The organism is Paenibacillus sp. VTT E-133291, from assembly GCF_002264395.1.
Taxonomy (GTDB): Bacteria; Bacillota; Bacilli; order Paenibacillales; family Paenibacillaceae; genus Paenibacillus_AQ; species Paenibacillus_AQ nitricinens.
Genome location: NZ_NFVA01000003.1, coordinates 115,344 through 172,992, shown reverse-complemented (window position 1 = coordinate 172,992; position 57,649 = coordinate 115,344). Strand labels below are relative to the sequence as shown.

Genomic DNA, 57,649 nt, shown 5'->3' with positions numbered 1-57,649 from the left:
AATGCATTTAATAAGTCAGTATGACTATAGGTGGGAGAGCCATGGCAAGTGATAAAAGACTTCCTTCACAGCAACTCAAATCCGAAATTATTCGAAATATTCGAACAGCATTATTAGAATTAGGAAGGGCTACGAAGGCGGAGTTAAGTCAAAGATTACAATACAGTTTTCCAACGATCAGTAAATTTCTAATGCAGATGGAAGGGACTGGGGAAGTGACGATCATTGGCCTTGATGAGTCTAGTGGCGGAAGAAGGGCTATAAGATACGCCTATAATCCGAATTATCGATTAGGGATAGCTATTTTTTTGGAAAAAAATGAAACAAACTATACGATCTATAATTGCATTGGCGATGTTGTAAAAGAAGGGAATTTACCTAGTATTCTTGAGGAAGACGTTAGTACACTGGTCTCGCTTATCGAAGGTGAAAAAAAGGCTAATCCTAAGATTCAATCCGTCGCTATTGGTGTTCCAGGTGCGGTGAGTTATGGGAAGATTTTTCTAATTCCAGGCTATCCGAAATATCAAAGTCTAGATTTGAAAACATATATAGAAGACCATCTCGCTATCCCGACTATTGTGGAAAATGATATGAATGCCGCTGTAATCGGTTATATGATGCAGAGAAATTTGAAGGAGAAGATTTCTCTGATGTATCTGTATTTAGGGAAAAATGGACCAGGGGCAGGGATAGCCGTTAATGGTGAAATCGTTCGAGGAAAGACGTTTTTTTCAGGTGAAGTTCAATATTTGCCCCAGTATGATAATAGAAATTTTATAGAGGCATTAACTGGAGAAAAAGGTGGTTTAGCGATGCAGTTAGAGCATAGAGTAGATGCGATTAGTCGGTTAGTGGCTACCAGCACCTCTATTTTGAATCCCCATTATATTATTTTTTGTGAGGATGAAGTAGCTCCAGCTATGCTAAATCAAATCGCTGAGCGAAGTGCTACATACGTTCCCAAAGAACATCTTCCAGAGTTAGCGGTAAGCAACTTAAAACGTGATTATCTGAATGGATTACAAAGTCTTGGATTAGGTTTATTGGTTTCACAACAAATAGATTAGAACCATTAAGGAGATAAACGATGGCAACTTTTTTTCTTATTATTATTTATTTAGCATTTATTAGTTTAGGCTTGCCGGACTCATTGCTAGGATCTGCATGGCCGGTAATGAGAATAGACCTAAATGCCTCATTAGGTACTGCTGGAATTCTATCGATGGTTATTGCTGTAGGCACCATTGTCTCCAGTTTGATGAGTGGTACTATCCTTAAACGTTTTGGTACGGGAAAAGTGACTCTTGTAAGCTGTATTATGACGGCTGTAGCTTTATTTGGTTTTGCTTGGTCACCTTCGTTAGTATGGCTAATTGTTGCTGCGATTCCACTCGGTTTAGGTGCGGGATCTGTAGATGCCGGATTAAACAGTTATGTTGCTACGCACTATAAAGCCCATCATATGAGTTGGTTACATTGTTTCTGGGGAGTGGGCGCGACGCTGGGTCCGATTATTATGGGTTCTTTTATCTCTGGTGAAGGTCTATGGCGAGAAGGTTATCTTACGGTTGCTTATATTCAATTGAGCTTAGTTGTTATACTATTCGTTACGTTGCCTTTGTGGAAAAGAGTGGCTGAGAACAATAGCAACTCGGATGCGGATAGTGATCACGAGTTCAATGATCCGGAGCTTGAGCATATCGCAGAGAACACAAAACCTTGGAAATTAAGAGGGGTAAAGCTTGCGATGTTAACCTTCTTATTTTATTCTGCCATAGAAACAAGTATGGGGTTATGGGGGAGTAGTTTTCTTGTGAATATCAAAGATATCCCTGCATCGACTGCAGCGACATGGGTATCGTTTTTTTACCTAGGAATTACTTTTGGTAGAATGGTTACGGGTTTCATTACTTTTAGAATGAGTAATAAAAAGTTAATTCGATATGGTCAGCTTATTGCATTAATCGGTACAGTACTGCTAGTACTACCGCTTCCAACTATAGTTTCGCTAGTAGGATTTATGATTATAGGTCTGGGATTAGCCCCTATCTTTCCATGTATGCTGCATGAAACTCCTGTACGATTCGGGAAGAAGCATGCCCAGTCGATTATGGGCTTTCAGATGGCAACGGCTTATACCGGTACCACGCTAGTGCCGCCATTTATCGGTTTACTGGCTTCTAATTTTACATTAGGTATCTTCCCTGTGATGATCGTTATTTTCGCTATCGTTATGCTCTTATGTACAGAAAAGCTTAATCAATACTCCACTAAAGTTAATGTAGGTTAAATTTGAAATGAATATATTACGGACTAACCCTTCATATATATAGATGTAGAAGGGGGGGAACCGTAATGTGGTTGTTAATGGTTATAGGCGTTGGATGTCTCTCCGGTTTTATTTTGTTCAGAAAAAATACCTTGACCACTTATTACGAGCCTAATCAAGGACCGGAGAAATTGTCCATCATCATTCCCGCAAGGAATGAAGAATATAATTTGCGTTATCTGCTCGATTCACTTCAGTCTCAGACCCTTACACCCTATGAAATTATTGTGGTAGATGACTTCTCTGAGGATCGGACGAAAGAAATTGCCGAAAGCTATGGGGTTAAGGTTATTGCGAACAGCAGTCTCCCTGAGGGGTGGACGGGTAAGAGCTGGGCCGTATGGAATGGATATTTACAGGCCTCGGGTGATATTTTTGTTTTTTTGGATGCGGATATCCGATTAAAGCCGAATGCCTTGGCTTCATTATTAAAAGCAAGGGAGCTATCGAAAGGTGTCATTTCGGTAGTTCCTTTTCATCATACAGAAAAGCTGTTTGAGAAGCTCGCCCTAATCATGAATATGCTGGGGATTTTCACGTTCACCTCGGTTTTTGAAAGGAATAACACCAAAAAAGGGCTGTACGGCTCGTGTATTCTAGCATTAAGGAAAGATTATGAAAAAGTTAATGGTCATCAAAGCATAAGATCTGAAGTGCTGGATGATTTGTCTTTAGGAGAACAATTTATTGCGGCAGGTGTTCCAATCACCAATTATATCGGTTATGGCTTAGTATCGTTTCGCATGTATCCGAAAGGAATCAAAAGTGAAATTGAAGGGTTCAGTAAAGGGGCTGTCTTAAGCACTTCAACGATAAGTCTGCAGACAATTATTCCAATTGCGCTTTGGGTGATCGGACTCGTTATTTCAGAAACCGTGTTTATTTTTGCGAATACTTCATGGTTTATGCCGTTATTGATCGGATATCTCCTTTATATGTTCCAGCTCTTTTATTTTATAAAATATGTAGGTGTATTTGGCATTGTCATACCTGTATTTCACGTGGTGGCAACTGTTTTCTTTATCTTGATCATGCTTTATTCGATATATCAGGTCGTTTTCCTGAAGCATGTAAGCTGGAAAGGAAGGCATATCCAGGTGGGAGGCCGTAAGGACTAATGATCATATTGTGGGTCACGGGTTTATTTTTGGCGGGATCTCTTATGTTTTCCTTTTGGCTTGGTCTAGCGCGTAAAAAGAACCTGAAAGACATTGGCGATGGTAATCCGGGAGCTTTGAATTTATGGAAGTCGTCAGGCTATAAATTCGGAATTTTGGGGATTATATTGGATTTTTTAAAAGGGTATCTACCTCTTCTATGGGTAATGGGGAGTCATTATAGTCAGGGGTATTTTATTATTCCGTTAGCCTTAGCGCCCATTGCGGGTCATGCCTTCTCTCCCTTTCTTAAAGGAAAAGGTGGGAAGGCAATTGCCGTAACCTTTGGGGTATGGAGTGCATTGACAGGATTCAAAGCTTCTTTAGCGCTAGCAGTCATTTTAGCAGTGCTGAAAATGCTCAGCAGTTGGTTCAAAAGCAGAGGGAATTCACCTGTATCGGATGGTGTGCAAGTAGTTAGCGGAATGCTGCTTCTTTCCGTTTTTTTGTACATTAGTAATTGGTCTGCTCCTATCTTATGGGTATGGTTTGGAAGTTTTGTGATCCTTGTGTATACGCACAGGTTAGAATTGGCAGTGTGGGTAAGGAAGTATTCATCAAGGAAACGAAAAGGAACATAATATAGGCTTGGTATAAACGAGGGTGTCGTCCCGGCAGCTATCGCATAGCTGTTGAGACACCCTTGTTTGGTGAAGCAGTAGCTTCATCTTTTCTAATATTAGTGTTCTAGGATTGAGGATTTACGTTTTGACACAGCACGGATAATAAACACAGAAGCTAAAAGAAGGATTGTGGCAGTGGCAAGGACAACAATAAACGACTTATCAAAAGCTGATTGTGCGGCTTCAACGAGCGCGGATCCAGCAGCAGTAGGCATATTTTCTGCGGCTAGAAGAGCTTCGTCAAGGCTGTCGCGAACGATCGGTGGGACTGTTAGTTCATCAGGGAGAACTAATGATGCTGTATAGATGAATGACGAAAGGCTGCCCAGAAGTGTAATACTTAGGGCGCTGCCAAGTTCGAACGATACTTCCTCTATAGATGCGGCCATGCCAGCTTTTTCGACGGGGACATTTAGCATGATTGAATTTGAGGCGGCAGTCATGGCTCCCCCAAGACCTGCACCCAGAATCATTAAGGCTGCGAATTGTAACAATATATTCCCGTCATGGAAGAGTAGAAGGGTGCCCATTCCTATACCTGACACTAACAGACAGACCCACTGTACTTTTACTTTGTCCACTCGATGCAACACTAGTCCGATGAGTATCCCTGAGATGAAGGACGCTATCGAAGTGAATACAACGTACAAGCCCGCTTCCAATGGTGTATATCCAAGAACAAGCTGGAGCCGTTGAGTCACGATCAATTCCATTCCAATAAGTGCGAAACAAGACAATAGAGCTGTAGCCACTCCTGTAGAAAAGTGGGAGTCTCTAAATAGTGCAAAATCTATTAATGGATTCTGGCTCTTACGTTGATGGCGCATAAATATGACCATAGCTACGACACCAATCACGGCAGATAACACAGCGATGGCAATTGAACCTTCACGTCTGCTGATCTCCTTAACTGCATAAACAAGGGCAACCAGACCAATCATAATTTGAACGGAACCAATGAAATCCCATTTCTTATTCTTATTCCCTTTATGATTTGGGATTAGTAAGATGGCCAAGATCAGTGCAAGAATAACTATAGGAATATTGATGAGGAACACCGATCCCCACCAGAAATGTTCCAGTAAAAAACCACCAACGAGTGGACCCATTCCTGCTCCTACAGAGGAGACAGATGCCCAAATACCTACGGCTAGTGAACGTTCACGCTCATCCGAAAAGGTAGTTCGAATAATGGAGAGTGTTGCGGGCATCATCATGGCTGCACCAATAGCTAGTAGGGTACGCGCAGCAATAAGCACGAGAGGTGTCGGCGCGTAAGCAGCGATTAATGAAGCCAACCCAAAGATAGTAAGTCCCATAACGAAGAGTTTTTTATGCCCAAGACGATCGCCTAGTGTGCCAAGACCGAGTAATAATCCTGCCATTACGAGTGGATAAATATTTACGATCCATAGTTTTTCCGATGCAGAAGCAGCAAGATCATGCGTAAGTCGTGGTAGAACCGAATAAAGTACGGTCATGTCGATGACGATCATAAAGAGTGCGCTGGACACAATCGCAAGCACGATCCAGCGTTGAAATTTAGATAGATTTGATGAAAACATGGGTAATCCTCCTAAGATGATAGTAGCGAATAACGTTGCCTTGACAAGGTAATGGTGTTCCGTTATTGTACTTTGAGGTATAGGGTAACCCGATAGTCAAGAGGAGTGATTTGAATGTCTATTGATTATGATCAATACTTTACGACGAGCGAGTTTGCAAAGGTATGTGGGGTAACGAAGCATACGTTATTCCATTATGATGACATTGGTATATTAAAACCGGAGATCGTGAAGGAAAACGGATATCGTTATTATTCCTATAAGCAGTTTTATACCTTCGATATTATTGCCGTACTAAAAGGGACAGGAACGCCATTGAATGAGATCAAAGAATATATACAAGATCAAAACACATTGCATTTTTTATCCATGCTTAAGCAAAAACAGCTGCAGTTGGTTGAAGAACAAAAGAAGTTAGAACGCATGCAGAGGCTTTTACAAGGGGCTATAGATAATACGAATCGTGCGCTCCACGTTAATTGTGGAGAACCCTGGGTCGAGGCATGTGATGAAGAGTATTTTATTGCGGTTAGACTCTCGAAGGAGAAGGGTGAGAAGGATCATGTTCGAAAAGTATATCGAATCTTCGATTATTGCGATGAACATCATCTTGAATATGACTTTCCGATAGGTTCGATTATTTGTAAAAGCAGTTTGGAAGAAGGCGACTATGACCCGGATTATTATTGTAATAAAATCAATGATAAACATAACGGCGAGTTACTCTATATCAAGCCAAAGGGTAAATATTTGATCATGAATCACAAGGGATCTTACGAGAGCTTACCTACCTCCTATGAGAAGCTAAAGTTTTATATTGCAGAAAATAATTTCACCCTAACTGGAGACGCTTATGAATATGAATTACTTAGTTATTTAGCGGTTGGGGATCCAGATAAGTATGTAATTCAAATTGCGATCCAAATATAAGTGAAATCTGCAAGGATCTTAATTTGATCACTCCCAGTTCAGAGCATTGGAGTGACTTTTAAATTGGCATTCAAACTGAAACGCTTGGCTTCCAAGCGTTTTTTTGCTTTTTTTGGTGATTAAAGAAATTCAGAAGGAAGTGGCAGATGCGGCATTGTTATTGTCTATATTGGTTGACAATGATAATCATTATTATTACTGTGTAAACAGGCGTGAACCCTTATGCTCACCTTTCCGACGCCAATGCCTCTGAGGTGGTGCACTATGATTGAGTTTTGTTAGTGCCTCTACATAGAAGAAACTACTATTGAAATGAGGTATGCATTGTGAAAATAGATGTTAATCAGTTAGCAGAGCATTTTGCACTCACTCCTTTCCAAGTAGAAGGAGTATATCGATATGCTGAAAATCCAGGTGTGCCTTACGCTGACTATACAGATTCTTTTCCTGGATTTGTGTTTCCACTTACAGGAAAGATTAAATTTAAATTTAATGGCACGCCTTATATCTTTTCGCCTGGAAAAGTTGTGCATGGGGGTGCAAAAATGAAACTAGATCAAAAAATGTTAGTTAGAAGCAATTGGGAATATATTCTTGTTCAATATCGGATATGTGACTTAGAAGTAAAAGAGTCAAGCTTTTCTCATCAGCATTTTGAATTATTAACAGGTCAATCTCCTCGTCTTATTGAATTAATTATGCGTCTTTGGCAGGTGTATAATCAGCGTGGAGGCATATCGATGTTTCAGACTGAAATGCTGTTTCGCGAAGTGCTGAATGAGACCTTATTATGTGTTATTAATAGGGAGGATAGCTGTGAATCACATACTTTATTCGAGCGGGTATCTAATTATATTCATCAAAACTATTATCAAAGTCTTACAATAGCTTCGCTTGCAGAACAAAATAACGTTAATCGAAATCGACTATCTTACGTTTTTAGAACGCATGCCGGTATGGGACCCGCAGAATATTTATTAAAATATCGTATAAATATAGCACGGAAAATGCTATTTACTAGTGATGCACCTGTACAACAAATTGCGCAAACGGTTGGAATGGCTGACCCCTTTTATTTTAGTAGAGTGTTCAAAAAACAATGTGGTATTTCTCCTACCGAATATCGAGAGAAGTTCATCAATAATCCATGGTAAATTCAACCTGCATCCATTCTAATCAAAAACCTACTTCACTATAATAATGGTTAAGCAAAGAAACCATTATGTTGGAGGAATTTCGTATGAAAAAGATTAGAGGACTGCTAGTCGCAATACTATTATTAGCAGGTATACTAGCGGGTTGTACTGAAACACCTGCTGAAAATAAAGAATCAACTAAAGAAGGCGTATCTTCAACAGCAGTTAATGTAGATGCAGCTGATTGGCCAAGAACAATTAAGGATGCCTTAGGAAAAGAAATTGTTATCGAGAAAAAACCAGAAAAAATAGCCTCGCTTTGGTATTTTTATCCTGAAATATTAGTTGCATTAGGTGAGCCACCTGTTGCATCTACTGAAAAAGATTATCTATCTTCTTTATCGTATTTAAAAGGAAAGCTGGATTCAGCTGAAGAACTAGGAGATAAAGTGTCTCCTAGCATTGAGAAAATTCTATCTATTAATCCTGATTTTATTTTAGCAACAGAGCATCATGAAGCAGTATATGATTCACTAGATAAAATTGCACCAGTCATTACATTAAAATACAAGGACATCTATGAAGATTGGCAATATGGACTCCGTACAGTAGCCAAGATTATTGGCAAAGAAGACGAAGCGGAAAAAGTAATTGATAACATGATGAAAGATATTACAACTGGGCGTGAAGCATTAAAGTCGATGGAAAGAGAGACAGTAGCGCTTATATTGTCTTGGGATGGAAAAACTTTTAATGTTCTAGGTGAAGGCAATCCGGTCTATAAACTTGCGTTTGATAAAGAAAAGGGACTGGGGCTTACACCGGATAATACATATACAGGTAATAATAATGAATTTACTTCGTTTGAAGGCATATCAACTGTTCAAGCAGACCATATTTTCCTTATAGGTGATATTACAAAAAAGGAGGAATTAATGAATAACTTAAAACAAAGTAATGTGTGGAATGCTATGAATGCCGTAAAGAAAGGCAATGTCTATTTAATGGATAATTCCGCTATTACCGGTGGCCCATTAGCTATTAAATACGCTTTACAAAATATATTATCCGCCTTGCTTAAGCTCTAATAAATTGAGGAAAATAAGGAGTGATTACTATCCACTATCAATCTATTAATCTAAAAGATAAGTTATCTAAATTTAACGACCTTTGGTCTCCGAAAGTCATTGGTGAAATGAATGACTATCAATTCAAACTTATTAAGATCACTGGGGACTTTGAATGGCATAGTCATCCAGATACCGATAAGGTATTTTTCACCCTTGAAGGGGAGATGATCATTGATTTCCGTGATGGTCAGGTTAAAATTTCCGAAGGTGAGATGTTTGTTCTTCCAAAGGGAGTCGAGATGAAGCCTTCCGCCGAAAAGGAATGCCATATCATGTTAGTGGAGCCTAAAAGCTTAGTAAACACTGGCGGTACTGAGTCCGAATTAACAGCAGCCAATGATACTTGGACCTAGTGTTTGTTACTAGTACTCTATTAACTTTAAACGTATTTATAATGAAAGGCTTTCCTCCGCTATTCCCTTAAGGTTTTTGCAAATTTACATAACACCAAATGGTGTTATAATAAAAAATGAAACCAGAAGGTGTTACATTAAAATGAATCTTGGAGGAAATTTATGCCGACTCAAGGACCACTACAAGATATTCGTCAAACCATTACACTCAATGCGCCCATTGAAAAAGTATGGAAAGCTGTTTCCACTGCTGAAGGAATAGCTGCCTGGTGGATGCCAAGTACATTTCAACCAGTGGTAGGCCATGAGTTTATTCTACATGCTGGACAATTCGGGGATTCCCCTTGTAAAGTTACAGAGATTGATGAGCCGAACCGTGTCGGTTTTAATTGGGGGAAGGATTGGCATCTTGCTTTTGAATTGAAGGAAATTGATGGGAAGACGGAGTTCACCGTGATTCACTCTGGATGGGACCCAGAAAAGGTAACTGAATTTGGTCAACCGCATCCAATCGTTCGTGGCTTTATGAATGGCGGCTGGGAGAAAATCGTCCAAGAAAAACTTCCTGCTTATATCGAGGCTTAAGATGCCAGTCGCTGAATCTGGACATGATGTATTTCAAGCGATAGCAGATCCTACCCGCCGCAGTCTGCTAAAGCTGCTTGCTAATAAGGAAATGTCCATAGCATCCATCTCGGACTGCTACCCGATCAGCCGAACCGCTGTTAACAAGCATTTACAAGTATTGTCCGATGCACAGCTTGTTAGCAGTCAGAAAGTCGGTCGGGAGACTAGGTACAAGCTTCAGCCAGAGCCTCTACTGGAGCTTCAAGATTGGCTTACCTTTTTTGAACAATACTGGGCTAATAAACTGTTTGCGCTTAAAGAATATGTTGAAGCAGATCATAACAATGAATGATAAACCGAGAGGCGTGAGATCGCGCTTCTCGGTTTTTTTGATGCATAGAAGAATCAGATATAATGAAAATAAATAAATGGATAAGTTTAACTCAGTTTAAACCTTCGTTTAAATTCAGTTTATAAATGGCGTTTATCATCACAATATAATCTGAAACGTTGGAGGAATTACAATGGTGCATGTACAGAACAAGATCATTTCACCAGACGATCATGAGTGGGCCGTCGAAGCGCGTGGACTGGTCAAAACCTTTGGTGACAATCGCGCGGTGGATGGCGTGAATTTGAACGTGAAAGCAGGTACGATCTATGGCGTACTTGGTCCGAATGGGGCGGGAAAGACTACCGTTATTCGGATGCTGGCAACCTTACTTCGTCCTGATGCAGGCACTGGGCGAATCTTCGGGCATGATGTGGTGAAGGAGTCGCAGATTGTTAGGCAATTAATTGGTGTGACAGGACAATACGCCTCAGTTGATGAGTCATTAAGTGCTACAGAGAATCTTATTATCTTCTCTCGGCTATTAGGGCTTGGACGCGCAGAGTCGCGAAAAAAAGCAACAGAATTACTGGAAGAGTTTGGTCTGACTGAGGCGGCTAAACGGCCTCTTCGAAATTTCTCTGGCGGTATGCGTCGCCGTCTGGATTTGGCAGCTAGCCTAATTGCACAACCACCTTTAATTTTCCTTGATGAACCAACTACAGGGCTTGATCCTCGCACTCGTTCACAGATGTGGGATACCATTCGTCGATTGGTGAATACGGGATCAACGGTTCTTCTGACTACACAGTACCTTGAAGAAGCAGATCAATTGGCTGATCGGATCGCAGTTATCGATCGTGGGCAAGTCGTTGCAGAGGGGACGGCGGATGATTTGAAAGCGTCTGTGGGTACCACATCACTACATCTGAAGGTTGAACATCTAAAAGATATTGAACTAGCTCGCCAGCGTGTGGAACATGTGCTCCAAATTCAGTCCGTGGTATCGTACGAAACTGGGAAAATAACTGCACCGATGGCGGACGCCGATTTAGTTACAGACCTACTTAATGCGCTTCGTGAGGAAGGGATTCACTTGGCTGAGATGAGTGTGCAGAAACCGACGCTTGATGAAGTATTCCTAACGATTACAGGTCATGGTGCTACGGATGAAGCGTCAACAGTGTCCCAAGAGTCAAATGTTAAGGAGGCAGCAAGAGTATGAGAACCACTACAATAAATTCGGGTGTTAACCGCCCATTGAAAAACCATACGAGTTTTCGGCAATCTGTTCGCAACTCGTTAACTATGGCTTACCGTGGGATACTGAAAATTCGACGTACCCCTGAGCAATTGTTCGACGTTACACTTCAGCCAATTATTTTCACGCTGATGTTTACCTATATCTTTGGAGGGGCTATATCTGGTGACGTGGTAAGTTATTTGCCTGTTATTATCCCCGGTATTCTTGTGCAGACCGTAATCACTACCTCCATCGTTACTGGCGTCCAATTACGTGAGGACATGGATAAAGGCGTGTTCGACCGATTCAAGTCACTGCCAATTGCTCGTATAGCTCCTTTAGCGGGAGCTTTGTTGGCGGACACGATTAGATACACGATTGCTACTGTGCTTACATTTACCATGGGCTACATTATGGGTTACCGTCCTGATGGTGGTCTGGAACATGTCGCATTCGCTGCGCTTCTTGTTATTGTTTGTGCTTGGTCGATTAGCTGGATTTTCGCTTTCTTCGGTGTGATTGCACGGACTGCTTCTAGTGTGCAGGGGATATCAATGATTGTGTTGTTCCCACTTACGTTTCTATCTAATGCCTTCGTGCCTGTCGATACGCTGCCTAACTGGTTACAATGGTTTGTTAAAGTCAATCCAATCTCACATCTCGTTTCTGCCGTACGACAACTTACTAACTTTGGAACGGTAGGTTGGGATTTCACTATCTCTTTAATCGGAGCAGCTGTCATCGTCGCAATATTTGCACCTATTACGGTACGTGCTTATATGCGTCGGACATAATACAAAAAAAACGGCAGAAATGCCGTTTTTTTTAATTATGGCTTCTAAAGAACGTATGAATTAAATTGGATACTGATCTATCACAATGTTTTTGCAGTTTCTTCATTTTGAATATGTCCCCCAAAATGCAGATGAATGACGCCATCAATGACGCCCACACCAGGTTCACAACAAGGAGGATGGATTATTCCATGCTACTACTTCTTTATGTCTTTCGATGGTACTATGATATAAAAATAGATGTAAATAGAAAGGGCGACAGTATGAGAAGCTATCTAATTTTGGGGGCAAGTAAAGGTTTGGGAGATGCATTTGTGAAAGGTTTACCTGAGTATGGTGATCGAGTGTGGATCGTCTCCAGAAGCAGACCGGGCAGTCTGGATCTTAATGATGGTATACAGCGGATATGGATTGCAGCAGATCTATCGCAGCCAGATGCCGCACAAGTCTTATCAAAAGGCATCCAAGCGGAGAAGATTGATGTTATAGTTTATAACGTGGGCATTTGGGAGAAGGAAGGTTTTGAGGATCACTATACTTTTGACAAGGATGAAGCAACTGATATTGCTAACATTATTAATGTGAATATAACTTCAACAATTACCTGCATACAGGCTGTAATACCTAATCTTCGCCAATCGGAAGCAGGAAAAATTATTCTGATTGGCTCCACAGCAGGACTGGATCATACCAATAACGCCCAGGTTTCATTTGTTGCTTCGAAGTTCGGTCTGCGTGGCATTACACATGCATTGCGTGAGCATGTTCGTAAGGATGGCATTGCAGTAACTTGTGTGAATCCGGGTGAACTGGCAGCAGAAATTCCTTATGAGGATGGCGCAGAAAAAGCGATTGCAGAATATAACGGCACAAGAATTCCTGTTCAGGACATTGTCTCCATTGTGAAATGTATCATTAACCTCTCTAGCGCTTCCTGCGTCAAGGAAATTCATATTCCAGCAATGGCGGATTTAAATGCATAATAAATCTCATATATCCGTTAAGATTTCATTAAGATTTAATACGAAGATAAAACATATAATTGGATTATAGAATAGGTGATCAAAAATTTAACTTGCTAGTTTTTTAAAAGAATTCCAGAGAGCAAAGCAGTAAATAGATAAGGCTGTCTACCAGTAGAATCATACTAGTAAACGGCCTATTTCTGTTGGAATTTAATAGAGAGTCGGGTGTTTTTTTTAAAAAGAAGGCTTATAAATTCCCAACTTTTTTTGGACATATATTGGGCTAACGAGAATATAACTATACAATAAAACACTTGTTGAAAAAGAGGAAAATACATTAACGGTTAGGAGAAATGAACGATGGAATTCGAACTAGGCAGCATTTTGAAACTAGTGAAACGTAGGCTGCTGTTCATCATTGTATTATGTATTGTTGCGGTCGGAATTGCTAGCTTCGTTAGCTATTATGTCTTGAAACCGAAATACGAGGCGACGGCTTCTATTCTTATTCAAGGGGATAGGCAACAGAAAGCAATCAATGACATTATGGCTGGGCAAAAACTAGTAACCACTTACGGAGAAATTATCCGAAGCAGTAGAATCGCTGAAGAGGTCGTTAGAAGACTGCAATTAAACATGACCCCTGAAAAACTATTAGAAAAAGTGAAGACAAGAACAAGCAGCGAGTCACTCGTGACGACGGTAATTGTAGCGGATTCTAATGCTCAGCGGGCAACGAATATCGCGAATGGCTTTGGTGAGGCCTTTAATGAGAACATCCAAGCGATTATGGGGGTAGAGAATGTTGTGCTTCTTGACCGGGCCAAGGTTCCTTTCGAGGCGATCTCCCCCAAGCCAGTATTCAATATGGTCGTTGCTTTCGGACTTGCATTGATTGCTGGGATCGCAATTTCCATTCTACGGGAATTGGCGGAGAAACCTGTGAAAAGCGCTAAGAATATTCAGTTGGATTTGCAGCTTCCTCTTCTGGGAACCGTGGGAAAATTGAAGCCGCGGAAACGGCGGGAGAAGACGAAATCCATTTCAGTAGAAGGAGCCAGCAGACATGAAGAAGAAAACGCCAAGATTGTATTGCCTGGAACAACCGAAATCATCTAATGGTGACCAATTCCGAACGATACGATCTAATATTCGCTATACCCGGGTTGGTGGAGAAATTCGATCTTTATTAGTTACAAGCTCACTCCCGGATGAAGGTAAATCAACAGTGGCGATGAACTTGGCTATAGCGATGGCGGAAACGGGAAGAACTGTGCTGCTGATCGATGGGGATTTGCGCACACCAACGGTGCATAAAGCATTCGATCTACCCAATTGGATCGGATTAAGTAGTATCCTAGTAGATCAAACCCGTGTGGATGATTGTATTTTCCCTATTGAGGGATCAGAAGGACTTTCTGTATTGACATCGGGTCCGATCTCTCCAAATCCAGCTGATTTACTAGGATCAACAGGAATGAAAAGGTTGTTCGCAGAGCTTAGTGAGAGATTTGATACGATTGTTATCGATTCTTCTTCGGTATTAATGCCTTTTTCAGATGCGCTTATCTTGGCAAAGATGACCGAGGGGGTACTGTTAGTCGTAAAATCCGGGAAAGTGCTCTTGAAGCATACCAACTCTGCAAAACAGATCCTTGAGCAGCAAGGAGCGCATATTTTGGGAGCGGTTTTGAATTATCGAAAAAGTAGCAAACGTTACAAGATTCGCGGTGAAGATTTTGCCGATTGGGCCTCAACTTCAGGGTTGGTCTAACGCTTTATGACATTTGCATCTCTTCGTTATTTATTTGGAAATATCACATATGCAGGCGCTCAATTCGTGATTGTAATTTTGCTTAATAAATTTGGCTCATCCGAAATCGTTGGGCAATATTCGTTAGGGCTTGCGGTGACTGCTCCCATCTTTATGCTGTCGCATCTGCATCTGCGTTCGGTCTTGATCGTTGATACATCTGGAAAATATCTTTTTGGAGATTTTTTTGGCCTTCGTCTCGTGACAACCGCAGTTGCATTCACGGTTACAGCAGGTTGTTGCATCCTCAGTGGTGCTGATTGGAATACAGCTTTAGTCATATTTTTCATAGGATTGTATAGAATTGTTGAGTCGGTCAGCGATATTTTATTGGGTATTGTTCAGAAGCAGGAAAGGCTAGATCAAATCTCTTTCTCGAGAGCTGCTAAAGGATTGTTCTCCATAGTTGTCTTCGCCCTCGTATTTATCCCTACTCAGAGTCTCATTCTAGCGTTATTAGTCATGATTATCGGATGGTTAGCAATAACCATTGGATATGATGCTCGCAAAGCGAGAGTGCATACGTCGCTCAGGCCACTTTTTAACAAAAGACGATTATGGGGCTTATTGCTCGTAAGCTCACCCCTTGGCGTGGTGCTGGCGTTGATGTCACTAAATACAAATATCCCACTATACGCGATTTCATATTTTAAAGGTGAACATGACTTAGGCATATACGCTACGCTCTCATACATGATCGTTGCCTGCAATGTTGTTGTTACTGCACTCGGTGAAGCGATAACACCACGTCTTGCCCGTTGGCATGCTAGCGGAAGACATAAGGAGTTCGTCTCTTTACTCAGTCGAATGATTGCAATGGGCATAGGAATTAGTGCGATCGCTTGTTTGATCGGGTGGATGTTTGGCCATCAGCTTCTAACTCTTCTATTCAGTCCAGATGTGGCTGCAGAGATAGGTTTATTTCATTGGTTGCTCATTTCTACCCTATTGGTATTTGTAACGTCTTATCTGTGGTATGCCATAACGGCTACCGGGAAGTACAAAGCGCAGATTCCCTTGTTTCTGTGTTCCGTGATCACTAATGGGCTATCTTGTCTAATATTCGTGCCTATTTTTGGGGTGATAGGTGCTGCTGTAGGGGCTAGTATGGCCTTATTCGTTCAGATGATAGGCAGTGTGATCGTACTTTTCTTGGTAATCCGTCAGGCAAGGAAACAGGTACAACGGGAATTGGCCGCATAGAGGTCATTTCCCATAGGAAAGTAGGGGCTTGTATGACATCTGTACTCGTTGTAGGGAAACCCTACACCATGCGTAATTTATTTCTGTTTGCGGTTATGGGTTACATCATCTGCCTTCCGGCTCAAATTGATTTCGGTGGCGCATTTCGAATCGCACCCTCTGACCTTTTCTTAATGCTTGGTTTGTTTGCAGCAGGTTTACACCTCAAATTGGACCGGAGACAGTTCAGTTCATGGCATTGGGGGATGTTGTTTATTTTCGTCCTCGCTTCATTTGTATCCATTTGGCGTAATGGATTCATTACGCAATACGCTCTATTGCAAAAAGATTTTGGGTTTATACTCCTACTGCTGACTTACATCATGTTAGTTCAGGCTGTAGACAGCTGGGATCGGTTATATAAAATGCTACGAGCTTTTTTGATCAGTGTACTGATCTTCAATGGCGTCGCTTTGTTCGATTTTTTTAGTGGAGTCAGGGTTCCGTTTATGGTGCAAGACGGTCGCCTCTCCGGGATGCTAATTGATCCGAATGCATACGGCGGATTACTAGTTACGGCTTTTGCCATTCATATCATGACGAGCGGAGACGGGGTGAAGCTGCTTAGGGGATGGGTGAGTACGCTAGCGACGATCACCTTAGCCGGGGGCATAATAATGACTTTTTCGCGTTCGTCATGGATAGGTCTGTTCCTTGTCTTGCTTACACTCCTGCTGATGAATCCTTCTCGGCTTCTCAAGATCGGCATGGGCTTTAGCGTCGCGTTTGGAGCATTGCTGTTGTATAAAGGTACAGCTTATCTGGATGTGCTTGGGAATATGGCCAGTAGACCCTCGCAGATTCAGTCGCGCCTTGACATCATTGGGAAGGCTGTGGAGTGGATCGCTCAAAGTCCATTATTAGGGATTGGACTCGGTAGCTATAACTATGAACTGCGGATTATTATCCATAATACTCCGATCTGGTTTATGACAGAATTTGGTTTATTGGGCTTGATTGTGTACGGCGGATTCATGATCTGGTTCTTCATCGTCGGGATCCGTTCTTATCGCGCGGCAGATAGGGTGAACAGACCGATCATTATGGCATTACTGCTGTCTCACGCAGCGATGATTGGACTTTCGATGGGTATTGAAGCCTTATTCCAGCGATATTGGTGGTTCATGATGGCTATGAACGCAGCTTGCATCCGATTAACGAATACGGGATGGAAAGGAGTGAAGCGATATCGAACCAAGGGCACTGAAACGTCAACGGGTCGTAACTTACGACAACAAACAGAACAAGCGCAACAAGCGCAATAACAAGAGGTCCGGGAGCATACCTGCTGAAGACTGTAGGCCGGTAAGAGTTGCTTTTGTAGCCTCCATTTTTGGGCATTTTGAGAGTTTCCATCTACCTTACATGGCGTTATTGCAGCAAAAGGGTTGTGAAGTGCATGCTTACGCGCAGCCCGGGGAAGCGAGATTACGGTTAGAAGAGAAGGGGATCGTGTGTCATGATGTACCCATTCAGCGTAGCCCTTTACAGATGCAGAACTGGAAGGCGCTAGGGATATTAACGGAAAGCTTCAAGGAGGAGGGGTTCCAGTTCATCCATGTACATACGCCAGTCGCTTCGATTCTCGGACGGATTGCGGCCCATAAAGCAGGTGTACCTTGCACATTGTATACAGCGCATGGTTTTCATTTTTTCAAGGGAGCTCCTTTTCTGAACTGGATGCTTTATTATCCGCTCGAGAGGTTAATGGCCCGCTGGACAGATGTGTTAATCACCATAAATAGAGAAGATTATGAACGCGCCCAGAAATTTTCTATACGAAAAAAGGTGACTTATGTGAGTGGTGTAGGACTTGATCTCCAGGTTTACGGCAGTGAACAGGGTCATCCTGAAACTGCGACGGAGAAGGCAGATAGGCGACGCCAACTGTTTGATCTGCCGAAGAGTGAGCATGATGAACCTCCCTTCGTCATCCTATGCATTGCTGAATTAAACGCCAACAAGAACCAGAAGCAGTTGATCGAAGCGCTGGGGCAGCTGGGGTCTCAAGCAGGCAACATCCATCTGGCTTTTGCGGGTATAGGACCGTTCGAGCAGACTCTATTAGAACTTGCAAATCGGCTGGATGTCAGCGATCGGGTGCATATGCTTGGGTACCGTAGTGATATTCCGGATCTACTCAGAGCATGTGATGTTGCTGCACTTGTGTCCTATCGCGAGGGGCTACCTCGGGCGATTATGGAGGCGATGGCAGTAGGAAAACCCGTTATAGGTACGCATATTCGGGGGATTCATGATTTGATCGAACATGAGTCAACAGGCATGTTAGTTCCAGTTGGTGATATTACAGCTACCGCTAAGGCTTTTACTCATTTACGTGATGATCCAGCATTAACTACGGCTATGGGAGAAGCAAACAAAGAGAGGATCATTCGTTACGGGTTGCCTGCGGTGCTCCGTGAAATGGACTCGATCTATATAGAAGCGCTAAACAAGGAGGAAAGAAAGCGGGTTCCGTCTGAAATGCATGCGAGCCTATCGGGGGATTGAATATTCACTCTCACTTAAAAGGGGAGTACATGAATTTTTAGTTAATTAGGGAGAAAGAAGTGATGAAAATGCGGATCGTCCGTTTGGTCATGTTGGATGCAGGGATTATTGCGGCTTCAGTGTGGCTTGTGTTTTTACTTCGGTTTGATTTTCAAATCCCTGAGATGTACGTGTGGATGCTTCCGTGGGCAATATTGATTCACATTGCGGTATATGCGGCCTTCTCATTTGGATTCAAAGTGTATAACAATATCTGGCGATACACTGGAATGAGAGAATTACTGCAGCTTCTAAAAGTGAGTGTATTAACCCTCGTTGGAGTGATTGTTGTCAACGTATCCACCCATGCAGTATTTCCTTCCTATCGACTACCAATTTCCATTTATTTTGCAGCCGGTTATGTATTTCTGGGCATTGTTGGGTTACGAATGGTTAAACGTCTTCTAAATGACGGGTTTGAGACAACGGGTGCGGGTGTGAAGGATGCCTTCGAAGGTAATCTTCTAATCGTTGGGGCGGGTAAAGCAGGAATCCTCGTTACAAAAGATATCAAGCATTCAAGATTCAAATTTATGCATCCGGTCGCCTTCATTGATGATGATGCATCCAAACGAAAGCTGGAAGTAATGGGGCTGCCGATTGTGGGTAACCGGAATTTCATTCCCGAGGCCGTGAAACAGCTGGACATTGCGTTCATTATTATTGCCCTTCCGACAGCGCCACATAATGACTTAATGGAGATTATTGAGATCTGCAAATCAACAAAAGCACAGATTAAGCTAATGCCCAGTATGACAGAAATTTTGGACGGGAAAATGGCAGTCCATCGAATTCGTGAAGTGTCCGTAAACGATTTGCTGGGTAGAACTCCTGTTGAGATTAATACTGAAGAGATTCGTGAGAATTTAGGAAGTGAGTGTATTCTCATCACGGGTGCAGGAGGCTCCATTGGCTCAGAACTGTGCCGTCAGCTAGCTGCGTATCGCCCGAAGGAAATGTTGCTGCTTGGTCATGGTGAGAACAGCATTTACCTGATTGAACAAGAGCTACGCCAGTTATATCCCGATCAGAAGATTCAACCCATCATCGCTGATATTCAGGATGTGTCGCGGATCGATAGTGTTTTTCAGAATTTTCGACCTACGATTGTATATCACGCCGCCGCGCATAAACATGTCCCACTTATGGAGATAAATCCGGTGGAGGCGGTAAAGAACAACGTTATTGGAACAAGGAATGTAGCGGAAGCGAGTGCCAAATATGGTGCTAAGCGGTTCATTCTGATCTCTTCGGACAAAGCGGTTAATCCAACAAGTGTCATGGGAGCTACGAAGCGAGCGGCAGAAATGATTATTAATGATCAGAATTCATCTAGCAAGACGGTTTTTGCTGCTGTCCGTTTCGGTAATGTTCTCGGTAGTCGGGGGAGTGTTATTCCGTTATTCAAAAGACAGATCGAGAGTGGTGGCCCGGTTACGGTTACCCATATGGATATGGTGCGGTATTTCATGACGATCCCTGAAGCAGTGCAATTGGTTATTCAGGCGAGCATACTGGCAAAAGGTGGCGAGGTGTTCGTGCTTGATATGGGTAAGCCAGTTCGGATATACGATCTGGCAAGAGATTTAATACGTCTCTCGGGTTTAGAACCTGATAAAGATATCCCTATCGTGGTCACGGGCATTCGTCCTGGTGAGAAATTATTTGAGGAACTCCTGACAGAAGAGGAAGGATTGATGGTCACCAATAACTATCGCATCATGATCAGTCGTCCTCAAAGTGTTTCCAGATCTGAACTGAATTTGGTCCTTGGTGTTCTGGAGAATTTGTGCAAACGGTACGAATTTGTGCCAAGCAGTTATCAGATTAAGAAATTATTAAAGCAGCTTATTCCAAGCTATTCGGGCTTTCAGGAAGAACCACAGGTGGCTACTCATGAGCTTGAACGGATCAAATCCGAAGTTCATGCGGGGATCTAAGTGATGAAGTCGTTTATGAGTAGATGGAACAAGAAGTTGCGTTTGCGTGGTAAGAGTGACAAGGAATTCACAAGAAAACAAATAGTCATAAGGCGAATTGGAAGATTCGCCCTGATTGTTTGTCTGATTGTGATTGTAGTTGGTGGCATTTGGATTAGAGGGGTGTTAAATGCTGAGCAGCGATTTCAAAAGGCTGTCCTTAATCCATTGACGATGCCTAACTCAAAAATTTCTGCATTGCCTGTGGGGAAGACGCAGTCGGATGGGACTCTTATAAATCGAGTGAATTCGGATGGCGTGGTACTACCATCGACTGAACCAACAGCATCGTCAGGTGCAACTGATAAAAAAACTTCATCCTTTAATGTTGTATTAATTGGAACAGATACGTGGGGTGGGGAAATCTCCCGTGCAGACACGATCATGGTTGTGCATGTAATGCCGGAACAGCGGAAGGTGAACATCGTCTCTGTACCGCGCGATACAAGGGTTTATGTACAGAATGTTGGATACACCAAAATTAATCATGCTCATATTGTTGGTGAGTCCAAAGGTGGGAATGAGCAAGGAACGCTGACGCTCATTCAAGCGGTAAGCGACTTTATGAATATTCCCATTCATCATTACATCAAGACGAATTTCTCTGGAGTTCGTGATTTCATCGATTCAATCGGAGGGATCGACATGGTAATCGATCAAGACGTAACAATAACCCCGGAGATTACCATCAAAAAAGGCGAACAGCATCTGGATGGTGTGCATGCACTCTACCTTGCTAGGGAGCGATATTCAACTCCGAACGGTGACTTTAGTCGTCAAGAGGAGCAATTCAATATCGTTAGAGCTGTGGCTAATAAGCTGTTGAGCCCTGAGCATCTTCCGGATCTGGCGGGATTATTACTCCATGAAAAGAAAGACATTATCGATACAAGCTTCAGCGACAGCGATTTGCTTAGCTTAGCTTGGTTATTCAAGGGGATTACTTCCGCGGACTTTCAATACGAACAGATTCCAGGTAACAACAGTTTTGCTCCTGATCCGCTAGTCGGAACTAAGGTGTACTACTGGAGTGCCGATTTAAAACAGGTGAACTCACTTAAGGAACGTCTTTTTACGGATTAAGAGAAAGGCGGGAGGAGTACTAACATGTATCGCCATATGAAACGAGGCTTCGATCTTGTGGGAGCGATCGTTATGTTATGTGTATTTAGTCCAGTCATGGCTGTGGTGGCGTTGTTGATTCGAATGAAGCTTGGAAGCCCAATCTTGTTCAAGCAGCAACGACCAGGGCGGGGAGAGAAACCCTTCTTCATCTACAAATTTCGGACCATGGCTGAACTGTATGACTTGCAGGGTCAGCCGTTACCAGATGAGCGAAGATATATCAAATTTGGCGGAATCATCCGGAAGCTAAGTCTGGATGAACTGCCACAGCTGGTGAATGTTGTGAAGGGAGAAATGAGTCTGATTGGCCCAAGACCCTTACTGATGCGGTACAGCCCTTATTATTCCGAACAGGAGAGGCTGCGTTTCTCAGTAAGACCAGGAATTACGGGATTAGCACAGGTGTCAGGACGCAATACTTCGTCGTGGAAAGACCGGCTTTCGTATGATGTCACCTATGTCGAGACTTTAAGTTTCAGACTTGATGCGCTGATATTATGTAAGACCGTCTTGAAGGTGATTCGCCAAGATGATGTTGTAGCCAATCCAGGTCGGCATAGCCTACCTCTGGATGAGTACAGGTTGAATAAAAAGGAGGGCCAGGCATGAGTGTGCAGTTTAGACCGCTGCATGAAGACGATATACATCATGCATGCCGGCTCTTAAAGAGCAATTTACCGGAGCATGTGTACAATCAAACGATATTTGCTTGTACGGGTTATCCAGCATATCTACAAGCGGCTTGTAAATGTGGAGGCCATTCAGCCACGTTGTTGATTGGAGCCTATCTTGGAGAAGTGCTCATTGGATTCGCGGAATGGCGAAGAATGGAACAAATATTGGTTCTGAATAATTTAAACGTGGATGCGGCGTTTCGCAAGGACGGCATAGGCGGAATGCTCATGGCTTATGGCGAGAAATTAGCCAAGAGGGACGATATTAAGAAGTTGGTACTGGATGTGTTCTCATGGAATGAACAGGCTCATGCTTGGTACCTTCGCCTTGGCTTTGTAGAAGAAGGACGTACTTATTGGTATGTGAGGGATCTGGAACGTTCATTAACGGCTAATGCAGATGTTATTGCTGCTGGAGCGGATATAGATAATGAAGAAGTGACTTACATTATTGATGATTACCCAATGGCAGAGGCACATCATCTAAAATACGGATTTTCTTCATTTAGGATTAGAACGAAGCAGAAGACTTCAGTTGTGGGTCGGCTCGGCGAGCAGTATTTTCGTATCCAACTGCAGAGTGGGGAGTGGGACGGTGGATATCCACTAACCGATGTGTTACTCGACCTTGACCGGGAGAGAAAGCTGTTATTGCTTTCATCCGATGCATTCTTACGTGAGAGAGACCCAGCGCTAAGCTTAAGCACTGAAAGTATACGCATGATCAAGATATTGGATTAGCAGCAAATGCTTCTGGAGTAATTTTTGCCGAAGGACATCAAGGAAGCGTACGCTAACATAACTTTTAGGAGGTGACGTATGAGTGATTTCATTGTGCTTAATAGCTCACATTCTGAAGAGTGGGATGCTTATTTGAATCAGATGAATAGTAAGGATATCTATTTTTCTGCAGATTTTTTTCGGCTGTTTGAGGATGATCATCATCAACAGGCGGAGCTGTTTGTTTTTAAGCAGGGTGAGAAGCTCATTATTTATCCTTACTTACTTCGCTCTATTAACCATCTTCCCGCAGTCATCCAGCTGGGACTTGAAGGAGAATGGTATGACATCAGCACACCTTATGGATACGGGGGGCCAATATCTAATGTGCCACTAGGAGCGGAACGAACGGAGTTGTACCGACAATTCAGTGAAACGTTCACAGATTACTGCAGAGAGAAAAAGATCATGACCGAGTTTGTAAGATTCCATCCTTTCATAGGCAATGCCACTGAATACCAAAAAGGGCTTACTACAGAGCTCAATCGGAATACAGCTTACATGGATTTGACAGTTGGCTCAGAGTCAGCGCTAATCCAGAACTATGGCAGCAATCATAAAAGAAATATCCGTAAATTAAAGTCTGCTCCATTCACCATTCGAAAGTCGGATCTTAAGGATCGGATCGAGCCTTTCATCGAGTTATATTACGGTACGTTAAATGATTTACAAGCAGATCCCTTTTATTATTTCCCTCAAAAATTTATAGAAGATACAAGCCTTTTACCAGACGGACGGGTAGCACTGTTCGAGGCGATGGATGGGGAGAGGAGTATAGGGGCAAGTATTGTACTCCTTGATCGACCATGGATGCATTATCACTTATGCGGTTGGGATCGAGCTTATCTGCAGTGGTCACCCACCAAATTTCTCATCCACGCAGCAGCTGTGTGGGGGTTGGAGAATGGATACGAAAAATTCCATCTTGGTGGAGGATATAAGGGGAATGACGAACTGTTTCAGTTCAAGCTAAGATTCGCTACGCAACTAGAGCCACTGGACTATTACTTAGGGAAGCGAATTTTTTTTCCCGAGGTGTATGAGCGAATGATAGCACTCTGTGACACTGGGGTTGCAGGGAATTACTTTCCGCTCTACCGGCATCCATCTCTTTTGAATCAAAATATCATGGACCACGCTCTGAAGTAAGTCAATAAGATATGTATTCCATTTGGATTAAAGCATCCAAATGGAGAAAGGAGCAAGGCATGAGTATTCGTCAATCAAGCATTCTACCACGAATCTTGTTATCCCCACCGCATGTAAGCGGACGTGAACAGGCTTATTTGGAGGATGCAATTCACTCTGGCTGGATTGCTCCCATCGGACCACAAGTTGATGCATTCGAGCAGGAGATGGCCGACTATACAGGTTCAAAGGGGGCACTTGCGTTAAGCTCTGGAACAGCGGCAATTCATCTGGCACTCCGTCTTGCTGGCGTTTCTCAAGGAGATTACGTGATTTGTTCTACGCTCACGTTCGTAGCTAGTGCCAATCCTATTTTATATTTGGGGGCTACACCTGTATTTGTAGACTCAGAACCAGAGACATGGAATATGTGTCCATTAGCTTTTCAGCGGGCCTGCCAGGATTTGAATGATAAAGGGATACTGCCTAAAGCAGCCGTTGTTGTCAATTTGTACGGACAGAGCGCAGACATGGAGCCCATTGTAGAAATCGCGAATCGTTACGGTATTACTCTAATAGAAGATGCTGCGGAATCCCTAGGTGCCTTTTATCACGGAAAGGCTAGTGGTACATGGGGCCGCTTCGGAATCTATTCTTTCAACGGAAATAAAATTATCACAACCTCAGGTGGAGGTATGCTTGTGTCGGATGATACCGATGCATTAGACCAAGCCCGTTTCTGGTCTACCCAAGCACGTGACACTGCTCCACACTATCAGCATTCCGAAATGGGTTATAACTACCGGCTAAGTAACCTGTTGGCAGCCATAGGTCGAGGGCAATTGGAGCTACTTGAGGAAAGAGTCGAACGACGTAGATATATTTCTCAAGTGTACTCAGATCGATTGGGATCCATTCCGGGTCTTCATTTCATGCCGGAAGCGCCAAATTGCCGCAGTACACGCTGGTTAAGTGCGCTAACGATTGATGAAGAGATCGCAGGCTTCTCCGCTAATCAACTCTTAAAGTGCCTGGAATTCAACAATATAGAAGCTAGACCTGTTTGGAAACCACTACATCTGCAACCTCTATTCGAGAACGCCTTCTATTATCCATACATGGAGGAACATAGTGTATCTGATCAATTGTTCACAAAAGGTATATGTCTACCTTCCGGTAGCTCTTTATCGGATGATGATCTGGTACGCGTAATGGATGCGATAGAGTCTTGTATTCAGAACCGCTGAAAAATTACTTAGCGATCCATCCGTTAGCACCGGTTCCGCTTTCCTTCACATAAAAAGTGGCTTTCGCTACACCATCTGTTCGCATAGCCAGACTGCCAATCGGAGCGGTAATTGTTCCCTCAGGCGATCCTTCCACGATAAATACTGCAGGAAGTAATGTTCCACCAACGAGTCGGACTGCACGTTTGAAGTTGCCATAGGTAGAGAACCATTCAGTTAAAGCATACGGATTATACAAGGTACCAAGAGAAGTACCCTGCATGGCAACCAATGTTTCGAATTCAAGAATGCGTTTTACCTTTACAGAACGGGTATCAAACACTGCTACATTGTTCAGGTGCAGGAAGGGCTTAGCTGCACCATAAGAAGACGCTAGCACGACTTGATTGGTCCCGCTGTTACGGACAATCATATTGTCGACAGTAACCATCGCGTCAGACTCTGTTGTGAATAATTGCAAGGTACTGCCCGTTAAGTCTTGTGCATCTATAGTCCCCACATAAAGATCTCCTCCGTCGATTCGGACTCCGCTTGCTAAGGTGGAGCCCGAGCCGTACATCCCTAACGAGCCGATATGCAATCTTGGTTTTCCTCCAGCAGCATTAAACGCAGCGTAGATCGCAGGGCCGCCGATTCCATCGAACTTTGCGCTTGCGATATCAATAAATTGTGAATAGATCGTTTGTAAACCGTAATTTGCTTTATGATCCGTCGAGCGAATAGACAAATGGTTGATTTTTAGCGTCAATCCATAGGACAGCAATGCTGGACTTACTGATCCGCTTACACGCATATCTAGTGAACCGATGTCGAGAGTCCAGAGTCTCGTTATCTCATCTGAAAGCCCAGTTGTCATATCATTGCCGAAACCAATAGTCGTCAAGGAGTCAAATCGCTGATAAAAGCTACGCGTTCCCTTGAATATATCGGGTTCCACATCAAGTGAATTGGCGCCATTAAACCCAGGTGCACCACCGCGACTGTTATTTAATACCGCTCTGTTGACATGAAGCTGGTCTACAAAATGGACTACAAAGTTCTTTCGACCAGCGGTTTCACAGAAAGCATATCCGATATGCACATTAACGGATGGGATATCTTCAGTCCCTCCAATGAAAATATTATCACCATAGCAATCATGAGAGTACACCGATTCGATCGTTATATTTTGCGAAGAAGAAATGAACAAGCCATGAAGTTGATCGTTGACGGCTGTTTTAACAGTCGAAGCACTTCCGTCTATTTCGAGGCTGCCGGATATCGTGATGTTTGAGGCATTTAACATAACAAGAACACGAGTATCCGAGGGTGGGTTAGGGGCAAGCACTAATTTTGAGCCGGCTTCAAAGCTCAGGTTAGTTCCGGTTGGAATACGAAGACACCACCAGTCGAGGACTGAAGGGTTACGCATGTGGCCGGAAGAGACTTTATATACACCAGGCGGAAAAATAACAACCTTGCGTTTGGCATTTCCAGCATTAATTGCATTTTGAATCGCGACGGTGTCATCTTTGGTACCATTCCCTGTAGCTCCATAGGATCGAACATTCACGTAACCGTTAGTTTCAGGATCTAATTTAATAGAAGTGACCGCGCCGTCCGCAATAACGGGCGTTGTTACAGAATTATCTGGAATAGGTGCAGTTGCCATATACTTCACTCCTTTATTTTGTGATTGGAAATATAAGAGTAATGATTGTCGTCCATAAAGGATGACAACATCGTTTCTTCATAAGTATTTTATGTGAACTTTTCTACAGATGCACGGTACAAAGAGCACTTTACAGGGCGAAAGGAGTTTTTTATTTGAAGGTATTAGTAACTGGGGGGCTTGGTTTTATTGGGTCACATGTTGTTGACCGGCTTATAAGAGAGGGGATCGAAACTGTAATTGTAGATAATTTATCGGGAGCTTCCGGCTCATTCTATAGAAATCCTTCGGCACTTTTATACCCGTACGACATTCGGGACGAGACACTGGGTGAAGTCTTTATCCGTGAGAAGCCGGATGTGGTTATTCATCTGGCGGCACAGATTGACGTAAGAGAATCACAGCGCAATCCATTGTTTGATGCGAATGTGAATATTGTTGGCACACTAAACGTTCTGCGGATGTGTGAGGTGCATCAGGTTGAAAAGATCGTCTACGCCTCGTCGGCCGCAGTATACGGTAATCCTGAATATTTGAGCATTGACGAGAAACATCCCCTAAATCCTGAATCTTGTTATGGGGTATCAAAAAGTGTTCCTGAGTCTTATATTCGGATGTTTGCAAGCATGCATGGGCTGAAGTACACCATTCTTCGTCTTGCGAATGTGTATGGACCTCGACAAAGCTCGCATGGTGAAGCTGGCGTCGTTTCGATTTTTCTGGATCGCTTAAAGCAAGGCAAGGAGCTTGTGATTTATGGGGATGGAGAACAGACCAGGGATTTTGTCTATGTTGAGGATGTTGCACAGGCGTTTGTAAATGCGGCTTGTACAGACGAGAATGCGGATAATCAGATCATAAATATTAGCTGCGGGGTGGCGACTTCCATTAATACGATTGTAGAAATGATAGGCGGTATTACAGGTCGGGAATCCCAGACAACCTATGAGCTTGCTCGACCGGGAGATATTCTTTGCAGCTACTTAAACAACAGTAAAGCAATGGAGCTGATGTCCTGGTCTCCTCACCATGACCTTCATCAGGGACTCAAGAAGACGGTTACAGCCCGATTGACTGTAGGCAGTGCTGTGGACCATTAATCGCAAATATCGAAAGGGGTCATCCCCATGGAACGAAAATTAAATTCGGAAATGTTTGTTCTACGTAGTATAGCCTGCTTAAGTATAGCGCTGTTGCATGCTTTATATCGAGTCTATGACGATGGTAACACGTCTTGGGTAGCCTCAGTGGGTCTACTGCTTACCTTTGGCACACCGGTATTCGTATTTATCTCGCAATTCGTATTGTCTTTTGCATACCCGGACGGAATTCCCGCGAAATTTTGGGAGAAACGGATCAAGTATATTTTGCTTCCTTACTTTTTTTTCGGAGCTTTGTACGCAGGGTTAAAAGGATTGGATATGGCGAGCAGTGAGGGGATTCCGCTTCTTCAGGCTTTTTGGTACTTCCTGTGGCGTCATTGGTTACTTGGCGATTTTCATGGCTACTTTATCCTAATTATCTTTCAGTTTTATGCCCTATTCCTCTTATTTCAAAGGCATGCCAAAAAATTCACTCCACGCTCTATACTGATTGCGTCATTCGTTATAAATATGGCTTACTTAGGCTTTTTTAATTTCACCAAACCCGTAGATACGGTAGCTGCTCAATATATTTGGGATAAATTGTATTGGGTTTTCTGTCCGGGGTGGATTTTCTACTTTACTGCGGCTTATTACTTGGGGCGAAATGAGACTTGGTTCCGGGAAAAATTAAAACAGTTCCGTTTAGCTGTCTACGTGCTTCCAGTTGTAACAGGTGCGCTTGTGCTATTCGTGAATGGGCAAGGCTGGATTACGGCACATAGTTCTAAAAGAATTGATATGTTACTTTTCGCCATGAGCATGATTCTACTACTCTTCACAGTGGCTTCTTCATTGAAAAAAGTGCCGCGTATGCTGGAGTGGAGCAGTAGGTACTCCTTCGGCATATATTTGCTTCACCCGTTGTTGTTGGCTTTATTCGTCAAACTTCCTTCTTCGTTCGGGTTGCAAAACCTTGGACTATTCAGTGTGCTGCTCCAATTTGTCGGATGTGTGGTTGGATCGGCGATCATCATGAATATAGCGAATCGTATTCCAGGCGGAGCCTTTGTGTTTGGTCGAGTCGGAATTGGAATCAATCAGAGGAAGAAACCGAAATCGTCGGATACACCGATACCTACGAGTATTGGGAACCCTTCGAATTAGCTGAAAATTTACCACTACCCTTCCGTTTTTTTAGTTGATTAGTGGTCTTTTAACATTCTCTGGGTAAATGGTCATTCCATCGTACTAGTTCCGCCCTTCAAGCCTTATTAAAAAGGTAAATAGTTGTAAAAAGTACAATTGCGCTCAAACATTTGCTGCATAGTTTCGGTTTAATTGCATATTGTACAATTATTTTGCGAGAATTCCACCATATGGAGGTAAATGATCACTTTTAAGTGTATAGAGTGCAACTATATCCCAATAAGCTACCTAAAAAGCGCATATAGTTGCACAAAATACAATTAAACAGCGAAAGTCACGCCCACCGCGGCAAAGTTACAGTTTAATAGTGTGTTGTAGCCCGATAGAGCGTAATCCTGCTGCATCGGACCGAATTGCAGCTATTGCTTCATTTTGCAATCGTTTCAGACTGTATAGCTCTTATTCCCACTAGAATATACATTTTATAGGTGAATTCAGTGAATAGTTGCATCTGAGTCCAATAGTTTAGAAAAATGACCAAAGTCATTAAAATAATGGCTCTTCTGTCCGATCTATAATCGAGGGGATCTAAAATAGTTGGAATTATTGGAGAATCCTATTATAATGAGTTTCTTGATCCACAGTAATCATGAATATTTAAATATTTACATCTAGAGAATAATGCAACGTGCAGACATTAGGAGGAAATGAAAAGTGGAACTTGGAATAAGTACCTTTGTCGAGACAACGCCCGATGTCCAAACGGGTGAGACAATAAGTCATGCAGAACGGCTACGTGAAGTAGTGGAGGAAATTGTACTTGCCGAAGAGGTGGGACTAGATGTATACGGAGTGGGCGAGCATCATCGTCATGATTATGCGGCTTCATCACCTGCGGTTGTGTTAGCTGCAGCTGCATCGTTGACTTCGAAAATTCGGTTGTCCAGTGCCGTAATGATCCTGTCTTCAGCAGATCCCGTACGTGTATTTCAAGATTTTGCAACGCTAGATGGCATTTCGAATGGACGTGCAGAAATTATGATCGGCCGCGGCTCGTTTACAGAGTCTTTCCCATTATTCGGCTATGATCTGAAAGATTATGAAGAACTCTTTAATGAGAAGCTGGAATTGTTATTAGCTATCCAAAAGTCAGAAAAAGTGACCTGGAGCGGCAAACATAGAGCGGCCATAAACAATCTGGGGATTTATCCGCGTCCGGTTCAAGATCCGTTACCAATTTCAATTGGGAGTGCAGGAAGCCCAGAGTCAGCGATCCGCACAGGGGCGCTTGGTTTGCCTTTTGTTTTAGCAATTATTGGGAATGTTCTTCCGCTTGATTATGCGAAACATGTGCAGCTCTATAAAAATGCAGCGGCTGAAGCCGGATATGATATTTCAAACTTACAGGTTGCCTCGCATTCTCACGGGTTTATTGCTGAGACGAATGAGTTAGCTTTGGAGAAATTTTTCCCTTCAACGCATGCTCGAACCAATGTGCGGGCGATAGAAAAAGGGACGCCACCCTACCATCGTTCCGATTATGATAAAGCGTGCAGCTTTGATGGCGCTCTTTACGTAGGTGATCCAGAAACCGTTGCGAACAAAATCATTCATCTTCGCAAACATGTGGGAATTACGCGATTCTTTTTACATATGCCCCACGGTACAATGCCTCATGAGGATGTTATGCAGGCGATTAGACTGCTGGGAACGGAAGTAGCCCCTCGTGTTCGTGAAGAAGTAGCGCGCTGGGAAGCAAGTAATCGTTAATGAATAAGCTGCGTCCTTAGGACGTAGCTTTTTTTGTGCGGTATACTAAAATAACGAATAACGTTATATAAGGGAGGAGCAATGGAGACTATTCATTATTTATCTCAATTCAATTTGCTTCAATCGTTAGCGCTGGAAGATCTAATGGAAATGGAAGAGTTAACTCGAATAATAGTGGTTCCGAAAAATACATATATCCAAACACCGCCAATCTTCTCTGAAGGATTATTTTTTGTGAAAAAAGGAAAGGTGCGTTTATACCGATTGAATGCGGATGGGAAGCAGTTTACTTCGGATATTTTGAGTGAGGGTAATGTTTTTGGTGAAATGAACGTGATTTCGTTTGGAACGAAAGATCATTACATTGAAGCCATGGAAGAGTGTCATATCTGTACAATTGATCCTGTAAGATTTGAAGAATTCGTAGCTACTCGACCTAGATTTTTGATGTCATTAATGCAAGTATTGAGTGATCGTATAAAAAGTATGAGTCAGTTAACGCATAACCTAGCCATCGGAAATCTGCATGATAAAATATTGTGCGTTCTTTTAAAGCTATCGGATCAACTAGGCGTTAAAAGTGAGGATAATTATTATAAAATCAATGTTCCACTGTCACATCAAGAAATCGCCAATTTGATTGGTGCGAGCAGAGAAGCGGTTACTATGGCATTGCAAGAGTTGGTAAAAGCTGAGGTACTTCAGACTGGGTTCAGAACTATACTTATCCACCATGATAAAGTCTCCGAAAGAAATTTATAAAGATTATGAGTTGTAAATGAGATTACATCTTTATGGTTAGAAATGCCCGTATCCTAAATATAAGAAGAAGGTTATTCAAGCCTTTAAAATCATAGGTGAAGGGAAGATTTCTATGGAGCATAGGAAGGGAGCTCGAAAAGTTAGCGATATTCCTGCTGAAGTTGTAGGACTATTGCATAAAGGACAATTACAGACTGTAAATCTAACGGAATGGCTTGCTGTGGACCATATGGTTTTGTTGGGAAATGTGCTGGACGAGCTAGGTTTTGGACAGGAATCCGAACCAATTTTACAAAGGCTTCGCGATTCATCGGAAAAGAAAATTATGAAGCTCATACCGGCTATTGCGCGGGAGTGGCAACAGGTGTTGGAATGCAAATCAGAGGCGGAACAAGTCCGAGTATTCTCAGCTTTAGCGCAGCATCATTCCGATAGTGTCCGCTGTTGGGCTGCCTATATGATCGGTCTAAATCAATCTTTAAGTCTGTCGCAAAAGCTAATGGATATCCGTCCCTTTGCAGCGGATGATCATTTTGGGGTACGCGAGATTTCATGGATGGCTTTAAGGGAATCGGTCATTGCAGAATTGGATGAATCCATTAAGTTCTTAGAGAGCTGGGTTTATGATCAAGATACGAACATAAGGAGATATGCGATCGAATTGACGCGGCCACATGGGGTATGGGCTAAGCATATTATTGCGCTCAATGAAAACCCAGCAATAGCTCTTCCATTATTAGATCCACTTAAATCAGATCCGGCAAAATACGTACAGGATTCTGTAAGTAATTGGCTGAACGATGCGAGTAAAAGCAATCCGGAATGGGTGCTGCAGCTTAGCGAGAAGTGGTTGATTTCTTCGGATTCCAAGGAAACGAAGCGGATTGTAACACGGGCAACAAGGAGTATAACTGCTCTACGTTGAAAATGAAGTATCACTTTAGAATGGATGATAGAACGTTAAACACTTTGGCTAATTAGCTAATAAGTGTTGGCGTTTTTTTTATGTAACGAAGAAGCGGGCTTGGATAATTAAAGATATCTAATAGTTATAACTTATTATTTAAGCTTAGAAGTGTATAAATATTTATATTGTTAATCTGGAATCCATCTGTTATACTCAAAAACACAATATGTTATAAAATATAACATTAAGTTGAGTTGAGGAGGATATGACTATGAAAAGACAAATATTCCTGAAGGTTAGTGTCATTTTATCAACGGTTTTGCTAGTTGATTCGTCAGTTAATGTTATGTATGCTGACACTGATATTGGTGCTTATAAACCGAAAACTCATGTTCTAAAGGCAAATTCGGAGACTGTTCGCTGGGGGAATATTGGTAAGGGTAATCCAGCTTTAACGGTACAATCAGGAGATATTGTAACGGTCGAGGCAATTACGCATCATTCCGGTGATGATTACGACCGAATGATTAAAGGGGATGCGGGTGTTGAAGATATTTTTCACTGGATAGAAGGGGAGAAGAACGAAGCGCTTCGTGGACCAGGCGTACATATTATGACGGGACCTATCGCAGTAGAAGGCGCTGAGCCAGGGGATGTTCTGGAAGTGAAGATTTTGGACATGAAGCTGAGACCTAATGGAAATGACAAATACGCAGGTAAAACCTATGGCGTGAATGCCGCGGCGAACTGGGGTTATCTATACGGAGATATGGTTGAGGAGCCGAAAAAACGTGAAGTGGTCACCATCTATGAGATGGATACTGAAGGTGGAACGGATTATGCAACAGCTGTTTATAACTACAGATGGACAGCGCAAACCGATCCGGATGGTCAAGTGCACCCGACAATCGACTACCCAGGTGTAATTGTAGACCATAATACGATTGATAAGAACTTTGATGTATTGAAAGGTATAAAGATTCCAGTACGTCTCCACTTCGGCACGATGGGTGTGGCGCCTAAAGAAGCAGATATCGTTGATTCCGTCCCTCCTTCTTACAATGGTGGCAATGTAGATGATTGGCGGATTACTGAAGGTGCAACGATGTATTACCCTGTATCCGTACCGGGTGCGCTACTGTCGATTGGTGATCCGCATGCCGGTCAAGGGGATTCTGAGATTAACGGAACGGCTATCGAGACATCGGTCACTGGTGATATACAAGTCATTCTTCATAAAAAAGCAACGCTTAACAAAAAATTGAATGGGTTAAGTTTCCCATTACTTGAAAATGAATACGAATGGGTTGTGCATGGCTTCAGTTATGCGAATTATTTGGAGGCTCTCGGAGTAAGTGCACAAACAGATATCTTCAAAAACTCTTCCATCGACAAAGCGATGAAGGATGCTGCTCATAAAACGAAAGATTTTTTAATGGGTGGAATGGATTTGAGTGAGGATGAAGCGTACTCACTGATGTCTGTGTCCGCGGATTTCGGAATTACACAGGTGGTGGATGGTAATTGGGGCGTGCATGCTTTGATCGATAAAGGCCAATTCGGTGATTCGGAGCGCAAGGCAGTGGGATTACGTAGCAGCTTTGAAAGCTTTGGTGCGAAGGTGAGCTGGAAACCGGCTACTCAGACAGTAACTATAAGCTACAATAATAATGTTCTAGAGATGAAAGTCGGGGCGACGACAGGAATGTATAATGGAGAGGTCGTTAAGCTCGTTGCTCCAATAGAAGTTGTAAAAGAGAAGACTCAGGTCAGTGAATATTTCGCGAAATTTTATAAAGCTAAGTTATCTAAAACAGAGTAGGTGAATTAGTATAATTAGCAATCATTTCTTAATCATTATAAGATCCAAACCAGAGGAGAACCGTCTTTATAAAGTCGGTTCTTTTTTTATATATTTAGACCGTCCTGATTTTTATGGCGCTTTAATAAGATTTGGTTTTCTACACGGACTAGACCGTCCAGACAGTAGATGGATTCATGCATAAACCGTTCCATCTCTTCAAGGTTCTCAACTAGAATGTGAATGTGAAGGATGCAAGGCCCTGTCATTTCATAAAGTACGGCTACGCGTTCATTTTCTTTCAAGATCCCGACTATATGATTTAAATGAGAAGGCTCTACTTCAAGCTCCAAATATGCGGAAATTTTCTTTCCTAGCTTTTCTGCGTTAATGACGATTGAGAATTGCTCAATAATTCCTTGATTGACGAGCCGGTCAATACGATCCTTAACCGCTACACTTGATAAATTAACTTCTTTAGCTAGATCGGTGTAGGAGATTCTGCTGTTTTGAGTTAGGCGTTCTAAAATATGATTATCGATTGGATCAAGCATACGGAGTCGTTCACCTCTTTTTTCGTAATTGTAACAGAAAAAAATAGGCAATGCCTAGTAGTGCATCACAGCAGGAGTGTGACTCAGCATTCTTAGCTTAAGATGTTGACATTGAAGAATTATTTCACTATACTGGCTGTAATCTTATATACTTTATACGTTGAAGAAGCCCAGTAGTAGCTTAGTCCCTGTTCCAGAAAGCCGGGGGTTGATGAAACCCGGTACACACTAAGAGTACGAATTACACTTTGGAGTATCTCGGCTAACACCGAGCGGAATGGCGAACGATATCTCGTCACGAGTGGCATCAATGCTGTGTTTTAGCATTAGCGTTTCATTGGTGCAATCTGGGTGGTAACACGGTTATTCAATCGTCCCTATGTCTACAATAGACAAGGGGGCGATTTTTTTGTTTTTAAATATAGGGATTTATAGGTTTCACTTCATCAATTATCCTTATATTTGCTTGGCGGACTGATGATTCGTTATAGGATATCTACTAATTTAAGGGGTGTTAGGCAATGAATATTATCGACGAACTAGAATGGCGCGATGCCATCAATCAACAAACCGATGCCGAAGGGCTTAGAGAATTGACCAACAAGAAATCCGTTTCAGTGTACTGCGGTGTAGACCCGACGGGTGACAGTATGCATATTGGTCACTTGATTCCGTTCATGGTACTCAAAAGATTCCAGCTTGCAGGACATCGTCCGGTTATTCTAATTGGCGGTGCAACAGGTACGATTGGTGATCCAAGTGGACGCCAGTCTGAACGCTCTTTGCAGACACTGGAGCAAGTTCAAGCGAACGTGGATGCACTTACGGCACAAATGAAAAAACTGTTCGTAACCGATGGCGACAATCAAATTCGCATGGTGAACAACTATGATTGGACGCATAAAATCAATGTTATTGAGTTTTTGCGTGACTATGGTAAGAACTTCAGCATCAATTCGATGCTTGCCAAAGATGTTGTAGCGAGCAGATTGGACAGCGGAATTTCCTTTACGGAATTCTCCTACCAAATCCTGCAATCCCTAGATTACCTGCATTTGTACCAGCATGAAGATGTGCAGCTGCAAATTGGTGGCTCTGATCAATGGGGCAACATTACAAGTGGACTGGATTTGATCCGTAGAAAAGAAGGATCTGAAGCTATAGCCTTCGGTCTTACTATCCCGCTTATGCTGAAATCCGATGGCACGAAATTTGGTAAATCAGCTGGTGGAGCAATCTGGCTGGACCCGAACAAAACGACTGCGTTTGAGTTCTACCAGTTCTGGGCGAATACGGATGACCGTGATGTTGTGAAATACTTGAAGTACTTCACATTCCTTTCTAAAGAACAAATTGATGCACTTGCAGAAAAAGTACAGTCTGAACCACATAAACGTGAGGCTCAAAAAACACTAGCTGAAGAAATGACCAGATTCGTGCATGGTGAAGAATTGCTGGAGCAGGCGAAACGTATTACTGCTGCTCTGTTCAGTGGAGATATCAAATCCCTAACAGCTGATGAGATCGAGCAAGGCTTCAAGGAAATGCCGACTTACGAAACTACACTGGAATCCAAAAACATCGTAGAGTGGTTGGTTGATCTCGGGATCGAGCCATCTAAGCGTCAAGCGCGTGAAGATATCACCAAAGGCGCAATTTCCATGAACGGTGAAAAAGTTAGCGATGTAGCATTTGAAGTTACAGCAAATGAAGCGATCGGTGGCCGGTTTATCATTATCCGTAAGGGTAAGAAAAACTACAGCTTGGTGAAATTGTCCTAGAAGGTATAATATTAATAGGTCTTCCTTATATGTATAAGGGAGGCTTATTGCTATATTTGGAGTAGTTAGCTTATCATTTACGTATTAAAGTGAAAAACGAAGGGTGAAAAAGCAAAAATTATGTTAAGATTAGGATTCGTGTGATTTATAGATTAACATAATCATCAGAAACCATAATAGAAAATTAGGAGTGGTAATTTGAGAAGACAAAAACCAATGACCATGGAAGAATTAATGAATGAGCTTCAAGGTCAAAAAATGAATCAAGAAGATCCCAATGAAATATCTTTTGAAAAGCTGTTTAATGAAGAGTTTATGAAAAAATATTCGAATTGGATGAGTTTTGATGAATTTTTAATCAAAGGGAACTTTCAAGTAAAGACAGAAGAAGATGTTGCTGACATACCTGATGAGCTTTTTGATCGTCATGTAGCAAGAGAGACGAAGTTTGCAGATTGGAAATCAATGTTGGAAACAGCAAATAAGGAATACGTCCGTACAACATGAAACAACATTAGTATTTAAAGTCCCCGAAACGGAACTGACCCCGTTTGTAATTTGGGATAAAAGTACTTAACAAGTTTAAATAGCCAGTCGCTGGAAATTCAGCGACTGGCTATTTTTTTCGCTAAAATACTGTAATCAAACGAATCCCATTCTCAAATATACTGAACTCTCATTAGTTTATGGGGAGGTGTTTTTTATGTCCAATTATTCGATTAACTGTGATGTTTTACTCATTGATGATTTGCATCCTATGATTTAATTGAAGACATAGGAAATCGCTTTAACAAAGATAGTATATACATAGGAGGGGCAGACTCGTATGGCAACATGCATGCAGACCACAAGACCACAAACCCTTAATGTCATGTGGAAAACCGTCTCAGAGGATTGTAATCTAGCCTGTGATTATTGCTACTACAGCACAGCAGGGGGGCATCCTCAGCAACCGATCCGGGTGATGGATATGGATCTTCTGGAGCGATTTATCGCTCAGTACATGAAAAGATCATCAGGTATAGCGACTTTTTCTTGGCAGGGAGGGGAGCCGCTATTGGCCGGACTTCCGTATTTTGAACGCGTGATTTCACTCCAAGCTAAGTACGCTCCACCTCATACAATGATTAGTAATGCGCTGCAGACCAACGGAACGCTTATTAACGAGAAATGGGCGAAATTTTTTAAACGGTATAACTTTTTGGTTGGGATTAGTGTGGACGGTCCTGAGCCCATTCATGATGCACATCGTATAACGGGCTCGGGGAAAGGTAGTTATGATCTAGTTATGCGTGGGGTTCGCCATTTACAGAATGAGGGTGTGGACTATAGTATTCTGACGGTGATCCATGAAGATAACGTAACGAAACCGGACGATTTGATGGCATTTTACCAAGAACAAAAATTTCCCTATGTTCAGTTTATCCCTTGCATGGATTTTGTTTCACAGAAGAGTGATATGCCTGGCCGCTTTCGAATTACACCTGAACAATACGGAGTCTTTTTATGCCGTACATTTGATCTGTGGTACAACGAGGGGTATCCAGAGCTTCCCATTCGTATTTTTGAGAATATGCTTCTAGTATTCATGCATCGGGAGGCGGAGTTGTGCGTTCACAGCTTATGCTGTCCGAAGATGATGGTGCTTGAAACCAACGGGGATGCTTATCCTTGCGATTTCTTTATTGATGAAGAGCATAGGTTAGGAAATATCGGCTATACCGACCTTGAAGCACTGCTTACCAGCCCTATATATGATGACTTTTTGTTAATGAAACCCAATATGAATGAATCATGCTATAAGTGTGAATATCTTAGCTTTTGCAATGGGGGATGCCCACGCAACCGGAATTGGCTTGATGTTCATGATCGTACTGAGGTTGATTATTTCTGCAGTAGCTATAAAATATTCTACTCATATGCCTATGAACGAATGATACTGCTAGCAAACCGACTTAAATCGGAGCAGATGCTGGCGTTCAGGAAAAGTGCCAAACTACTTCCAGGTAGAAATGATCCATGTCTCTGCGGAAGCGGGAAAAAATTTAAGAGTTGCTGTCAACCACTATAGCTCAAATTTTTAAAAAAGGTTGTTCCAACAATCATGCAAATTGTTGTGAAACAACCTTTTTGATATGTTAAAGAATCATTTGGTTTCTCACCATAATAGCCGCACCAGTCACCACAGCTTCTTCTTTTAATGTACCCAGGGAGAAATGAGGTTGGTATTCAGGATAACGGTAAGTGTTTCGCTGTGCCACTTCAACCGCCGTTTGGAAAAACAATTCGTGAGAGTGGATGAGCGCACCACCTAGAATGATGGTCCCAGGATGAAACAGGTTAATAACGTTGGCGAGGCCAATACCGAAGTGAATGGCGGCTTGGGTAAATAATTCACGGGCGTGTGGATTACCCTCTCTAAAGGCTTGTACCAATACATCATAAGTCAGCTTTTCCGGCGATACTTTGTATTTTTGGAGGATCAGATCTTTGTCCATCTTTGCCTCTGAACGTGCACTTTGTTCGAGCGCCTGCACAGAAACGAATGCTTCTAAAGCTCCGTAATTCCCTTCATTATTTAATCGGGGTCCGTCTGTCTGGATGATCATTTGACCCATGGCATCTTCCATATCCATCGTGCCATGAACAATACTTCCATGCGACATCATCGCATAGCGGAGCCCAGCTCCAGCATGAACATAGAGCATATGTTGAATGTTAGCGTGACGGATGGACCATCGTTCTCCAAGGAGTGCGGAATTGGCACCGTTGTCGAGCAGAGCTTTGAAGCCCGTTCGTTCCTCCACCAATTTGCAAATAGGGAGATTGTTCCAGCCAGAAGAAGGGAAGTGTAGCGGTTTTAAGATAAAACCATTATCCCGGTCAAGCGGTCCCACGGCTCCAATTCCTATGCCAATAATTTGACTGTCCACTAACTGATGATCCCTGAGGAAAGCGCGTATTTGACTACTTACATGATCCATAAATCTTTCAGGTGTGAATGCCTGATCCATTCTCCAGTGAACAATTGATTTTGGGTTCATTTGCATATCAAATAAACCAAGGGAAGAATACAGCCTGGAAATCTCTAAACCGATGATGTAACCGTAGGAAGGATTGATCTGGTATAAAATAGGTCTTCTGCCTCCGCTAGATTCCCCGAATCCGCATTCTATCAGCAAGCCTTCTTCCGTCATTTCATCTAATATTCGGGTCATTGTGCTTTTGGTAAGTGAAAATGTTTGTAGAAGATCTAACTTGGAAACTGTGCCTTGTTCGGCGATTCGGTCGTATAGGAGTTTCTTTGGGGATGGAATGTGTGTCGAGCGCTTTTCCACGATATACCTCCAAGCTATATATAGGATGAACTAGTAAGATCGGTTTTAATAAAGTTTGTATTTATTAACATTAATATAGTATAACGCATAACCCAAAGATTGTATTTTACCGTTCAAAAAACTTAATTCCATTTTGGGAAAAAGTGATATAATGAAATTACGACAGAAAATATAAGGGTGGAGTCCATGAGAACAACTATGAAAACAAATGCGATGACGAATACAGACCTAAGGATAAGTCTATTGCTCCAGTTGTTTTGGGTATTTGTTCGAATCGGTCCCGTTACTTTCGGGGGAGGTTATGCGATGATCCCTATGATCGAACGGGAAATTTCCACTAAACGGAAATGGCTAGCTGAAGAGGAGATGGATGAAATTTTATCTTTAGCTGGCGCAGCACCAGGTGGGGTAGGAGTAAATGCGGCGGCATTCATTGGTTATCGACTTGCTGGTGTGAAGGGTGCGATTGCTGCAATCGCTGGGATTACGATTCCAACCTTTATCATTGTTTGTTTGCTTAGCGCCGTTTACTCACTTCTGGCCGACCAACCAAAAGTTATTGCCGCCATGAAGGGGATTCATAGTGCTGTTATTGCCTTGATCCTAGTAGCAGCATATCGAATGGCCAAGAACGCTATATTTGACAAGACTACGGCTGTTACGGCGCTAATTATACCGATTGTTTTATTAGTTTCCGGAATCAATCCCATTTACGTGATCGCAGCTGGATTGATTATCGGGTTTGTATATATGCCAATCAAACAGCTCTTTGGGCTCCAAGTTCGGACAGAGAAGGATTCCTTGAATGATTCAGATGAAGAGTCGAATTATCCGGAGTATTACATCTAGGGGGAAGCGATGTGATTTGGAATTTATTTTTTATCTTTATAAAAATTGGACTGCTCTCCTTTGGGGGAGGGTACGCCATCATTCCGATGATTCAGCATGAAGCTATGGCTGGTGGTTGGTTATCTGAAAGGGAATTTCAAGAGGTAGTTTCCATCGCAGGGATGTCACCGGGCCCTGTTGCAACTAACAGTGCAACCTTGATTGGATATCGTGTAGCTGGAATTGAAGGAGCGATTGTGTCCACATTAGGCATGGTTCTGCCTTCATTATTCATCATTATTTTTATTTCCATCTTTTTTTATCGGGTGAGGGACAGTCAATGGATTAAAACGTTATTTTATGGGTTGCGACCAGTGATTACGGGTTTGATTGCCTATGCTGCGATTCGGTTTGGTTTAAATAGCGTGGAACACGCCTTCGTTACTTGGCAAACCATTGGCACGTTGATCATTGTATTCGTTGCACTTTATGGTTTAATGAAATATAAGCTGCATCCGCTCACCATTATTGTTGCCTCTGGCATTCTTGGTGTAGCCTTTTTTTAGACAGAGCCGGGACGATCCCAGATCGGAGGTAATACATGTCAGAGAATATACGGGCTTGCTGCTCAGCTAGTCGAAATCAAGTTGAGAAACAAGGTTCCATCGATGATGTTTGTAAGGAGAACACAACTATCCAAAGACCAGAAGGGGATACAGATTTCTCGGACATGATCCTTATTCCTGGAGGTACTTTTCTTATGGGGACGGATGACAAAGAAGGGTTCCCCGAAGACGGAGAAGGGCCCGCTAGGAATGTTACCTTATCTACCTTTTTGATTGATGCAACGGCAGTTACGAATAAGCAGTTTGCTGCTTTTATCAAGGAAACAAACTACGTTACAGATGCGGAGCGTTTCGGCTGGTCTTATGTGTTTCATTCTTTTGTTTCCATGGAGACAGGGAAAAAGGTGACCCAAGTAGCTACTCAAACCCCCTGGTGGTGGGTGGTAGAGGGAGCGAATTGGTGTCATCCGGAAGGTCCGGATTCCCATGTAGATGAACGTCATGATCATCCGGTGATCCACATATCATGGGCTGATGCTGATGCTTATTGTCACTGGGCTGGCAAACGTCTGCCGACGGAAGCGGAGTGGGAGTATGCTGCACGAGGAGGACTAGTTCAGAAACGATATCCTTGGGGGGACGAATTAAAACCGGGCGGAGAACATCGTTGCAATATTTGGCAAGGAAAGTTCCCTGATAAAAATCATGCCAGTGACGGTTATGCAGGTACGGCACCAGTAAAATCCTATCTACCTAACGGATATGGTCTTTATAATATGTCAGGGAACGTGTGGGAATGGTGCGAGGATTGGTTTACTAAGGCCTATCATTTAACTTCCGAATCCGAGAATCCGAGAGGCCCTGTAAGTGGTGTAGCAAGGTCGATGCGCGGAGGATCGTATTTGTGCCATAAATCTTATTGTAACCGTTATCGGGTGGCGGCCAGGAGCAAAAATACACCAGACAGCTCTGCAGGAAATATTGGCTTTCGATGTGCGGCTGATTATACCGGTTGAGAATACATAAAGACTACTACATTAGAAGGAGGAACTTCTTTGTCCTCTATCATTCATAGTCAGCTTGATATCACCGTGCTGGACGTCATAAAAATTCAATATCAGAAGCGGGTTATATTCGATTACGTCCAGTCTTGTTATACCGTCTCCTATATCCAAAAAGGTGAGGTATTGACGACATCCTCCGAGGGAGAATATGTTGCTTCTGCCGGAGATGTGATGATCCACCGTCCTAACGAGCCTTTTAATGTGATTTCCAAAACGGATGGTGTACATTATCTGTTTAATATTAACGCTAAAGTTAAAGACGGAAATGATTTTTTTAAGTTATTCCCGCTAGGCAAGGTGATTCGGGTCCGGGATCGAAGCGAATATGAGCGAAGGTTTGACGAGATGCGGAGCCTGTGGTTGCAGGAGGAGGATGATTTCAGAAATGTTCAGGTCGGTTCATTGGCATTTTTTCTCCTTTATGAAATTATGGAGAGCACCAAGCTTGGCGGGCGCCGCTCATCTCGAGACCCCTATGTCACCGACCGCTTTAACGAGGCGTTGCAGTATATGGAGGAGAGACTTGATCAGGAGATTAGTAGAGAGGAGCTTTCCAAGCTCTATCATATGAATCCTGTTTATTTTAGCAGGGCGTTTCAGAAAATATATAAATTGACACCTATGCAAATGCTACGAAAATTGCGGCTGCAGCAAGCTAAACAAATGTTGGAGTATACGGATTATACCATCGAGCATATCTCCCAGAGATGTGGTTATTATGATGCTTCGCATTTCAGTAAGGTATTTCGTGGCGAATACGGCAAGGGTCCGGCAGAGTACCGAAAAAGTATCGAATATACAAAAACAAACATCGTTACTCCATAGCGGAGCTTACCATATTCATATACTCTATAAGCATGAGCAGATCATTCTGAACTGCCCGAATCGATGCGAAACCATTTCGATGAAAAGGAAAGGCAGGGTATAACTCATGAGAATCTTGTATTTGGATTTGGATTCGCTTCGCCCGGACCATCTGGGATGTTATGGCTATCAGCGGAATACCTCCCCGAATATCGATTCAATCGCTAAAGAAGGTGTCACCTTTACCAACTATTATTGTTCAGATGCGCCGTGTCTACCGTCCCGTTCTGCTTTAATGTCGGGACGATTTGGCATTCATAATGGGATTGTAGGACATGGCGGGACCGCTGCTGATATGCGTAGAGAAGGGGCGAAGCGCGAATTTAATGACCGGCTGGGAATGGAAAGTCTTCCAGCTATATTAAGGCAAGCGGCCATGAAAACCGCTTCGATCAGCACCTTCGCCGAACGACATTCAGCCTGGACCTTTAATGCCGGTTTTCAAGAAGTGTTCAATGTTGGCGGAAGGGGACATGAGACGGCAGAACAGGTGCTCCCAGTGTCACTTAAATGGCTTGAGGATAATGGGGAGTCCGAGCATTGGTTTCTGCACCTGAATTTCTGGGATCCCCATACACCTTATCGTACACCCAGGAGCTATGGTAATCCGTTCGAGAAGGACCCTTTACCCGAGTGGATCACTGAAGAGGTGTTTGAGCTTCACCGAAAGAAGAAGGGACAGCACAGTATCGAAGATATGAATGCGCTTGCTAAATCACATTACCAACAGCATTTCAGGCACAATCAGGAGATAAAGAACCATGACGACCTGCGTGTTATCTTTGACAACTATGATGCTGGAGTTAAATATCTGGACGAACATCTCGGGCAAGTCTTTTCCAAGCTGAGAGAACTTGGCGTGATGGAAGATACAGCTATTTTGATCTCAGCGGATCACGGAGAGAGCCTGGGCGAGCTAGGGATTTACTCCGAGCACGGCACAGCAGACGAGGCGACTTGCCGCATTCCGATGATTATCCGCTGGCCAGGGGGCAAGAAGGGAATCGTGGAGGATGGACTACATTATCACCTTGATCTCGGACCGACATTAGCAAGCCTTTTGAATTTGAAAGGGGCACCTTCTTGGGATGGTGAAAGTTATGCTGATACCATTCTGGAGGGACTTTCAGGAGGGCGTGAGTATCTCGTAATCTCACAATGCGCGCATGTGTGTCAACGCAGCATCCGGTTTGAGGATTGGTTATATATACGCACCTATCATGACGGACACCATGGATTTCCGAAAGAAATGTTGTTTGATTTGAAGCATGATCCTTATGAACAACATAATCTCGCCGAAGTGAGTAAAGACATTTGTATGAAGGCTGTCTATCTGTTGAATGAATGGCATGACAACATGATGAGCTCCATGGACTGTGATATCGATCCATTATGGACGGTACTTATGGAAGGTGGACCCTATCATGCGAAAGGATATGTGAGCTCATCCTCACAGGATGCTTAGCGCTGTCCCTTTGAATGAGGAAAGAAAGACAAATGGAAAGGAGGCTGCCCCTGAATGGGCAACCTCCTTTTTTACACTCTGGCTTCTTGCTGATCAATTAAAGCCCCGGGAAGCCTCAAAACGGTCTTCGTCCCGCTACCTTCCTTACTGTACAGCAGAACGCCGCAAGGATCACCGTACTTAAGATTTAGACGGTTATTGACGTTTAGGAGCCCGATATGATCGCCGGACTCTATGTTCTTACCAGCAAGCAGCTCGGTTAGCTGTTCCAGTCTCGCACCAACGATGCCAACCCCATTATCTTCTACAGCGATTTCAAGCAGTCCCGCTTCGCTTTTCTCTACTGTGATCAGCAAGACTCCCTGACCTTGAGCCTCAAGCCCATGACCAAGTGCATTTTCGACAATAGGTTGAAGGATCATTTTAGGTACGGGAATGTGTAACCATTCAGGTGGACAGAACAGTTTGTAACTGAATTTGTCAGGGAAACGGCCTTGGTAAATTCTCACACAAGATTCTGCGATTTTCAGCTCTTCCCCAAGAGTGACCTCCTCTTTGCCTTTGATGCTATACTTGAGCATTGTGCTTAAGGCGGTAGTCATTTCGTAAATATCCCGATTTCCTTTTACGATCGCAACGCCTTTGATTGTATCTAAAGTATTGCTTAAGAAATGGGGATTAATTTGACTTTGCAAATACGAGTATTCGGCACGTTGTTTTTCCAGATCTATCTGGTAAAGCTGGGTGTTTGCATCGATTAATTGGTCCGTCAAATCGTGAATCCGCGTTGTCATATCGTTGAACTGCCGAGAGATGATTTCAATTTCAGCATAGCCTTTTAAATCGACCTTGTTGTTCAATATTCCTAGACTTCCGCCTTTTAATTGATTCATATAGCGCATAAGCCTAGACAATGGTCTTAAGAGATTCATCATGAGCACAGAGTAGGGAATAGAGACGACCAACAAGATTAATGCTAGAAGAGCATAGCTGACCTTCTTTAATTTCTCCAGTTCTTTCATTAAATTATGGACAGGAACAGCGGTTATGATTTTTCCAGAGATCTCCGGTAAGATAAAGGACTGAATAGCATATTTCTTTCCGTTGACTGTTTCAACGATTGACTCTCCATTCCTTCCAGTTGCCCGAGTTTGAAACTGCTGGAGCATGTCCTCCGGTTCATCACTATTTGAGTAGATCAGCCCTTTATCATCCATCATAAAAAAGCTGGTTCCGACCAATCGAGGGTACTCTGAAATTTCAGTTTGAATAGCCTTCATATCCACAATAACTGCGATGTAGCCGATTTTTTCGCCATATAGGGACGTGTCACCAGAAGCAAAGATGTTCATCCCGAACAGTAATTTTCTCTTGTCGATGACCTTATCTGGAGGACTGTATCCGCGATAATGAACGATTCCATCATCCCCAGCCGTCTTCATAAGATCGACAGCATATTTTGTTCTTCCCGCTAATGAAATACGTGTGTTAGAGCTACCGATAACAATAATATCTAAGATGTCTGTATTCATATTTCGCGCGATACTCAATAGCCCCTCTACCTTTTGGGATAGGTCGTAGCCTCGAAGCTTATCATTCTCGACTAGGAACTTTTGGACGGTCGAATCGTACCCTACATTCATCATCATGGAAGAAACGTTGGCATAGTTGTTAGAAATCCGTTGCTTGAGAAGGGAGACAAGCTCTGTATTGTATTGCGTATTTTGATTAATGATGGTCTCGCTTGATAGTTGGTATACCCTAGAGACGATGATTGGGATAATAGCAACAATAAACAACCCGAATAGCAAAACCTGAGTACGGATGGATAGTCTCTTAAATGTCTTCATTGTTTTGTTCCCTATATTGCGTTGGTGTCATCTTGAGATGCCGCTTAAAAATTCGCGTGAAATAGAAATAATCCTGAAAACCGCATTTCTCGCCGATTTGGTAAATGGAAAGGTTCGTCTCGACCAGTATTTTACAAGCGTATTCAATCCTTAAACGACTGATATGTTCGATGATGGTCTCGCCGACTTCTTTCTTGAATAATTGGCATAAGTAATTTGGACTTAAGAAAAACTGATTCGCTAAATGTTGAATCGAGATTTCTTGATTAAAATGGTTGTGGATGTACAACATGATCTCTTTGACTTTGTTGTTTGAAATTCGTGAAATATCAGTTTCGTTTCTGCTCATAAAAATATCTAGCGTCATAAGAATCAAATCATCGATCATAGCTTCAGCCGTACCGTATCTATAATAGAGCTGTTCATATCCTTCAAAAAAACGGCCGTTAACCCGAGTCCCTTCCCGAGGAAATAAGTACAGGATCGATGTGTAGAGCAAATAGGCTTCTTTAATGGTGAACGTTCCCTCTTTGAATAATTTCTTTATCGATTCCATGGCTGCTATAAAACCGAGCCGGTCTTTATTATGAAGAATCCGGGAAATCTCTTTGAGCTTCTCATCGATCGGTATTTCCTGTTGCTGAATCAACCGATAACATCCTGGCATTCCCGTTGCGAACATGCTGAATGCAGCATGAGAGGCGGATTCTAAAGCCGCATCCAGTTGGTGTATATCCGAAATAGGAGAACCAATTCCAACCCCGCACTCTTGTAAAACCTCTGTATATTCAAGACCCCGAAGGAAGACTTCGTATTGGCACTCTTCCAATAAGTAGCCATACCGACGGCGGCTCATCGGGAAGACCAGGGGAGAGAACTGGCCGACATCTGCAGGTGAACTTAACCCTTGGATAACAATGGGGATATGTGGCGTATCCTTTGACAAAGGAATTCTCTTCTCATCCAACCATAAGCTAATTCGTTCGAGATCTCCGGAACAAACCGCTTCATATAGTTCGAAGTCGTGGACAGGGCTTTCTTTAACCACCTTCGATTCGTGCTGCTGGGCTATTCGGTTGAGCATTCCTTCAATTTCTTCGATTTCAAAAGGTTTCAGGCAATATCCGAACGTACCATAATTCATCGCTTTTTGTGCATAAGCAAACTCTGCATGTCCACTAAGTACGATAAAGATTGTATCAGGAGCGATAGCTTTGCCACGTTGAATGAGCTCAAGTCCATTCATTACAGGCATTTTAATATCTGTTAGAACAAGGGTGGGGCGAAGCGATTGAATTAATTGCAGGGCTTCTTGCCCGTTTTCGGCATCGTCGATGACTTCAAAGCCGTATTTCTTCCAATTCACTCCTGCTTTAATTCCCTCTACAATCCACTTCTCATCATCTGCAATAATCACTGAACGCATAAGTGAATCCCCCTTTCTATATGGAGCTCTTAGATTAATCCTAGCGATTGTGGATCAAGGGGGGTATGGACTATCTTACGCTCACTATGTCCGATATTACGTGTCACAGGAAGGTCACGCACTAAAGTGTGAAAAATCCACATGACCGGAGGTGTATCCTCTATACAAGATAATTTACACTCCCGATATAATTTACCATATAAACCGCTTACAAGCATAAACAATCTCATACAGAAAGGTGGGGAGAAGATTGGCTGATTCTGTAACCGCTCGTACGCCTAAGCGAAGCTTAAAGACTAATGCTCCTAAGCAAAGCTTAGGAAAAACGATTTTACATTACAAGTATTTTTACCTCATGGTTCTACCGGTGTTAATCTGGTACGCCCTCTTCAGCTATGCTCCCATGTACGGTGTAACGTTAGCATTTAAATCATTTGATTACAGTAAGGGGATCCTGGGTAGTCCCTGGATAGGCTTAGAAAATTTTCAAACGCTGTTGACCGATCCCGATTTTCGAAGGGCATTTTGGAATACGGTCATTATCAGCTTGATGAAGTTGATCACTCATTTCCCGATGCCCATTATCCTGGCGATTGTTTTATATGAGTTTTCCAGGACAAAAATGAAGCGGTTTTTTCAGACGATCCTGACGTTCCCGCATTTTATATCATGGGTTGTACTGTCGGGGATTATCATCAATATTTTAAGCAAGGACGGGATTTATAACCAGATTATCATGTTGTTTGGCGGGGATCCAAATTCTCCGCTTGTAGATGAAAGTGCATTTAGACCCGTTCTGTATATCACACATGTGTGGCGAGAGATCGGCTGGGATTCAATCATTTACTTAGCGGCGCTTGCAGGGATCAATCCTGAGCTGTTTGAAGCGGCGGAAGTGGACGGAGCGAACCGGTTTCGCCGTTTGCTAAACATCGCATGGCCGGGACTGAAGAGTACAGTCGCAGTCCTGCTAATCCTTCAAGTTGGACAACTACTAACCCAAGGTTCGAGCTTCGAGCAAATATTCAATCTGTATAGTTCACCGGTATATTCGGTTGCCGACACGATCGATACATACATTTATCGGACTTCATTCACGATAGGGGGCGACTTTGGATATATGACTGCCGTGGGTGTCGTCAAGTCCATTATCAGCCTGATTCTTTTATGGGCGGCCAATTCGTTCGCTAAGAAAATGGGTGAGGAAGGACTGTATTAATTTGCAGGAAAAGGGGAGAAGGAAGTGAGCGACACAACGGTTAAAAAGGGGAAAAAATGGAGTGTCTTCGATATCGTCGCATTCGTAGTTCTGGGGCTTCTAGCACTAGTAACATTTTTTCCCTTCTATAATGTTCTTATTATCTCTGTTGCAAAGTTCGAAGCGATTAGTAAAAGTGATTTTTATATTTTTCCGCTTTCGTTTGACCTGTCTGCATACAAGCTGTTGCTTCAGGATATGAAGTTTTGGACTTCAATTTTAAATTCTGTCATTGTAACGGCGCTTGGCGTGTTGTTCAGCATGACGATCTCTGTTGCTGGAGCATACGCATTATCCAAGCGGGGCATGCCGGGAAGAAACATAATGCTTAGTTTGATCTTGTTCACTATGTTTTTTAATGGGGGTTTAATTCCCTTTTATCTAGTCGTTAAAGATCTAGGATTCGTAAACAATATATTCGTCATGATCATACCCGCCGGTCTCAATACGTTTTACCTGATCATTATGAAAAACTATTTCAATACGATTCCAGAAAGTTTGGAAGAGTCAGCTAAGCTGGATGGGGCAAATGATCTGTACATCCTTTACAAAATCATTATTCCAATCTCTGCCCCATTCATGGCGACCTTTGCTTTGTTCTATGCCGTGGAAAGATGGAATGAATGGTGGTACGCGTTGATCTTTATCAGTGATGCTGCAAAAGCACCGCTTCAGATTTATCTACGGGAGACACTCATTACTTCGAATTCCTTGCTAAGTCAAATGGCACAGACGATGGCCGAGCAGGAGCAGACGGGGAAGGTATACACACCTGCACTTCAAATGGCAGCAATTGTAGTTTCGAGTATTCCGATTATTGTTGTTTATCCGTTCCTGCAGAAGCATTTTAATAAAGGGATTATGGTAGGTTCGATAAAAGGATAAGAAAGATTTTAAATAGATTGATTCTATCCTAAAATAGTATAAAGGGAGGTTTCAAGCATGCTTAGAAAGAAAATGATGACACTGGCATTATGCATAACTTTATTGGCTCTGGTGCTCACAGCTTGCGGTGGAGGCAATAACGACAAAGGGCAGGCGGCATCAAATGGTGAAGGATCTCCAGATTCTTCTAATTCCACGGACACCCCTTACAAGGATCCAATGACCATTTCTCTTGGTTTCTGGGACGCGGATGCTGAAATTGCTAACATCGAAAAAGACCCAATCGCCAAACAAGTGTTGGAAAAGTTCAATATTACATTAAAACCTGTCAATATGACCTGGGATGACTATACCCAGAAGATTCAAATGTGGGCTGCTTCCGGTCAATTGCCTGATATTTTCGCGATCGACGCTGTGGGGACGCAATATCAGCGTAAATGGGTTGAACAAGGTGTTGTCAAAGCACTTCCGGAGCTTTCTAAGTACCCTAACCTTGCAAAATACTTCGAATCGCCGGACATTAAAGGTTTAGGTGTAGACGGAAAGTATTATACCGTTCCTCGCCGGATGTTCCCGAGTGTCGATTGGAGCGCACTGGATCGTATGGTGTTCTATCGATGGGATCTTGCTCAAAAAGCTGGTATCACAAAAGAACCTGAGACCTGGGAAGAGTTTGAAGCTATGCTTGATGCAATCGTGAAGTCGGATCCGGAAGGTAAGCATATTACCGGTCTTACGACGACAACTACCAAGATGCTGGGCGGATTCTTCTGGTTGTACGGTAACCCGGTTGCCACGAGTGATGGAAGCGGCAGTGACTTTAAATGGATCAAAGAGGATGGTAAGTTTATACCCGCTGTATTTTCGAAAAATGCGCTTCCCGCCTTGCAGAACATGAAGAATATGTACGAAAAAGGTTTGATCGATCCAGACATTGCGCTTGTTAAGCCGGCAGAGTCTTATGACAATTTCGTAGCAGGCAAAGCAGCTGCTCTTCTTAGCGGTGGCGGTTTTATAAATTTAAATAGCGATATGTATGAAAAACGCTGGAAAACAGCTTATCCGGATAAGGATATCATGGAGAGCATAAAGGCACTCAAGCCACTTATTGGACCTGATGGTGAACGCTCACATGCTATTTTTAAAACGTACTGGTCGGAAAGTTATTTCAGCAATAAAGTTGACGATAAAAAGATGGATCGCATCATGGCACTCTATGATTATGTGTTGTCTCCTGAAGGCAAGGACCTGTTGACTTATGGCATTGAAGGTGTCGATTACAAGATCGAAAATGGGCAGAAGGTTGTCATTGAAAAGGGTTCATTAAATGAGAAGTATCCAGCTAGCAGATTTCTAAAGAATTTGGTGGCTTATGAAACTTCAGATAGCTATAACATGGATAACCCGACGATCGCTAATGAAGGGATCCGCAAAGAAGCTGTCGATTATATCGATTGGATTCAGAATAATACGGAGGTTCCGGAATACGACATCCGGTTAACGTATATGTCCACCCCAACAAAGGATAAATTTACTGTGCTTGACCATGATGATCTGCTGAAGATTATGCTTTCCAAAGAACCCGTTGAAAGTTACTGGAATAACATTTTGAACGATTATAAGGCTAAAGGTCTTGATAAAATGATAGAAGAAGTAAATGCGAAGGCCAAAGAACAAGGTATTGAATAATTGATGGATAGAGAAGATCCGGGCTGAAACAGCCCGGATCTTCCGTTTAATGATTTGAAGAAGAATCAAGAATGTGCGGCGCTACTGATCGCATACTTATTATAAGATTAGGAGGGGAAAGTCTATGATTCATAGCATTCACTTGACAGGGTTAACCGAGAAACAGTTAGCAGCTGTTTCAGAAGTAGCGGGAATATTGAGTATTCGTATAGAACGGTCAGGGATTCCAGTGAATTGTAAGAAACAAGGGAAGGGCATTCGAATATCTTACGATGAGGTTCAGGTCACTATTACGTATGAACAGGAACATCAATTGATCAGGGCGCTCAGCCGATTTCTAGAGAATATACGTCGTGGTGAGAGAGTTGAAATTAATGAAATGCCGGTTTATGAACAGCTAGGTTTCATGGTAGACTGCTCGCGAAATGCTGTTCTTAACCATGAAGGATATAAGGAATTGATTCGGCGTTTAGCGCTTATGGGATATTCAACGGTTCAACTGTATACGGAAGACACCTACGAACTTGAGGGGTATCCTTATTTCGGTTATTTAAGAGGTCGATATACAGGGGAGCAAATTCGGGAGATGGACCAGTATGCCGCGCTATTTGGTATAGAATTGGTTCCTTGTATCCAGACGCTGGCTCATCTGGGCCAAGCATTGAAATGGCAAGCACATGCACCGCTAGTGGATTTCCAAGACATTCTCCTCATTGATGATCCGAGAACTTACGAGTTAATTGATCGAATGTTCGCTTTCATGGCAACTCATCTAAGCAGTCGCCGCATAAACATTGGGATGGACGAAGCGCATATGATGGGACTTGGTAAATATCTAGACAAGCATGGATACCAAGATCGATCCTCCTTGATGTTAAAACACTTTAGCACTGTTATGGAAATCGCCAGGAAATATGGTTTCCGTACGATGATGTGGAGCGACATGTTTTTCCGTCTGGCCAGTTCTGGAGAATATTACGATGCTGAAAGTCCAATCAGCCCCGATATTGTTAAGCTGATCCCTGAAGAAGTTACTTTGATCTATTGGGATTACTATTCGGAAACGCAGGAGAAATACGACGGAATGTTACGCAAACATAAGCAGCTGAATGATCATATCGGATTTGCAGGTGGGGCTTGGAAATGGATGGGCTTCGCTCCAAACAATGAATTCAGCCGCAAAGTCAGTCTGTTGGCTCATGATAGCTGTGTTAAGCATGGAATTCAAGAAGTGCTGATTACCGCATGGGGAGATAACGGTGCTGAAGCTTCCGTCTTCTCGGTTCTTCCTACCCTTCAACTTTGGGCGGAGCTGTGCTACACGGGATGTTTCGTGGAGAATCATGTCAAAGAAAGATTCAGTAGCTGCGTGCAAGGCAATTATGATGACTTTATGGCACTCGATGCGGCCAACCTGGTTCCAGGAAATTCGGCACCTGGGGGATGTTCTATCAATCCGGCTAAATACTTGCTTTATCAAGATATTTTGTGTGGTTTGTTCGATCGACATGTTATTCCTACCGTGTATTCGAAGCATTATCAGCAAAGTGCGAAAAAGCTCGAACAGGCGATCACTCGCAATTTGCCTTGGCAATCCTTATTCTCTGTACAAGCCAGCTTATGTCGCTTGCTTGAAATAAAGAGCGAAATCGGGATTTCCATACGTGATGCTTATCATCGAGGAAATGTTGAGGAATTGGCTCATTTTTCCAAGGTGACTTTGCCAAAATTATCAGATTTAGCCGGTCGATTTATGGATGATTATCGGGTGCAATGGGAGCTGGAAAATAAGGTGTTTGGTCTTGAAGTTTTTGATCTTCGTATGGGAGGAATGCTTCAGAGGATTAGGACGGCTATTCATCGAATCAATAGTTATGCCGAAGGGAAAGTGGAACAGATAGCTGAATTAGAAGAAGAGCTACTGACGTTCGACGGTCTCGTTGACGATGACGGCCCAAGAGCGATAAGTGCGAATTTGTGGCACATGATCGCAACACCGTCCGTCATCGCAGGGGTATAAGAAGGGAGTGAGGTTATGACTAACACTAATCTGGAACATCAAAATGGCTCAAAACGGCCAAACCTTTTGCTTATCACAGTGGATCAGATGCGTTTTGATTGCCTGAGCATCAAGGGACATCCCGTCGTTGAGACACCCAACCTGGATTCTCTTGCTTCAAGAGGGATATTATTTGAACACGCTTACTCAGCTACCCCGAGTTGTATTCCCGCGAGGGCTGCCATCATGACAGGAATGGGCCAAAGATCACATGGGCGGGTGGGGTATCAGGATAAGGTTGAATGGAATTACGCCCATACGATTGCCGGAGAGCTTGCACAAGCTGGTTATCATACGCAGTGTGTTGGCAAGATGCATGTGTATCCTGCACGTAATTTATGTGGTTTCCATAATGTAGTGCTTCATGATGGATATCTTCATTACAATCGGGACAAGAGCCAAGTTATATATGATGAACACTATGATCAAGTGGATGATTATTTACAATGGCTGCGAAGACAAACCAATGCCAATTCGGATATCACTGACTTAGGCCTTGATTGCAACGCCTCAACGGTTGCCCGCCCCTGGAACTTGCCGGAAGCGATGCATCCCACGAATTGGTGCGTAACCGAGTCGCTAGACTTTTTGCGAAGAAGAGATCCTGGGAAACCATTTTTCCTATGGTCTTCCTTCGTTCGCCCGCATTCCCCATTGGATCCGCCACAATGTTATCTAGATATGTATAAGGACTTGGAATTTCCCGATCCTCCAGTTGGAGACTGGGTGGATGAGAGTGCCGCCTTCAACGGAGCTAAGGATCCAACCTCTTCGTTCACTCATTTGCCAAAGCGCAGATTGGATCGTGCCCGTGCCGCATATTATGCACTTATAACGCATCTTGACGACCAAATTGGGAGGTTAATCAATGGGCTGCAGGAATATGGAGTTTTAAATGAAACTTTAATTCTATTTACTTCTGATCATGGTGAGATGATGGGGGATCACCATTATTTCCGCAAGTCTCTACCATATGAAGGGAGTGCTAAGATTCCTTTCTTAGTGTATGACCCGGGAGAAACGCTTGGACTTCTTCCAGGTACCCGGCTCGATTCTATTGTAGAACTTCGCGATATTATGCCAACGTTTCTTGAAGCTGCTGGCATCCAAATACCAGTTACAGTAGAAGGGCAAAGTGTGTTGCCACTGTGTAAGGGGGATCAGACAGTGTGGCGGTCTTTTATTCATGGGGAGCAGGCCTATGGAGAAAGGTCGCACCACTTTTTAACGGATGGAAGAGAGAAATTCATTTGGTATTCTCAGACAGGCGAAGAGCAATACTTTAACCTAGTGACCGACCCCTTTGAGAAGGTTAATGCGATCGGATGTACCGATAATTTCGAGCATATACATGAATGGAGAGATCGTCTTATTCACGAGCTGGAGGGACGAGAGGAAGGGTTTGTAAACAACGGAGAATTGATTGCCGGACGTCCAATTTCACATATTCTAAAGGCATCTGTATTGGGAAAATGATCTAAACGAAGGGCAATCTGAACATTCAGGTTGTCCTTCGTCTGTTATGGAAATATTAAGGGGTTTAATAGGTGTTTTGATTTACCAGCTACTCCGGCGTTCTGGCAAAGGGTCCTGATCTTGAATCATTCGATGGACGAGCATTTCTACCATCGAATGACGAATTTTACTATAATCGGGATCTTCAAAACGATTGTGGTTTTCATGAGGATCCTCTTTTAGATCATATAATTCACCGTAGGTCTCTCCTGCAAAGATAACTAGCTTATAACGTGTAGTGCGCAAACACTTAGCGTTTATACCGCGATCATGAGCAATATAAGCGGTTAGGGCAGAATTACGTACATGGGACTCCCTGCCAGCTAGCACTTTCATCTGTGACACGCCTTGAATTCCGTAGGGGAATTTGAGACCTGCGGCTTCAAGCAGGGTAGGGACAATATCAACATGTTCCATCAAAGCAGACACCCGTTGCCCGGAAGCAATCCCAGGACCGCGTACGATCATCGGGATTCGTGTTAACCCTTCATAAAACCACGGCCCCTTGTAAATTAGTCCATGGTCACCGAGCAGTTCTCCATGATCGCTGGTAAAGAGGAGGACAACATCATCGTACATTTCTTTTTGACGCCAAGCTTTTATAATACGTCCGATCTGCTCATCAATGAAGGTAATCATCGCATAATAATTTCGAGTGAGCCGTTTCATATGCGCTTCATCAAGAGAATGCTCTTCACCGCCACCAGGCCAATATCCTCCCTGACTCTGACGCAGCAAATGTGGAGGACGAAGAAGCACGTCGTCAGCTTCTCTGGTTGGAGACGGAATGTCAATGTCCGTGTACATATCCGTATAAACTTTTGGAGGGTCAAAGGGATGATGCGGATCAACGAAACTGGACCATAAGAATAACGGTTGCTCGGTTTTGTGGGCGAGGATAGCATCGATACTCCGTTCAGCAATCCAGTAAGTCTGATGCAGCTCCGGTGGAATTTCGCTCTCCCACACATCGTGTTGAGCATCGGAGGCTCTGAAACGGTCTTTACTGAATCGTTCTGCTACTTCCGGGTTGCGTTCCCTAAGCCACTCCATATATTCCCCGATACAATTGTCTTCAGTAATATGATGCTCATCAAATCCGTAGTACGTTCCATCGGAAGCTCTTCCGCGATCTCGATAAGCAGGATCTTCATATTCTTCTGAAAAGTCCTCCTTCATTTGTGGACGGAAGTGCATCTTTCCTATACCGATGGTTTTATAATCCGCTTTCTTTAAATGATCGCACAAGGTAAGTTCGTCTTCTTTTAGTGTGGTACCGATGTTCCAAGCACCATGGACATGAGGGTATCTTCCAGTAAAAATGGAGGAACGTGAGGGCGTACAAACGGGGCTAGCGCAGTAAGCTCCAGTGAAGAGTGTGCCTTCCGAAGCAAGCTTGTCAAGCTCAGGTGTCAGTACGGAAGCATTCTCGATACCTAGTGCGTCCGCACGCATTTGATCTGTGGTAATTAACCAAATATGAGTTCTTTTTGACATCCGTAACCATCCCCCTATGGATATAGTGTATAGCATTACAAAAGCCTCTAGCAACCAATGAATTCTCCATATATTTCATTAGAATCGTCCATATGGGTTGCTATTTTTATTCCTTATAATGAGATAACCTATCTCAACGTTGGAGGAGAAATTTTATGCGGAAGTTATCCATATCAGGGGATCATTTTATATTAGACGAACAACCTATCCGGTTGCTTTCTGGT

Annotated in this window: 51 protein-coding genes and 1 other annotated feature (1 of these 52 running past the window's edge); of the genes, 44 read left to right on the top strand and 7 right to left on the bottom strand. The window is 42.9% G+C overall.

The features are described from left to right. The first annotated feature begins 41 nt into the window (after positions 1-41). The 4 genes from CA598_RS02810 (at position 42) to CA598_RS02795 (ending at position 4,070) form a co-directional block, all read left to right on the top strand. Positions 42-1,070, top strand: a complete 1,029-nt coding sequence (locus CA598_RS02810; RefSeq protein WP_094875271.1) for an ROK family transcriptional regulator — start codon at positions 42-44, stop codon at positions 1,068-1,070. Positions 1,071-1,090: 20 nt separating this feature from the next. Beyond that, complete coding sequence (locus CA598_RS02805; protein ID WP_094875270.1) at positions 1,091-2,293, top strand: MFS transporter; 1,203 nt, start codon at positions 1,091-1,093, stop codon at positions 2,291-2,293. Positions 2,294-2,358: 65 nt separating this feature from the next. Next, on the top strand, positions 2,359-3,450 hold the full coding sequence (locus tag CA598_RS02800; RefSeq protein WP_094875268.1) for a glycosyltransferase family 2 protein: 1,092 nt from the start codon (positions 2,359-2,361) through the stop codon (positions 3,448-3,450). Then, positions 3,450-4,070 (top strand): glycerol-3-phosphate acyltransferase, encoded by a 621-nt coding sequence (locus tag CA598_RS02795; protein ID WP_094868806.1) that lies wholly within the window; start codon positions 3,450-3,452, stop codon positions 4,068-4,070. Before CA598_RS02800 ends, CA598_RS02795 begins: the two co-directional genes overlap by 1 nt. A gap of 98 nt (positions 4,071-4,168) precedes the next feature. On the opposite strand, the gene CA598_RS02790 is transcribed toward CA598_RS02795, so the two are convergent. Further along, on the bottom strand, positions 4,169-5,677 hold the full coding sequence (locus tag CA598_RS02790) for an MFS transporter (protein WP_094875267.1): 1,509 nt from the start codon (positions 5,675-5,677) through the stop codon (positions 4,169-4,171). A 114-nt stretch (positions 5,678-5,791) separates the two neighbouring features. Between CA598_RS02790 and CA598_RS02785 the strand changes: the two genes are divergently transcribed. The 20 genes from CA598_RS02785 (at position 5,792) to CA598_RS02690 (ending at position 25,664) form a co-directional block, all read left to right on the top strand. Continuing rightward, positions 5,792-6,607: a MerR family transcriptional regulator gene (locus CA598_RS02785; protein WP_094875265.1), complete on the top strand. Its 816-nt coding sequence runs from the start codon at positions 5,792-5,794 to the stop codon at positions 6,605-6,607. 326 nt (positions 6,608-6,933) lie between these two features. Next, positions 6,934-7,761 (top strand): helix-turn-helix transcriptional regulator, encoded by an 828-nt coding sequence (locus CA598_RS02780; RefSeq protein ID WP_094875264.1) that lies wholly within the window; start codon positions 6,934-6,936, stop codon positions 7,759-7,761. Positions 7,762-7,847: 86 nt separating this feature from the next. Beyond that, positions 7,848-8,831 carry an iron-siderophore ABC transporter substrate-binding protein gene (locus CA598_RS02775; protein WP_094875262.1) on the top strand — a complete coding sequence of 328 codons (984 nt, stop codon included), beginning with the start codon at positions 7,848-7,850 and terminating at the stop codon, positions 8,829-8,831. Between the two features lie 29 nt (positions 8,832-8,860). Then, the gene (locus CA598_RS02770) at positions 8,861-9,226 is read left to right on the top strand and encodes a cupin domain-containing protein (RefSeq protein ID WP_094875280.1); all 366 of its coding nucleotides are present in this window, start codon (positions 8,861-8,863) and stop codon (positions 9,224-9,226) included. 162 nt (positions 9,227-9,388) lie between these two features. Beyond that, positions 9,389-9,811 carry an SRPBCC family protein gene (locus tag CA598_RS02765; protein WP_094868811.1) on the top strand — a complete coding sequence of 141 codons (423 nt, stop codon included), beginning with the start codon at positions 9,389-9,391 and terminating at the stop codon, positions 9,809-9,811. A 1-nt stretch (position 9,812) separates the two neighbouring features. Then, on the top strand, positions 9,813-10,145 hold the full coding sequence (locus CA598_RS02760; protein WP_042128608.1) for an ArsR/SmtB family transcription factor: 333 nt from the start codon (positions 9,813-9,815) through the stop codon (positions 10,143-10,145). A 172-nt stretch (positions 10,146-10,317) separates the two neighbouring features. Next, entirely contained in the window at positions 10,318-11,349 is a 1,032-nt protein-coding gene (locus CA598_RS02755) for an ATP-binding cassette domain-containing protein (RefSeq protein WP_094875261.1), read from the top strand. Beyond that, positions 11,346-12,161 carry an ABC transporter permease gene (locus CA598_RS02750; protein ID WP_042128598.1) on the top strand — a complete coding sequence of 272 codons (816 nt, stop codon included), beginning with the start codon at positions 11,346-11,348 and terminating at the stop codon, positions 12,159-12,161. The genes CA598_RS02755 and CA598_RS02750 overlap by 4 nt, the downstream gene beginning before the upstream one ends. 263 nt (positions 12,162-12,424) lie before the next feature. Further along, positions 12,425-13,144, top strand: a complete 720-nt coding sequence (locus CA598_RS02745; protein WP_094875279.1) for an SDR family NAD(P)-dependent oxidoreductase — start codon at positions 12,425-12,427, stop codon at positions 13,142-13,144. 342 nt (positions 13,145-13,486) lie between these two features. Then, positions 13,487-14,245: a YveK family protein gene (locus CA598_RS02740; protein ID WP_094868814.1), complete on the top strand. Its 759-nt coding sequence runs from the start codon at positions 13,487-13,489 to the stop codon at positions 14,243-14,245. After that, the gene (locus CA598_RS02735; RefSeq protein WP_094868815.1) at positions 14,193-14,900 is read left to right on the top strand and encodes a CpsD/CapB family tyrosine-protein kinase; all 708 of its coding nucleotides are present in this window, start codon (positions 14,193-14,195) and stop codon (positions 14,898-14,900) included. The genes CA598_RS02740 and CA598_RS02735 overlap by 53 nt, the downstream gene beginning before the upstream one ends. A gap of 6 nt (positions 14,901-14,906) precedes the next feature. Continuing rightward, positions 14,907-16,142, top strand: a complete 1,236-nt coding sequence (locus CA598_RS02730) for an oligosaccharide flippase family protein (protein ID WP_094875260.1) — start codon at positions 14,907-14,909, stop codon at positions 16,140-16,142. A 32-nt stretch (positions 16,143-16,174) separates the two neighbouring features. Further along, a complete protein-coding gene (locus CA598_RS02725) occupies positions 16,175-17,446 on the top strand; it encodes an O-antigen ligase family protein (RefSeq protein ID WP_094875258.1) in 1,272 nt (423 codons plus the stop codon). Beyond that, complete coding sequence (locus tag CA598_RS02720) at positions 17,370-18,692, top strand: glycosyltransferase family 4 protein (RefSeq protein WP_306440449.1); 1,323 nt, start codon at positions 17,370-17,372, stop codon at positions 18,690-18,692. The genes CA598_RS02725 and CA598_RS02720 overlap by 77 nt, the downstream gene beginning before the upstream one ends. A gap of 62 nt (positions 18,693-18,754) precedes the next feature. After that, positions 18,755-20,671 carry a polysaccharide biosynthesis protein gene (locus tag CA598_RS02715; protein ID WP_094875256.1) on the top strand — a complete coding sequence of 639 codons (1,917 nt, stop codon included), beginning with the start codon at positions 18,755-18,757 and terminating at the stop codon, positions 20,669-20,671. 3 nt (positions 20,672-20,674) lie between these two features. Next, a complete protein-coding gene (locus tag CA598_RS32850) occupies positions 20,675-21,793 on the top strand; it encodes an LCP family protein (RefSeq protein WP_256990327.1) in 1,119 nt (372 codons plus the stop codon). A 24-nt stretch (positions 21,794-21,817) separates the two neighbouring features. Further along, a complete protein-coding gene (locus tag CA598_RS02705; protein WP_143812086.1) occupies positions 21,818-22,444 on the top strand; it encodes a sugar transferase in 627 nt (208 codons plus the stop codon). Further along, on the top strand, positions 22,441-23,250 hold the full coding sequence (locus CA598_RS02700) for a GNAT family N-acetyltransferase (protein ID WP_094868820.1): 810 nt from the start codon (positions 22,441-22,443) through the stop codon (positions 23,248-23,250). Before CA598_RS02705 ends, CA598_RS02700 begins: the two co-directional genes overlap by 4 nt. A gap of 78 nt (positions 23,251-23,328) precedes the next feature. Beyond that, positions 23,329-24,438 (top strand): GNAT family N-acetyltransferase, encoded by a 1,110-nt coding sequence (locus CA598_RS02695; RefSeq protein ID WP_094875254.1) that lies wholly within the window; start codon positions 23,329-23,331, stop codon positions 24,436-24,438. 59 nt (positions 24,439-24,497) lie between these two features. Beyond that, positions 24,498-25,664: an aminotransferase class I/II-fold pyridoxal phosphate-dependent enzyme gene (locus CA598_RS02690; RefSeq protein WP_094868822.1), complete on the top strand. Its 1,167-nt coding sequence runs from the start codon at positions 24,498-24,500 to the stop codon at positions 25,662-25,664. Between the two features lie 4 nt (positions 25,665-25,668). Here CA598_RS02690 and CA598_RS32680 read toward each other — a convergent pair whose 3' ends face one another. Beyond that, a complete protein-coding gene (locus CA598_RS32680; protein ID WP_143812375.1) occupies positions 25,669-27,315 on the bottom strand; it encodes a glycosyl hydrolase family 28-related protein in 1,647 nt (548 codons plus the stop codon). A 155-nt stretch (positions 27,316-27,470) separates the two neighbouring features. Here CA598_RS32680 and CA598_RS02680 point away from each other — a divergent pair, with 155 nt between their 5' ends. The 6 genes from CA598_RS02680 (at position 27,471) to CA598_RS02655 (ending at position 34,807) form a co-directional block, all read left to right on the top strand. Further along, positions 27,471-28,415: an NAD-dependent epimerase/dehydratase family protein gene (locus tag CA598_RS02680; RefSeq protein WP_094875253.1), complete on the top strand. Its 945-nt coding sequence runs from the start codon at positions 27,471-27,473 to the stop codon at positions 28,413-28,415. 27 nt (positions 28,416-28,442) lie between these two features. After that, entirely contained in the window at positions 28,443-29,564 is a 1,122-nt protein-coding gene (locus CA598_RS02675; protein ID WP_094875252.1) for an acyltransferase family protein, read from the top strand. A 696-nt stretch (positions 29,565-30,260) separates the two neighbouring features. Continuing rightward, positions 30,261-31,316, top strand: coding sequence for an Atu2307/SP_0267 family LLM class monooxygenase (locus tag CA598_RS02670; protein WP_094875251.1), 1,056 nt, complete (start codon positions 30,261-30,263; stop codon positions 31,314-31,316). A gap of 81 nt (positions 31,317-31,397) precedes the next feature. Continuing rightward, entirely contained in the window at positions 31,398-32,078 is a 681-nt protein-coding gene (locus tag CA598_RS02665) for a Crp/Fnr family transcriptional regulator (protein ID WP_094875250.1), read from the top strand. Between the two features lie 112 nt (positions 32,079-32,190). Continuing rightward, the gene (locus tag CA598_RS02660) at positions 32,191-33,003 is read left to right on the top strand and encodes a DNA alkylation repair protein (RefSeq protein ID WP_094875249.1); all 813 of its coding nucleotides are present in this window, start codon (positions 32,191-32,193) and stop codon (positions 33,001-33,003) included. A 253-nt stretch (positions 33,004-33,256) separates the two neighbouring features. Then, positions 33,257-34,807 (top strand): acetamidase/formamidase family protein, encoded by a 1,551-nt coding sequence (locus CA598_RS02655; RefSeq protein WP_256990326.1) that lies wholly within the window; start codon positions 33,257-33,259, stop codon positions 34,805-34,807. 86 nt (positions 34,808-34,893) lie between these two features. On the opposite strand, the gene CA598_RS02650 is transcribed toward CA598_RS02655, so the two are convergent. Then, entirely contained in the window at positions 34,894-35,340 is a 447-nt protein-coding gene (locus tag CA598_RS02650) for an Lrp/AsnC family transcriptional regulator (protein ID WP_094868830.1), read from the bottom strand. Positions 35,341-35,491: 151 nt separating this feature from the next. Next, positions 35,492-35,722 (top strand) — a binding site (T-box leader). A 139-nt stretch (positions 35,723-35,861) separates the two neighbouring features. Between CA598_RS02650 and tyrS the strand changes: the two genes are divergently transcribed. From tyrS to CA598_RS02635, 3 genes are all read left to right on the top strand, one after another. Beyond that, positions 35,862-37,121, top strand: a complete 1,260-nt coding sequence (gene tyrS, locus CA598_RS02645; RefSeq protein WP_094868831.1) for a tyrosine--tRNA ligase — start codon at positions 35,862-35,864, stop codon at positions 37,119-37,121. A 216-nt stretch (positions 37,122-37,337) separates the two neighbouring features. Next, positions 37,338-37,628 carry a hypothetical protein gene (locus CA598_RS02640; protein WP_094868832.1) on the top strand — a complete coding sequence of 97 codons (291 nt, stop codon included), beginning with the start codon at positions 37,338-37,340 and terminating at the stop codon, positions 37,626-37,628. Between the two features lie 319 nt (positions 37,629-37,947). Beyond that, positions 37,948-39,192: an anaerobic sulfatase maturase gene (locus CA598_RS02635; protein ID WP_094875247.1), complete on the top strand. Its 1,245-nt coding sequence runs from the start codon at positions 37,948-37,950 to the stop codon at positions 39,190-39,192. A gap of 67 nt (positions 39,193-39,259) precedes the next feature. Here the strand turns inward: CA598_RS02635 and CA598_RS02630 are convergent, their stop codons facing one another. After that, positions 39,260-40,459, bottom strand: coding sequence for an ROK family protein (locus tag CA598_RS02630; protein ID WP_094875246.1), 1,200 nt, complete (start codon positions 40,457-40,459; stop codon positions 39,260-39,262). Between the two features lie 186 nt (positions 40,460-40,645). Between CA598_RS02630 and CA598_RS02625 the strand changes: the two genes are divergently transcribed. The 5 genes from CA598_RS02625 (at position 40,646) to CA598_RS02605 (ending at position 45,246) form a co-directional block, all read left to right on the top strand. Then, the gene (locus CA598_RS02625; protein ID WP_256990325.1) at positions 40,646-41,308 is read left to right on the top strand and encodes a chromate transporter; all 663 of its coding nucleotides are present in this window, start codon (positions 40,646-40,648) and stop codon (positions 41,306-41,308) included. A gap of 11 nt (positions 41,309-41,319) precedes the next feature. Beyond that, positions 41,320-41,853, top strand: coding sequence for a chromate transporter (locus CA598_RS02620; protein WP_094875244.1), 534 nt, complete (start codon positions 41,320-41,322; stop codon positions 41,851-41,853). A gap of 35 nt (positions 41,854-41,888) precedes the next feature. After that, positions 41,889-42,869 (top strand): formylglycine-generating enzyme family protein, encoded by a 981-nt coding sequence (locus tag CA598_RS02615; RefSeq protein WP_094875243.1) that lies wholly within the window; start codon positions 41,889-41,891, stop codon positions 42,867-42,869. A gap of 39 nt (positions 42,870-42,908) precedes the next feature. Then, complete coding sequence (locus CA598_RS02610) at positions 42,909-43,742, top strand: helix-turn-helix domain-containing protein (RefSeq protein ID WP_094875241.1); 834 nt, start codon at positions 42,909-42,911, stop codon at positions 43,740-43,742. Between the two features lie 106 nt (positions 43,743-43,848). Beyond that, positions 43,849-45,246: a sulfatase family protein gene (locus tag CA598_RS02605; protein WP_094875240.1), complete on the top strand. Its 1,398-nt coding sequence runs from the start codon at positions 43,849-43,851 to the stop codon at positions 45,244-45,246. A 71-nt stretch (positions 45,247-45,317) separates the two neighbouring features. On the opposite strand, the gene CA598_RS02600 is transcribed toward CA598_RS02605, so the two are convergent. Both CA598_RS02600 and CA598_RS02595 read right to left on the bottom strand, forming a co-directional pair. Further along, entirely contained in the window at positions 45,318-47,096 is a 1,779-nt protein-coding gene (locus CA598_RS02600) for a cache domain-containing sensor histidine kinase (protein ID WP_094875238.1), read from the bottom strand. Beyond that, the gene (locus CA598_RS02595; RefSeq protein ID WP_094875237.1) at positions 47,083-48,522 is read right to left on the bottom strand and encodes a response regulator; all 1,440 of its coding nucleotides are present in this window, start codon (positions 48,520-48,522) and stop codon (positions 47,083-47,085) included. The genes CA598_RS02600 and CA598_RS02595 overlap by 14 nt, the downstream gene beginning before the upstream one ends. Positions 48,523-48,772: 250 nt before the next feature. Here CA598_RS02595 and CA598_RS02590 point away from each other — a divergent pair, with 250 nt between their 5' ends. From CA598_RS02590 to CA598_RS02570, 5 genes are all read left to right on the top strand, one after another. Further along, positions 48,773-49,741 carry an ABC transporter permease gene (locus tag CA598_RS02590; RefSeq protein ID WP_256990324.1) on the top strand — a complete coding sequence of 323 codons (969 nt, stop codon included), beginning with the start codon at positions 48,773-48,775 and terminating at the stop codon, positions 49,739-49,741. A gap of 24 nt (positions 49,742-49,765) precedes the next feature. After that, positions 49,766-50,665: a carbohydrate ABC transporter permease gene (locus CA598_RS02585; RefSeq protein WP_094868840.1), complete on the top strand. Its 900-nt coding sequence runs from the start codon at positions 49,766-49,768 to the stop codon at positions 50,663-50,665. A 57-nt stretch (positions 50,666-50,722) separates the two neighbouring features. After that, positions 50,723-52,354 (top strand): extracellular solute-binding protein, encoded by a 1,632-nt coding sequence (locus tag CA598_RS02580; RefSeq protein WP_094875236.1) that lies wholly within the window; start codon positions 50,723-50,725, stop codon positions 52,352-52,354. Positions 52,355-52,478: 124 nt separating this feature from the next. Beyond that, positions 52,479-54,374 (top strand): family 20 glycosylhydrolase, encoded by a 1,896-nt coding sequence (locus CA598_RS02575; RefSeq protein ID WP_094875234.1) that lies wholly within the window; start codon positions 52,479-52,481, stop codon positions 54,372-54,374. Between the two features lie 15 nt (positions 54,375-54,389). Continuing rightward, positions 54,390-55,889 (top strand): arylsulfatase, encoded by a 1,500-nt coding sequence (locus tag CA598_RS02570; protein WP_094875233.1) that lies wholly within the window; start codon positions 54,390-54,392, stop codon positions 55,887-55,889. An 81-nt stretch (positions 55,890-55,970) separates the two neighbouring features. On the opposite strand, the gene CA598_RS02565 is transcribed toward CA598_RS02570, so the two are convergent. Beyond that, entirely contained in the window at positions 55,971-57,425 is a 1,455-nt protein-coding gene (locus CA598_RS02565; RefSeq protein ID WP_094875231.1) for a sulfatase-like hydrolase/transferase, read from the bottom strand. Positions 57,426-57,580: 155 nt separating this feature from the next. Between CA598_RS02565 and CA598_RS02560 the strand changes: the two genes are divergently transcribed. Continuing rightward, positions 57,581-57,649, top strand: partial view of a glycoside hydrolase family 35 protein gene (locus tag CA598_RS02560; protein ID WP_094875230.1) — the 5' end (the start) only. Its footprint extends 1,677 nt past the window's final position; only the first 69 of its 1,746 coding nucleotides appear in the window; its start codon is at positions 57,581-57,583; the stop codon falls past the right edge of the window.

What these genes read in the sequence shown, in the direction of transcription:
- CA598_RS02810 (WP_094875271.1), top strand. Translation starts at nt 42, where the DNA reads ATGGCAAGTGATAAAAGACTTCCTTCACAGCAACTCAAATCCGAAATT.
- CA598_RS02805 (WP_094875270.1), top strand. Translation starts at nt 1,091, where the DNA reads ATGGCAACTTTTTTTCTTATTATTATTTATTTAGCATTTATTAGTTTA.
- CA598_RS02800 (WP_094875268.1), top strand. Translation starts at nt 2,359, where the DNA reads ATGTGGTTGTTAATGGTTATAGGCGTTGGATGTCTCTCCGGTTTTATT.
- CA598_RS02795 (WP_094868806.1), top strand. Translation starts at nt 3,450, where the DNA reads ATGATCATATTGTGGGTCACGGGTTTATTTTTGGCGGGATCTCTTATG.
- CA598_RS02790 (WP_094875267.1), bottom strand. Translation starts at nt 5,677, where the DNA reads ATGTTTTCATCAAATCTATCTAAATTTCAACGCTGGATCGTGCTTGCG.
- CA598_RS02785 (WP_094875265.1), top strand. Translation starts at nt 5,792, where the DNA reads ATGTCTATTGATTATGATCAATACTTTACGACGAGCGAGTTTGCAAAG.
- CA598_RS02775 (WP_094875262.1), top strand. Translation starts at nt 7,848, where the DNA reads ATGAAAAAGATTAGAGGACTGCTAGTCGCAATACTATTATTAGCAGGT.
- CA598_RS02765 (WP_094868811.1), top strand. Translation starts at nt 9,389, where the DNA reads ATGCCGACTCAAGGACCACTACAAGATATTCGTCAAACCATTACACTC.
- CA598_RS02760 (WP_042128608.1), top strand. Translation starts at nt 9,813, where the DNA reads ATGCCAGTCGCTGAATCTGGACATGATGTATTTCAAGCGATAGCAGAT.
- CA598_RS02755 (WP_094875261.1), top strand. Translation starts at nt 10,318, where the DNA reads ATGGTGCATGTACAGAACAAGATCATTTCACCAGACGATCATGAGTGG.
- CA598_RS02750 (WP_042128598.1), top strand. Translation starts at nt 11,346, where the DNA reads ATGAGAACCACTACAATAAATTCGGGTGTTAACCGCCCATTGAAAAAC.
- CA598_RS02745 (WP_094875279.1), top strand. Translation starts at nt 12,425, where the DNA reads ATGAGAAGCTATCTAATTTTGGGGGCAAGTAAAGGTTTGGGAGATGCA.
- CA598_RS02740 (WP_094868814.1), top strand. Translation starts at nt 13,487, where the DNA reads ATGGAATTCGAACTAGGCAGCATTTTGAAACTAGTGAAACGTAGGCTG.
- CA598_RS02735 (WP_094868815.1), top strand. Translation starts at nt 14,193, where the DNA reads ATGAAGAAGAAAACGCCAAGATTGTATTGCCTGGAACAACCGAAATCA.
- CA598_RS02730 (WP_094875260.1), top strand. Translation starts at nt 14,907, where the DNA reads ATGACATTTGCATCTCTTCGTTATTTATTTGGAAATATCACATATGCA.
- CA598_RS02725 (WP_094875258.1), top strand. Translation starts at nt 16,175, where the DNA reads ATGACATCTGTACTCGTTGTAGGGAAACCCTACACCATGCGTAATTTA.
- CA598_RS02715 (WP_094875256.1), top strand. Translation starts at nt 18,755, where the DNA reads ATGAAAATGCGGATCGTCCGTTTGGTCATGTTGGATGCAGGGATTATT.
- CA598_RS32850 (WP_256990327.1), top strand. Translation starts at nt 20,675, where the DNA reads ATGAAGTCGTTTATGAGTAGATGGAACAAGAAGTTGCGTTTGCGTGGT.
- CA598_RS02705 (WP_143812086.1), top strand. Translation starts at nt 21,818, where the DNA reads ATGTATCGCCATATGAAACGAGGCTTCGATCTTGTGGGAGCGATCGTT.
- CA598_RS02700 (WP_094868820.1), top strand. Translation starts at nt 22,441, where the DNA reads ATGAGTGTGCAGTTTAGACCGCTGCATGAAGACGATATACATCATGCA.
- CA598_RS02695 (WP_094875254.1), top strand. Translation starts at nt 23,329, where the DNA reads ATGAGTGATTTCATTGTGCTTAATAGCTCACATTCTGAAGAGTGGGAT.
- CA598_RS02690 (WP_094868822.1), top strand. Translation starts at nt 24,498, where the DNA reads ATGAGTATTCGTCAATCAAGCATTCTACCACGAATCTTGTTATCCCCA.
- CA598_RS32680 (WP_143812375.1), bottom strand. Translation starts at nt 27,315, where the DNA reads ATGGCAACTGCACCTATTCCAGATAATTCTGTAACAACGCCCGTTATT.
- CA598_RS02675 (WP_094875252.1), top strand. Translation starts at nt 28,443, where the DNA reads ATGGAACGAAAATTAAATTCGGAAATGTTTGTTCTACGTAGTATAGCC.
- CA598_RS02665 (WP_094875250.1), top strand. Translation starts at nt 31,398, where the DNA reads ATGGAGACTATTCATTATTTATCTCAATTCAATTTGCTTCAATCGTTA.
- CA598_RS02660 (WP_094875249.1), top strand. Translation starts at nt 32,191, where the DNA reads ATGGAGCATAGGAAGGGAGCTCGAAAAGTTAGCGATATTCCTGCTGAA.
- CA598_RS02655 (WP_256990326.1), top strand. Translation starts at nt 33,257, where the DNA reads ATGAAAAGACAAATATTCCTGAAGGTTAGTGTCATTTTATCAACGGTT.
- CA598_RS02650 (WP_094868830.1), bottom strand. Translation starts at nt 35,340, where the DNA reads ATGCTTGATCCAATCGATAATCATATTTTAGAACGCCTAACTCAAAAC.
- tyrS (WP_094868831.1), top strand. Translation starts at nt 35,862, where the DNA reads ATGAATATTATCGACGAACTAGAATGGCGCGATGCCATCAATCAACAA.
- CA598_RS02640 (WP_094868832.1), top strand. Translation starts at nt 37,338, where the DNA reads ATGACCATGGAAGAATTAATGAATGAGCTTCAAGGTCAAAAAATGAAT.
- CA598_RS02635 (WP_094875247.1), top strand. Translation starts at nt 37,948, where the DNA reads ATGGCAACATGCATGCAGACCACAAGACCACAAACCCTTAATGTCATG.
- CA598_RS02625 (WP_256990325.1), top strand. Translation starts at nt 40,646, where the DNA reads ATGAGAACAACTATGAAAACAAATGCGATGACGAATACAGACCTAAGG.
- CA598_RS02615 (WP_094875243.1), top strand. Translation starts at nt 41,889, where the DNA reads ATGTCAGAGAATATACGGGCTTGCTGCTCAGCTAGTCGAAATCAAGTT.
- CA598_RS02605 (WP_094875240.1), top strand. Translation starts at nt 43,849, where the DNA reads ATGAGAATCTTGTATTTGGATTTGGATTCGCTTCGCCCGGACCATCTG.
- CA598_RS02600 (WP_094875238.1), bottom strand. Translation starts at nt 47,096, where the DNA reads ATGAAGACATTTAAGAGACTATCCATCCGTACTCAGGTTTTGCTATTC.
- CA598_RS02595 (WP_094875237.1), bottom strand. Translation starts at nt 48,522, where the DNA reads ATGCGTTCAGTGATTATTGCAGATGATGAGAAGTGGATTGTAGAGGGA.
- CA598_RS02580 (WP_094875236.1), top strand. Translation starts at nt 50,723, where the DNA reads ATGCTTAGAAAGAAAATGATGACACTGGCATTATGCATAACTTTATTG.
- CA598_RS02575 (WP_094875234.1), top strand. Translation starts at nt 52,479, where the DNA reads ATGATTCATAGCATTCACTTGACAGGGTTAACCGAGAAACAGTTAGCA.
- CA598_RS02570 (WP_094875233.1), top strand. Translation starts at nt 54,390, where the DNA reads ATGACTAACACTAATCTGGAACATCAAAATGGCTCAAAACGGCCAAAC.
- CA598_RS02565 (WP_094875231.1), bottom strand. Translation starts at nt 57,425, where the DNA reads ATGTCAAAAAGAACTCATATTTGGTTAATTACCACAGATCAAATGCGT.